Origin of the sequence: Bacillus sp. FSL R9-9492, from assembly GCF_038007365.1 — a bacterium.
Lineage (GTDB): Bacteria > Bacillota > Bacilli > Bacillales > Bacillaceae_G > Bacillus_A > Bacillus_A mycoides.
In genome coordinates this window covers 147,672-205,342 of the sequence record NZ_JBBOXC010000001.1, presented here as the reverse complement: position 1 = coordinate 205,342, position 57,671 = coordinate 147,672, and the positions used below count along the sequence as shown (strand labels likewise).

Annotated in this window: 50 protein-coding genes, 9 tRNA genes, 3 rRNA genes, 2 pseudogenes and 3 riboswitches (2 of these 67 cut by a window edge); of the genes and pseudogenes, 24 read left to right on the top strand and 40 right to left on the bottom strand. The window is 37.2% G+C overall.

The window, feature by feature from the left end:
- Nucleotides 1-515, bottom strand: the 5' portion of a protein-coding gene (locus tag MKY70_RS01170; RefSeq protein WP_002009913.1) for a LacI family DNA-binding transcriptional regulator. The gene continues 463 nt to the left of window position 1, outside the view; the window shows 515 of its 978 coding nt (coding positions 1-515); its start codon is at nucleotides 513-515; the stop codon falls past the left edge of the window.
- Between the two features lie 305 nt (nucleotides 516-820).
- Between MKY70_RS01170 and MKY70_RS01165 the strand changes: the two genes are divergently transcribed.
- Nucleotides 821-913, top strand: a complete 93-nt coding sequence (locus tag MKY70_RS01165; RefSeq protein ID WP_012260201.1) for a DUF3948 family protein — start codon at nucleotides 821-823, stop codon at nucleotides 911-913.
- 71 nt (nucleotides 914-984) lie between these two features.
- On the opposite strand, the gene MKY70_RS01160 is transcribed toward MKY70_RS01165, so the two are convergent.
- On the bottom strand, nucleotides 985-1,590 hold the full coding sequence (locus MKY70_RS01160; protein WP_341022654.1) for a lysophospholipid acyltransferase family protein: 606 nt from the start codon (nucleotides 1,588-1,590) through the stop codon (nucleotides 985-987).
- Between the two features lie 336 nt (nucleotides 1,591-1,926).
- Between MKY70_RS01160 and MKY70_RS01155 the strand changes: the two genes are divergently transcribed.
- Nucleotides 1,927-2,022: a DUF3948 family protein gene (locus MKY70_RS01155; RefSeq protein WP_002124767.1), complete on the top strand. Its 96-nt coding sequence runs from the start codon at nucleotides 1,927-1,929 to the stop codon at nucleotides 2,020-2,022.
- A gap of 69 nt (nucleotides 2,023-2,091) precedes the next feature.
- Here the strand turns inward: MKY70_RS01155 and MKY70_RS01150 are convergent, their stop codons facing one another.
- Nucleotides 2,092-2,232, bottom strand: coding sequence for a YrzO family protein (locus MKY70_RS01150; protein ID WP_002063481.1), 141 nt, complete (start codon nucleotides 2,230-2,232; stop codon nucleotides 2,092-2,094).
- Between the two features lie 21 nt (nucleotides 2,233-2,253).
- Nucleotides 2,254-3,222 carry a DMT family transporter gene (locus MKY70_RS01145; RefSeq protein WP_088034742.1) on the bottom strand — a complete coding sequence of 323 codons (969 nt, stop codon included), beginning with the start codon at nucleotides 3,220-3,222 and terminating at the stop codon, nucleotides 2,254-2,256.
- A 127-nt stretch (nucleotides 3,223-3,349) separates the two neighbouring features.
- Here MKY70_RS01145 and MKY70_RS01140 point away from each other — a divergent pair, with 127 nt between their 5' ends.
- On the top strand, nucleotides 3,350-4,216 hold the full coding sequence (locus tag MKY70_RS01140; RefSeq protein ID WP_002063480.1) for a LysR family transcriptional regulator: 867 nt from the start codon (nucleotides 3,350-3,352) through the stop codon (nucleotides 4,214-4,216).
- Between the two features lie 427 nt (nucleotides 4,217-4,643).
- Nucleotides 4,644-4,724 (top strand): annotated as a pseudogene (locus tag MKY70_RS01135) (DUF3948 family protein); the annotation flags it as partial.
- Between the two features lie 65 nt (nucleotides 4,725-4,789).
- On the opposite strand, the gene MKY70_RS01130 reads toward MKY70_RS01135, so the two are convergent.
- Nucleotides 4,790-5,737 carry a substrate-binding domain-containing protein gene (locus tag MKY70_RS01130; protein WP_002009921.1) on the bottom strand — a complete coding sequence of 316 codons (948 nt, stop codon included), beginning with the start codon at nucleotides 5,735-5,737 and terminating at the stop codon, nucleotides 4,790-4,792.
- A 131-nt stretch (nucleotides 5,738-5,868) separates the two neighbouring features.
- Here MKY70_RS01130 and modA point away from each other — a divergent pair, with 131 nt between their 5' ends.
- From modA to MKY70_RS01085, 8 genes are all read left to right on the top strand, one after another.
- A complete protein-coding gene (gene modA / locus MKY70_RS01125; RefSeq protein WP_341022648.1) occupies nucleotides 5,869-6,666 on the top strand; it encodes a molybdate ABC transporter substrate-binding protein in 798 nt (265 codons plus the stop codon).
- A gap of 5 nt (nucleotides 6,667-6,671) precedes the next feature.
- Nucleotides 6,672-7,346, top strand: a complete 675-nt coding sequence (gene modB, locus MKY70_RS01120) for a molybdate ABC transporter permease subunit (protein WP_341022646.1) — start codon at nucleotides 6,672-6,674, stop codon at nucleotides 7,344-7,346.
- 297 nt (nucleotides 7,347-7,643) lie between these two features.
- Nucleotides 7,644-8,495, top strand: coding sequence for a GRP family sugar transporter (locus MKY70_RS01115; RefSeq protein WP_002140141.1), 852 nt, complete (start codon nucleotides 7,644-7,646; stop codon nucleotides 8,493-8,495).
- A gap of 250 nt (nucleotides 8,496-8,745) precedes the next feature.
- On the top strand, nucleotides 8,746-9,549 hold the full coding sequence (gene proC / locus MKY70_RS01110) for a pyrroline-5-carboxylate reductase (protein WP_088034740.1): 804 nt from the start codon (nucleotides 8,746-8,748) through the stop codon (nucleotides 9,547-9,549).
- A 1-nt stretch (nucleotide 9,550) separates the two neighbouring features.
- Nucleotides 9,551-10,384: an aldo/keto reductase gene (locus MKY70_RS01105; RefSeq protein WP_002063472.1), complete on the top strand. Its 834-nt coding sequence runs from the start codon at nucleotides 9,551-9,553 to the stop codon at nucleotides 10,382-10,384.
- A gap of 154 nt (nucleotides 10,385-10,538) precedes the next feature.
- A riboswitch (SAM riboswitch) is annotated at nucleotides 10,539-10,643 on the top strand.
- Between the two features lie 135 nt (nucleotides 10,644-10,778).
- Entirely contained in the window at nucleotides 10,779-12,419 is a 1,641-nt protein-coding gene (locus MKY70_RS01100; RefSeq protein ID WP_002009939.1) for a peptide ABC transporter substrate-binding protein, read from the top strand.
- A gap of 505 nt (nucleotides 12,420-12,924) precedes the next feature.
- Nucleotides 12,925-14,565, top strand: coding sequence for a peptide ABC transporter substrate-binding protein (locus MKY70_RS01095; RefSeq protein ID WP_088034738.1), 1,641 nt, complete (start codon nucleotides 12,925-12,927; stop codon nucleotides 14,563-14,565).
- Between the two features lie 474 nt (nucleotides 14,566-15,039).
- On the top strand, nucleotides 15,040-15,507 hold the full coding sequence (locus MKY70_RS01085) for a YusW family protein (protein WP_341022640.1): 468 nt from the start codon (nucleotides 15,040-15,042) through the stop codon (nucleotides 15,505-15,507).
- A 29-nt stretch (nucleotides 15,508-15,536) separates the two neighbouring features.
- On the opposite strand, the gene MKY70_RS01080 is transcribed toward MKY70_RS01085, so the two are convergent.
- From MKY70_RS01080 to MKY70_RS01060, 5 genes are read right to left on the bottom strand one after another with little or no spacing between them, the layout of a single operon-like run.
- Nucleotides 15,537-17,147, bottom strand: a complete 1,611-nt coding sequence (locus tag MKY70_RS01080) for a peptide ABC transporter substrate-binding protein (protein WP_341022637.1) — start codon at nucleotides 17,145-17,147, stop codon at nucleotides 15,537-15,539.
- Nucleotides 17,148-17,160: 13 nt separating this feature from the next.
- Nucleotides 17,161-17,934 (bottom strand): ABC transporter ATP-binding protein, encoded by a 774-nt coding sequence (locus MKY70_RS01075; protein ID WP_341022634.1) that lies wholly within the window; start codon nucleotides 17,932-17,934, stop codon nucleotides 17,161-17,163.
- Nucleotides 17,931-18,941 (bottom strand): ABC transporter ATP-binding protein, encoded by a 1,011-nt coding sequence (locus tag MKY70_RS01070; protein WP_341022631.1) that lies wholly within the window; start codon nucleotides 18,939-18,941, stop codon nucleotides 17,931-17,933. Before MKY70_RS01070 ends, MKY70_RS01075 begins: the two co-directional genes overlap by 4 nt.
- Nucleotides 18,898-19,902, bottom strand: a complete 1,005-nt coding sequence (locus MKY70_RS01065) for an ABC transporter permease (RefSeq protein ID WP_341022628.1) — start codon at nucleotides 19,900-19,902, stop codon at nucleotides 18,898-18,900. The genes MKY70_RS01070 and MKY70_RS01065 overlap by 44 nt, the downstream gene beginning before the upstream one ends.
- Before the next feature lie 17 nt (nucleotides 19,903-19,919).
- On the bottom strand, nucleotides 19,920-20,837 hold the full coding sequence (locus MKY70_RS01060) for an ABC transporter permease (protein WP_000289679.1): 918 nt from the start codon (nucleotides 20,835-20,837) through the stop codon (nucleotides 19,920-19,922).
- Between the two features lie 136 nt (nucleotides 20,838-20,973).
- Nucleotides 20,974-21,079: riboswitch (SAM riboswitch) on the bottom strand.
- Between the two features lie 395 nt (nucleotides 21,080-21,474).
- Between MKY70_RS01060 and MKY70_RS01055 the strand changes: the two genes are divergently transcribed.
- A complete protein-coding gene (locus MKY70_RS01055) occupies nucleotides 21,475-21,627 on the top strand; it encodes a DUF3951 domain-containing protein (RefSeq protein WP_002009827.1) in 153 nt (50 codons plus the stop codon).
- Between the two features lie 16 nt (nucleotides 21,628-21,643).
- On the opposite strand, the gene MKY70_RS01050 is transcribed toward MKY70_RS01055, so the two are convergent.
- Complete coding sequence (locus tag MKY70_RS01050) at nucleotides 21,644-22,147, bottom strand: hypothetical protein (RefSeq protein WP_002139912.1); 504 nt, start codon at nucleotides 22,145-22,147, stop codon at nucleotides 21,644-21,646.
- Between the two features lie 274 nt (nucleotides 22,148-22,421).
- Here MKY70_RS01050 and MKY70_RS01045 point away from each other — a divergent pair, with 274 nt between their 5' ends.
- Entirely contained in the window at nucleotides 22,422-22,868 is a 447-nt protein-coding gene (locus MKY70_RS01045; RefSeq protein WP_002167144.1) for a hypothetical protein, read from the top strand.
- 32 nt (nucleotides 22,869-22,900) lie between these two features.
- Here MKY70_RS01045 and MKY70_RS01040 read toward each other — a convergent pair whose 3' ends face one another.
- The 5 genes from MKY70_RS01040 to MKY70_RS01020 form a co-directional block, all read right to left on the bottom strand.
- Nucleotides 22,901-24,160 (bottom strand): multidrug effflux MFS transporter, encoded by a 1,260-nt coding sequence (locus tag MKY70_RS01040; protein WP_088034720.1) that lies wholly within the window; start codon nucleotides 24,158-24,160, stop codon nucleotides 22,901-22,903.
- 117 nt (nucleotides 24,161-24,277) lie between these two features.
- Nucleotides 24,278-25,996: a DUF3981 domain-containing protein gene (locus MKY70_RS01035; RefSeq protein ID WP_088034718.1), complete on the bottom strand. Its 1,719-nt coding sequence runs from the start codon at nucleotides 25,994-25,996 to the stop codon at nucleotides 24,278-24,280.
- Nucleotides 25,997-26,086: 90 nt separating this feature from the next.
- Nucleotides 26,087-26,620, bottom strand: a complete 534-nt coding sequence (locus MKY70_RS01030; protein ID WP_002091456.1) for an MFS transporter — start codon at nucleotides 26,618-26,620, stop codon at nucleotides 26,087-26,089.
- Nucleotides 26,617-28,053 carry an FAD-binding oxidoreductase gene (locus tag MKY70_RS01025; RefSeq protein WP_002140126.1) on the bottom strand — a complete coding sequence of 479 codons (1,437 nt, stop codon included), beginning with the start codon at nucleotides 28,051-28,053 and terminating at the stop codon, nucleotides 26,617-26,619. The genes MKY70_RS01030 and MKY70_RS01025 overlap by 4 nt, the downstream gene beginning before the upstream one ends.
- Nucleotides 28,054-28,171: 118 nt before the next feature.
- The gene (locus MKY70_RS01020) at nucleotides 28,172-28,936 is read right to left on the bottom strand and encodes a hypothetical protein (RefSeq protein ID WP_088034716.1); all 765 of its coding nucleotides are present in this window, start codon (nucleotides 28,934-28,936) and stop codon (nucleotides 28,172-28,174) included.
- A gap of 145 nt (nucleotides 28,937-29,081) precedes the next feature.
- Between MKY70_RS01020 and MKY70_RS01015 the strand changes: the two genes are divergently transcribed.
- From MKY70_RS01015 to MKY70_RS01000, 4 genes are all read left to right on the top strand, one after another.
- The gene (locus tag MKY70_RS01015; RefSeq protein ID WP_088034714.1) at nucleotides 29,082-29,990 is read left to right on the top strand and encodes an NAD(P)-dependent alcohol dehydrogenase; all 909 of its coding nucleotides are present in this window, start codon (nucleotides 29,082-29,084) and stop codon (nucleotides 29,988-29,990) included.
- Nucleotides 29,991-30,070: 80 nt separating this feature from the next.
- Nucleotides 30,071-30,184: riboswitch (SAM riboswitch) on the top strand.
- An 85-nt stretch (nucleotides 30,185-30,269) separates the two neighbouring features.
- The gene (locus MKY70_RS01010) at nucleotides 30,270-31,082 is read left to right on the top strand and encodes a MetQ/NlpA family ABC transporter substrate-binding protein (RefSeq protein ID WP_341022621.1); all 813 of its coding nucleotides are present in this window, start codon (nucleotides 30,270-30,272) and stop codon (nucleotides 31,080-31,082) included.
- A gap of 12 nt (nucleotides 31,083-31,094) precedes the next feature.
- Entirely contained in the window at nucleotides 31,095-32,135 is a 1,041-nt protein-coding gene (locus MKY70_RS01005) for a methionine ABC transporter ATP-binding protein (RefSeq protein ID WP_341074439.1), read from the top strand.
- The gene (locus MKY70_RS01000; RefSeq protein ID WP_002124718.1) at nucleotides 32,110-32,778 is read left to right on the top strand and encodes a methionine ABC transporter permease; all 669 of its coding nucleotides are present in this window, start codon (nucleotides 32,110-32,112) and stop codon (nucleotides 32,776-32,778) included. Before MKY70_RS01005 ends, MKY70_RS01000 begins: the two co-directional genes overlap by 26 nt.
- 37 nt (nucleotides 32,779-32,815) lie before the next feature.
- On the opposite strand, the gene MKY70_RS00995 is transcribed toward MKY70_RS01000, so the two are convergent.
- Nucleotides 32,816-33,592, bottom strand: a complete 777-nt coding sequence (locus MKY70_RS00995; RefSeq protein ID WP_131934683.1) for an SDR family oxidoreductase — start codon at nucleotides 33,590-33,592, stop codon at nucleotides 32,816-32,818.
- Nucleotides 33,593-34,030: 438 nt separating this feature from the next.
- Between MKY70_RS00995 and MKY70_RS00990 the strand changes: the two genes are divergently transcribed.
- The 4 genes from MKY70_RS00990 to MKY70_RS00975 all read left to right on the top strand — a co-directional run bounded on the left by MKY70_RS00990 (nucleotide 34,031) and on the right by MKY70_RS00975 (nucleotide 37,617).
- Complete coding sequence (locus MKY70_RS00990; RefSeq protein ID WP_341022608.1) at nucleotides 34,031-35,317, top strand: DUF5068 domain-containing protein; 1,287 nt, start codon at nucleotides 34,031-34,033, stop codon at nucleotides 35,315-35,317.
- A gap of 140 nt (nucleotides 35,318-35,457) precedes the next feature.
- On the top strand, nucleotides 35,458-35,949 hold the full coding sequence (locus tag MKY70_RS00985) for an RNA polymerase sigma factor (protein WP_341022606.1): 492 nt from the start codon (nucleotides 35,458-35,460) through the stop codon (nucleotides 35,947-35,949).
- The gene (locus MKY70_RS00980) at nucleotides 35,949-36,863 is read left to right on the top strand and encodes a sigma factor regulator N-terminal domain-containing protein (protein ID WP_002029372.1); all 915 of its coding nucleotides are present in this window, start codon (nucleotides 35,949-35,951) and stop codon (nucleotides 36,861-36,863) included. Before MKY70_RS00985 ends, MKY70_RS00980 begins: the two co-directional genes overlap by 1 nt.
- Nucleotides 36,864-37,110: 247 nt before the next feature.
- The gene (locus MKY70_RS00975; RefSeq protein WP_002029373.1) at nucleotides 37,111-37,617 is read left to right on the top strand and encodes a DoxX family membrane protein; all 507 of its coding nucleotides are present in this window, start codon (nucleotides 37,111-37,113) and stop codon (nucleotides 37,615-37,617) included.
- 181 nt (nucleotides 37,618-37,798) lie between these two features.
- Here MKY70_RS00975 and MKY70_RS00970 read toward each other — a convergent pair whose 3' ends face one another.
- The 21 genes and pseudogenes from MKY70_RS00970 to MKY70_RS00875 form a co-directional block, all read right to left on the bottom strand.
- The gene (locus MKY70_RS00970; RefSeq protein ID WP_341022603.1) at nucleotides 37,799-39,766 is read right to left on the bottom strand and encodes a S9 family peptidase; all 1,968 of its coding nucleotides are present in this window, start codon (nucleotides 39,764-39,766) and stop codon (nucleotides 37,799-37,801) included.
- Nucleotides 39,767-40,052: 286 nt separating this feature from the next.
- Nucleotides 40,053-41,855, bottom strand: coding sequence for a glutamine--fructose-6-phosphate transaminase (isomerizing) (gene glmS, locus MKY70_RS00965; RefSeq protein WP_002029375.1), 1,803 nt, complete (start codon nucleotides 41,853-41,855; stop codon nucleotides 40,053-40,055).
- A gap of 12 nt (nucleotides 41,856-41,867) precedes the next feature.
- Nucleotides 41,868-42,052, bottom strand: a pseudogene (locus MKY70_RS30725) (hypothetical protein).
- 286 nt (nucleotides 42,053-42,338) lie between these two features.
- Nucleotides 42,339-43,685, bottom strand: a complete 1,347-nt coding sequence (gene glmM, locus MKY70_RS00960) for a phosphoglucosamine mutase (protein ID WP_085308606.1) — start codon at nucleotides 43,683-43,685, stop codon at nucleotides 42,339-42,341.
- A complete protein-coding gene (locus MKY70_RS00955; protein ID WP_341022600.1) occupies nucleotides 43,678-45,165 on the bottom strand; it encodes a CdaR family protein in 1,488 nt (495 codons plus the stop codon). Before MKY70_RS00955 ends, glmM begins: the two co-directional genes overlap by 8 nt.
- Nucleotides 45,158-45,979: a diadenylate cyclase CdaA gene (cdaA, locus tag MKY70_RS00950; protein WP_002191712.1), complete on the bottom strand. Its 822-nt coding sequence runs from the start codon at nucleotides 45,977-45,979 to the stop codon at nucleotides 45,158-45,160. Before cdaA ends, MKY70_RS00955 begins: the two co-directional genes overlap by 8 nt.
- 248 nt (nucleotides 45,980-46,227) lie before the next feature.
- The gene (gene rocF / locus MKY70_RS00945; RefSeq protein ID WP_002009861.1) at nucleotides 46,228-47,121 is read right to left on the bottom strand and encodes an arginase; all 894 of its coding nucleotides are present in this window, start codon (nucleotides 47,119-47,121) and stop codon (nucleotides 46,228-46,230) included.
- 270 nt (nucleotides 47,122-47,391) lie between these two features.
- A complete protein-coding gene (locus MKY70_RS00940) occupies nucleotides 47,392-48,537 on the bottom strand; it encodes a glycerate kinase (RefSeq protein WP_341022599.1) in 1,146 nt (381 codons plus the stop codon).
- A gap of 125 nt (nucleotides 48,538-48,662) precedes the next feature.
- A tRNA-Ala gene (locus MKY70_RS00935) sits at nucleotides 48,663-48,735 on the bottom strand.
- Between the two features lie 10 nt (nucleotides 48,736-48,745).
- Nucleotides 48,746-48,817, bottom strand: a tRNA-Gly gene (locus tag MKY70_RS00930).
- 5 nt (nucleotides 48,818-48,822) lie between these two features.
- A tRNA-Lys gene (locus tag MKY70_RS00925) sits at nucleotides 48,823-48,898 on the bottom strand.
- Nucleotides 48,899-48,903: 5 nt separating this feature from the next.
- Nucleotides 48,904-48,978 (bottom strand) — tRNA-Gln (locus MKY70_RS00920).
- 65 nt (nucleotides 48,979-49,043) lie between these two features.
- Nucleotides 49,044-49,127: transfer RNA gene (locus MKY70_RS00915), tRNA-Tyr, on the bottom strand.
- A 16-nt stretch (nucleotides 49,128-49,143) separates the two neighbouring features.
- A tRNA-Val gene (locus MKY70_RS00910) sits at nucleotides 49,144-49,219 on the bottom strand.
- 5 nt (nucleotides 49,220-49,224) lie between these two features.
- Nucleotides 49,225-49,299 (bottom strand) — tRNA-Glu (locus tag MKY70_RS00905).
- 25 nt (nucleotides 49,300-49,324) lie between these two features.
- Nucleotides 49,325-49,397 (bottom strand) — tRNA-Thr (locus MKY70_RS00900).
- 4 nt (nucleotides 49,398-49,401) lie between these two features.
- Nucleotides 49,402-49,476, bottom strand: a tRNA-Asn gene (locus tag MKY70_RS00895).
- Between the two features lie 9 nt (nucleotides 49,477-49,485).
- A 5S ribosomal RNA gene (gene rrf / locus MKY70_RS00890) occupies nucleotides 49,486-49,601 on the bottom strand.
- 101 nt (nucleotides 49,602-49,702) lie between these two features.
- Nucleotides 49,703-52,624 (bottom strand): 23S ribosomal RNA (locus tag MKY70_RS00885).
- 146 nt (nucleotides 52,625-52,770) lie between these two features.
- Nucleotides 52,771-54,322: ribosomal RNA gene (locus tag MKY70_RS00880) — 16S ribosomal RNA — on the bottom strand.
- The 16S, 23S and 5S rRNA genes sit together here with 9 tRNA genes alongside, the layout of an rRNA operon.
- A 224-nt stretch (nucleotides 54,323-54,546) precedes the next feature.
- Nucleotides 54,547-54,765: a hypothetical protein gene (locus tag MKY70_RS00875; RefSeq protein WP_002139933.1), complete on the bottom strand. Its 219-nt coding sequence runs from the start codon at nucleotides 54,763-54,765 to the stop codon at nucleotides 54,547-54,549.
- A 193-nt stretch (nucleotides 54,766-54,958) separates the two neighbouring features.
- Here MKY70_RS00875 and pdaB point away from each other — a divergent pair, with 193 nt between their 5' ends.
- Complete coding sequence (pdaB, locus tag MKY70_RS00870) at nucleotides 54,959-55,723, top strand: polysaccharide deacetylase family sporulation protein PdaB (protein ID WP_341022596.1); 765 nt, start codon at nucleotides 54,959-54,961, stop codon at nucleotides 55,721-55,723.
- Between the two features lie 124 nt (nucleotides 55,724-55,847).
- On the opposite strand, the gene kbaA is transcribed toward pdaB, so the two are convergent.
- Complete coding sequence (gene kbaA / locus MKY70_RS00865; RefSeq protein ID WP_002124701.1) at nucleotides 55,848-56,459, bottom strand: KinB signaling pathway activation protein KbaA; 612 nt, start codon at nucleotides 56,457-56,459, stop codon at nucleotides 55,848-55,850.
- A 139-nt stretch (nucleotides 56,460-56,598) separates the two neighbouring features.
- Here kbaA and gerD point away from each other — a divergent pair, with 139 nt between their 5' ends.
- Nucleotides 56,599-57,216 (top strand): spore germination lipoprotein GerD, encoded by a 618-nt coding sequence (gene gerD, locus MKY70_RS00860; protein ID WP_002091554.1) that lies wholly within the window; start codon nucleotides 56,599-56,601, stop codon nucleotides 57,214-57,216.
- A 50-nt stretch (nucleotides 57,217-57,266) separates the two neighbouring features.
- Here the strand turns inward: gerD and MKY70_RS00855 are convergent, their stop codons facing one another.
- Nucleotides 57,267-57,671, bottom strand: partial view of an Mrp/NBP35 family ATP-binding protein gene (locus tag MKY70_RS00855; RefSeq protein ID WP_060750893.1) — the 3' end only. 663 nt of this gene lie beyond the right edge of the window; 405 of the gene's 1,068 nt are visible here — the last part of the coding sequence; its start codon lies off the right edge, out of view; its stop codon occupies nucleotides 57,267-57,269.

The window sequence follows — 57,671 nt, the reverse complement described above, 5'->3', positions numbered from 1 at the left end:
TTTTCAATAAGGTAACTCATCCCTAATTGAAAGGCATTAAAATGATCTGTATATACACTCGATATGCTTTCAATATCATTATCCTCACAAGCAATAACCGCCCCATACGCTGCATAAGGCTCTATAGTTTCCCACTCATTGGCACGAGAACAAATGATAAGACCGTCTAGTTGCTTTGTTTTCAACATATGTAAACTTTTCATTTCTTCTTTTTTATTGTAGTTCGTTTGACAAAGAAGCACTCGATAGTTGTGAGCTAACGCAACTTCCATCATTCCACCCACCATCGCATCAAAAGACGGATGATTAATATAAGGTAAAATCACGCCAACAATATTCGTCTTCCCTTTTGATAAATGAACAGCATTTGCATTTTGCGAGTAATTCAATTTCTCAACTATTTCTAAAACAACTTTCCTTTTTTCTTCACTTACATATGGATGATCATTTAATACCCTCGAAACAGTCGTAACTGAAACCCCAGCCATCTTTGCAATATCTTTAATATTAGCCATACACTCACCTCTACTTTTAACTTAATGAATCACATGAACATATGTCAAATCTTCTCATCATGACACTTTCATTCGTTTTTCTTACAAAAGTGTAATTTTCCTGTAAGCTAATTCGATAGTGACTCTCCGCAACATTTCATATAATTAAGTCAGAAACAGGGCAACAACCATTTGAAAAGGAGCGGATCTATATGATGAACAAAATGAAAACGAACAATTTCTTAAATACAATGAGCTTCGTATTTTCCGCTCTTATCGATGCAAAAGCTGTTGCTTCTACATTAAACAAGTAAGGAGAATGCATTATGAACAACATCACTTTTAATAAATTAGATTTTTTAGGACTAGCTAGCGGCACGGTTCTTCTTACTGCTTTCATTTACGCTGCTACACTATAACTTCGTGTCCCCTTTCCCCTTTATATAAATAATAATAGAAAAGACGACCGTCTATGCACGATCGTCTTTTCTTATTTTTGATTTGGCTGCAAAACTTCCTTTAGTTCTTCAAACTTTGCATTTAATTCATCTGTCATCATTTTCATAGCCGTTTTTCGATCTATTTGTTCTTCAGCATCGATTTGAATTGGGTCTCCAAAAACTAATCGCGCTTTTTTTCCTTTTATCAATTCTTTTATACTTGATGGACCAACATAAGCTGCCGGTATTAACGGAACGTTAGAACGCATTGCAATCGTAACAGCCCCAGCTTTTAGTGAAACGTCTTCTGATGACCTCGTCCCACTCGGGAAAATCCCTACTACTTTTCCTTCTTTTAATAAACGTGATGGAATTTTTAATGTGCTTGGCCCTGGATTCGCACGGTCTACAGGGAATGCATTTACATTTTTAAAAAACCAATTTTTAAATTTCCCTTCAAACAATTCTTTTTTTGCCATGTAATGAATTTGGGTTGGGTACATTCCTGCCGCTAACATTAAAACATCCATAAAACTTGTATGTGTACACGCAACAACGTAAGGGCCATCTTCCGGTAAGTTCTCTCTCCCTTGTACTTCTACCTTCCCAGCCATTTTAAATATATATTTCAACGAAAATGTAATTGGTTTATACATTTGTTTCGTTCCTTTCTGAATATCCGAAGTATAATTATTTTCTTACAACGATTATAACACTAAGTTTTAGGAGTTGGTAATAAAAATAAGTATTTATTGTTAAATTTCAATTCTTACAAAAGTGTAATTTTCTTGTAAGCTAATTCGATAGTGGCTCCCTCCACTATCTTATACAATTAAGTCAGAAAGTAACAACAACCATTTGAAAAGGAGCGGATCTATATGATGAACAAAATGAAAACGAACAATTTCTTAAATACAATGTGCATGGTATTCTCCGCTCTTATCGATGCAAAAGCTGTTGCTTCTACATTAAACAAGTAAGGAGAATTTATAATGAATAACATGACTTTTAATAAATTAGATTTTTTAGGACTAGCTAGCGGCTCGATTCTTCTTACTGCTTTCATTTACGCTGCTACGCTTATATAACTTTGTGTCCCCTTTCCCCTTTATATAAATAATAATTAAAAAGACGACCGTCTATGCCCGGTCGTCTTTTTAATTTTTTCTTTCCTTCAAGTCTTTTAAAAGCTGTATCAGTTCAGCTTGTTGTTTTATATTTTTACGACCGTTTCGATTAATTGCTGCAAGCTCGCAGGCAACTCCAGCAGCAAAGAAAAACAATAAACTTTCTAACATATAAAATCCTCCAGTTGCCTATTAAACAGCTTGACGCAATTGCTTTTCTTGCAAAATTTGTTTATTTATATTTTCTTCTTTTCTCTGACAAACATTATTACGAATAAGCGCTGCAATAACAAATAATGTTCCTAATACATCAAATGTCGTTATTTTATATCCTTGCATCATCATAATAACTAAAGTAGTAATTGGCACAAAGTTAATAAATAAAATACCATTAATGGATGATAAGATTTTCACACCGTAGTTCCAAGCAAGTAGCGCTACAATACCTGGTAATGTCATCATAAATAACAAATCATACTTCACAATAGAAATCGTTTCCATACTTGGAACAGATACATATCCAAGCACTGTAATGACCACAGTTATAATCCCTGTGACAGTTGTACCCAATACACATGTCAAAGTAGAATAGCGTAATGTTGACCAATCGCTACACGTTTGACCACCCATCGTATAAATCACCCATCCTACAACACCAACAAATATAAATGCTAGCGAAAACATGTTATCTTTCAATGTTAAAAAGAAACTCATATCACCTTTCGTAATAACAAATATAGCCCCTACAAACGCGATAATCATGCTCGTTATCATATATTTCTTCGGCTTTATATTTTTATATCCCCATAAAATAAAAATTGAAATCATTGGCATAAGCGCCTCCATAATAGAAGCTACCATTACACCTGATTTTCCCATTAACATTTGTCCTAGAAAAATTAATACATTATATACGGTAAAAGCCATTGTTCCAAAAAAGACGAGTAACTTCCCTCTTCCTTCTAAGCGAAATGCCTTCTTTCCTTCTTTCATTAGCAATAATACAATCAATACAATTGCTACCGCCCCATAACGAATAAACGAAAAATAAAATGGATCTATGTATTCTAGAGCATGATCAGCAACCGGAAACATCGCTCCCCATGACATACTTGCAATTAAACATGCCAAAGCACCTATTATCATTTGACCTTTTCTCACCACAATCCCCCGCTTCTTTCTATTTGCACAAAGAGAATTGTAAAAGAAAAAATATATCACGTAAAATGATTCAAAATGATGTTAACCATCATTTATAATGATAGTTAACATCAAGGAGGAGCATAAAATGGAATTACGAGACTTACAAATCTTCCAGAGCGTTGCCGACCGCGGTAGTGTAAGCGGCGCAGCAAAGGAATTAAATTATGTACAATCAAATGTAACCGCACGTATTAAACAATTAGAAAACGAGCTGAAAACACCTCTCTTTTACCGTCATAAGCGAGGCATGACTTTAACAGCTGAAGGAAGAAAAATGCTCGTTTACGTTCATAAAATTTTGCAAGATGTTGAAGAGCTAAAACAAGTGTTTTTAGATAGCGAAACACCATCTGGCATATTAAAAATTGGTACAGTCGAAACAGTCAGTACATTACCTACCATCTTGTCTTCTTACTATAAAAGCTATCCAAATGTCGATTTATCATTACAAGCCGGTCTAACGGAAGAACTTATTAGAGAAGTACTTGATCATCAATTAGATGGCGCCTTTATATCAGGTCCTATTAAACATCCACTAATTGAACAATACGATGTTAGTACTGAGAAATTAATGCTTGTTACACAAAATAAAGCTTTTCATATAGAAGAATTTACTACGACGCCCCTACTCGTTTTTAATCAAGGATGTGGATACCGTTCCAAGCTTGAACGATGGCTTAAAGATGAAGGTTTGCTACCAAAAAGAATTATGGAATTTAACATATTAGAAACTATATTAAATAGCGTAGCGCTCGGTCTTGGGATTACACTCGTCCCCCAGTCTGCGGTGCAGCACCTTTCTACAGCAGGTAAAGTCCACTGCCATCCAATTCCGGAGAAATACGGCAGTATTTCAACTGTTTTCATACGCCGTAAAGATAGTTACATGACCAATTCGATGCGCAGCTTTTTAAAAACAATTAAAGAGCACCATCATATCAATATGCTTTAAAAGACATTCTTACATGAATGTCTTTTTTTCTTACAAAAGTGTAATCCTCCCGTAAGCTAATTCGATAGTTGCAGGCGGCCATATTTCATATAATTAAGACAGAAAGCAGGGCAACAACAATTCGAAAAGGAGCGGATACGCATGATGAACAAAATGAAATCAAACAAATTTTTCAATACAATGGGCATGGTGCTATCCGCACTTGTCGATGCTAAAGCAGTTGCAACTACATTAAACAAATAAGGAGAGATTATGATGAACAACATTACCTTCAAAAAATCAGACTTTATCCCGCATTAACGGGCAGTAAGACTCCCACTTCAAAATTCAGCGAAATCAAAGAAGTTAGGTTTGGGATCAACTGCCCGTAAAAGCCCGATTGGTGAGGGCTAATAATCAGCGAGGGATACCCCGCCCTCACTGATTAAAGTTTCACTTTATCGGACTTGCAAGTGGAGCTACTCTTCTTACTGCATTCATTTATGCACTTGCTCAAAGTCTTATTTAACACTTTGTTTCCCCCAATCCCTTTATATATAGAAAAGGCTGCTCGTCTTATAGACAAGCAGCCTTTTAGTTTGTTTCATATATAATTTGGCCTGTTTTGCTTATATCATATCCACCAATTGCTTTTAATTCATTGTGAAACTCTTCAGATTGCAAAACCTCTTTTATAACCTCAATAAGTTCCTCATTTTCTTTATTCTTCAGAAGTACTAAATCATACTGTTCTTTCATTATTGGAATAAAGTCTACGTTCACAATTTGGGAAAACTTTTCTGATCCTACCCCAACATCAGCTTTTCCATTCGCGACTTGCGAGGCAACGCCAAGGTGATTCGATTCTTCCCATTCATACCCGTTAATATCTTCTTTACTTAATTTTTGAATTCGCAATTGCTCATCCACTAGCACCCTAATACCAGAACCTTTTTCTCGATTTACAAATCGTATAGATGACTGAGCTAAATCAGCCCATGTTTTTATATTTTGTGGGTTCCCTTTTTGCACATAAAACCCAACATTTCTTGCTAATAAATTCATCATAATATATGGTTGTCCAACCAAAATACGTTTTACGTAAGGAACATTATATGTACCCGTTTCACCATCAAATAAGTGTAAACTAACGACGCTTCCTTCTCCTTGGTACATCTTCACTAAACTCGTTAAACTACCTTGATACGCTCTCAATATATTAGAATTTGGCAATCGATTTTCTATATGCTTTGCCAACATATCTAACGTTAGTTCTTGACCACTAATGATGCGTGTATTCGAACTACTAATTTCGTCTTTCTTTACAGGAGTAAATTGTACCTTCCCTGTTTTCATTTGCTTTATATATTGTTCTAAATCAGCTGCATCAATGCGCATTTGTCTACCAACCCTATAAGAAGGAAGTTCTCCTTTTTTAATTAGGTCGTATACAGTTAATTTTGATACTTTTAATTGCTTTGCTACTTCTTCCGTTGTGTAGGAATGATGATCCATAGACGATTCCTCACTTTCTTCCTTCATTGTAACAAAGAAAAGAATATTTCTCCTAGTTTTTAAAAACAACTATATCGTTCAAATTATATTCAATTATAACTAGTTATAATTAGTTATAATTAGTTATAATTAATTTAGTAAACGAAGGGAGATTTTTTATGAACAAATTTACTTTACGATCCATTGGGGTACTTATACTTTCTTTTCTTCTTATATTCAGTGTAGCTTGTTCAAGTGAAGAAAAGTCAGCTGCTAAAGAGGGAGAATCAGTGGAGCTGACTATATCAGCTGCTGCAAGTTTACAAGATGCATTAAAAGAAATTGAAAAGCAATATAAAGAGAAAGAACCAACTATTCAACTTTCTTTTAACTTCGGTGCTTCTGGTGCACTTCAACAACAAATTGAGCAAGGTGCACCTGCTGATTTATTCTTCTCTGCAGCAGAGGATAAATTCCAAACTCTTGTTAAAAAAGGATTTATTAATGAAAAAGAAGGGAAAAACCTTCTTGGAAATGAACTAGTTCTAGTCGTTCCAAAAGATAGTGCTCTTACAAAACTTCAAGATTTAAAGGATGAGAAAATCAAGAAAATCGCACTTGGTACACCCGAATCTGTACCTGCAGGAAAATATGCAAAAGCTTCTCTCACATATGAAAATCTTTGGAATGACGTTCAAAATAAAATCGTATTTACAAAAGATGTTCGCCAAGTGTTAACATATGTAGAAACAGGTAATGTTGATGCTGGTATTGTATATAAAACAGACGCTCTCGTTTCAGACAAGGTAAAAATTGTAGAAGCGGTAGCAGCTAATTCTCATGAGCCAATCCACTATCCTTTAGGTGTTATAAAGGAATCTAAGCATAAGAAAGAGGCGACTTCATTCTATGAGTATTTACAATCAAAAGATTCACAATCTATCTTTAAGAAATATGGATTTACAATCCTGCCATAATCGCTATGAGCTTTGATGCAATTTTGTCACCTGTCTTTCTATCCTTGCGAGTAGCTGCGTGCGCCACAATAATCGTTACGATCTTAGGAACGATTATTGGACGAGCATTAGTGCGCTCCTCGTGGCGATATAAAGTACTACTAGAAACTATTTTCTTATTACCAATGGTGCTTCCACCAACTGTTATCGGCTTTTTTCTAATTATCATTTTTGGAAATAACAGTCCCATTGGAAAGTGGATTGAATCATTATTTCAGCAGTCCATTATGTTTACATCTACTGCTGCTATCATTGCTTCTACAGTCGTTGCATTTCCGCTCATGTACCAATCAGCAAAAACAGGATTTTCTATCGCAAATGTACAAATTGAAGATGGCGCGCGCGATCTTGGTGCAAGTGAATATCAAGTTTTTCTACATGTTACACTCCCGCTTGCATTCCCCGCACTACTTAGCGGTATGATTTTAAGCTTTGTTCGCGCACTCGGTGAATTTGGTGCAACTTTAATGTTTGCAGGAAATATACCTGGCAAAACTCAGACGATTCCAACGGCGATTTATATGGCTATTGATGCGAGTAATATGCAACTAGCTTGGACGCTTGTAATCATAACGATTAGTATGTCCCTTCTATTCTTACTATGCATTCAACTCATTAATAGAAGAATTACTACTTCTTAAAGCAACTTTCGACAAAAGTTGCTTTTTATTTCCCAGAAAATAAAATGATTTGATTAATAACTGAATTTTTTCTCTTATTTAAATATACATTTTATTTGAATTCACTTTCTAAAATAGGTAATTTCCTGTTATTATATGAAAGTGTTTCAAAAAATGAAGAAATGAAAACGCATTTATATCGTAAATTCTTCATCCTGTTTTAGCGATCGGTAATCTTCTACTCTATTAGTGGGGCATTACCGATCGTTAGAACGATATGTAATTATATTGGTATAGAAAACCGAAGGGAGTCTTGTAATGGACATTTTATTAGCGCTTCTTCCTGCAATCGCATGGGGAAACATCTTATTAGTAAGCGTAAAAATGGGCGGTGGTGCATATAGCCAAACGGTAGGTATGACAATCGGTGCTCTATTCTTCGCAACAACTATGTATGTATTTACTCAACCAACTTTAACAATGACAGTCTTGATTGTTGGCTTTATTTCAGGTTTATTCTGGGCTTTAGGACAAGTAAACCAATTAAAAACAGTTGAAAAACTAGGTGTTTCAACTACTGTAACTATTTCTACTGGTATGCAACTTGTTGCAACTTCTATCTTTGGAGTTATCGCTTTTCGTGAGTGGACTACTACTACAACGATTGTTCTGGGAACGATTGCAATCCTATTAATCGTAATTGGTGTAGTATTCACATCACTAGATGATAAAGAAAATGCACAGCCACCAGGACAATTGAAAAAGGGACTTCTTACTTTAATTGTTTCTACTTTCGGCTATCTTGTATATGTAATTATTATTCGTTGGTATAATATCGATGGTTGGTCTGCTATTTTACCACAGGCAGTTGGTATGTTCGTTGGTGCGGTTGTACTGACGTCTAAACATAAACCATTTAACAAATATGCAATTCGTAATGCTGTATCTGGTTTACTATGGGGAACAGGAAACTTATTCTTACTTCTTTCATTACCACGTGTCGGAGTAGCGACAAGCTTCCCATTATCTCAAACTGGAATCGTTATCTCAACATTCGGTGCGATTGTCTTCTTAGGTGAAAAGAAAACAAAACGTCAATTGATCTTTATTGCACTAGGTAGTGTTTTAATTATCGGCGGCGCTGTATTACTTGGTATGACAAAAGCATAAACTTATAATCTATTAACAACCCCCTGAAGCATATGTGCTTCAGGGGGTTTCTGATTACAATTATTTTCTAAATATAATTATTTATACGATCTTGTTTTTTATAATTCCTCTTCCATTCTAGCAAGCCATCGATACACAAAACGTCCCCCCTTACCTATTCCACTTACGATAAGCCGTTTCTTTTTACAAAATTCTCTTAAAAATGGTATCGTTTTTTATAACATATTCTCATCAGAAAGGAATAAAGGATATGCCTAATAAACATCGAATTTTATTTATTGGTGCCGGTCGTATGGCAGAAGCTATATTTGCTGGACTACTTACAACAAGTAAAGAATACATCGAAGAAATTATTGTTTCCAACCGAAGTAACATAGAAAAACTAACGCAATTACAAACTCAATATGATCTATCGATTACAACAGATTGGAAACAGCATATTAAATCTGTAGATACAATCGTTTTAGCAATGCCGCCTGTCGCACATGAACAGCTATTAGCGGATCTATCCCCTCTTCTAACTAATCAATTTGTCGTGACAGTTGCTGCCGGAATCGGACCATCTTATCTAGAAGAAAGACTTCCCCAAGGGACACCTGTTGCTTGGATTATGCCAAATACAGCTGCTGGGATTGGCAAGTCTATCTCCTTATATACGACGGGACATTCTGTAGATGAAACACATCAAGAAACGTTACAACTTCTTTTAAAAGGTATCGGTACCTCACAGTTTTGTACCGAAGAGGAAGTTCACCAACTTACCGCAGTTACTGGTAGTGCACCCGCTTTTCTCTATCACTTTGCTGAAGGTTTAATTGAAGCAACGAAAAGCTATGGTATTGATGAGGAAACAGCAAAACACCTTGTCATTCAAATGATTGCTGGCTCTGCCGCTATGCTCCAGCAAAATCAGAATCCAGCTATGCTCCGTGAACAAGTAACAACACCAGGAGGTTCAACGGCTGAAGGCTTAAAAGTTCTATATGAAAATAATTTTTCAGAAGTCATTCAACAAGCAGTTGAAGCGACCAATAAAAAAGCTAGGGGGAATTAATATGACTTTAACAAGTTTAAACGACTATACAACATTACATAACGGCGTGAAAATGCCTTGGTTTGGCTTGGGTGTTTTTAAAGTTGAAGATGGTACAGAAGTAATTGATTCTGTAAAAGCAGCTATAAAAAATGGATACCGTAGTATCGATACTGCTGCGATATATAAAAACGAAGAAGGCGTTGGACAGGCAATTCAAGAATCTGGTATTCCTCGTGAAGAGTTATTCATCACTTCAAAAGTGTGGAATAGTGATCAAGGTTACGAGTCAACACTACAAGCATTTGAAACTACATTAGAAAAATTAGGTCTAGAATATTTAGATCTATATTTAGTACATTGGCCTGTAAAAGGAAAATACACTGAATCATGGAAAGCTTTAGAGCAGCTTTATAAAGATGGTCGTGTTCGTGCTATCGGTGTGAGTAATTTCCATATTCACCATTTGCAAGACGTATTTGAAATTGCAGAAATTAAACCAATGGTTAACCAAGTGGAATACCACCCACGTTTAGCACAAGAAGAATTACATGCCTTCTGTAAAGAACATAACATCCAGCTTGAAGCTTGGTCACCATTAATGCAGGGGCAGCTACTTAATCACCCAACATTACAAGAAATCGCTACGAAATATAATAAATCGACTGCACAAGTTATTTTACGTTGGGATCTACAAAATGAAGTTGTAACAATCCCTAAGTCTATTAAAGAACACCGCATTATTGAAAATGCAAACATCTTTGACTTTGAATTAAGCTCGGATGATATGAAAGCAATTCAAGCTTTAAATGAAAATCATCGCGTTGGTCCAGATCCAGATAACTTTAACTTCTAGTAGGGAAACCACTGCCATATGCAGTGGTTTTTTTATTTTTAATAAAACTGAAAATTTAAACTATATTCCATTTGATTGACACTTCATTATCTAAGGTGTAAGATTTTGAATTATCAAAGAAACACAAAAATTAATAAAATTTATTTGTTTACTCATTATATCAAGAGAGGTGGAGGGACTGGCCCTTTGAAACCTCGGCAGCAGGTTCATTTTGAATACTGTGCCACTTCCTGCAAGCTTTGTGCTTGAAAGATAGAATGAGGGACTTCGTTTATATACGGGTGCATAACTTGTACGTAAAAATCCCTCTTTCTCAATACGAAAAGAGGGATTTTTTGTTTTTCATTTCCCTCATCATCATCCAATCTTATTAACTATTTAGGAGGAAAATCAAATGAAAAAGAAGTTTGTACCCGGTATTGCATCAGTTGTAGGAGTAAGTATTTTATTATCTGGTTGCGGTAGTTATAAAAACGAAGCGAGCGGAGCAAATGCAAAAGATGAGGCACCTAGTAAGCAAGTTTTAAACTTATCTTCACCTACTGAGATTCGAACAATGGATACGGCTCGTGCTACAGATACTGATTCTGGTCAAGTAATGAGAAACGTATTTGAAGGTTTATACAATCTTGGTGAAGGTAATAAACCTGTTCCTGGCGTTGCGAAATCTCATGAAGTAAGTGCTGATAAAACGAAATACACATTCCATTTACGAGATTCAAAATGGTCGAACGGCACACCTGTAACAGCGAAAGATTTTGTCTTCGCTTGGCAAAGAGCTGTTGATCCAGCAACAGCTTCTGAATATGCTTTTTTATTCCTGGATATTAAAAACGCTAAAAAAATTAATAGCAAAGAACTCCCATCCGATCAACTTGGTATAAAAGCAGTTGATGACCATACGTTTGAAGTAGAATTAGAGCGCCCTGTTCCGTATTTTATTAGCTTAACGGCGTTCCCAACATTTCTACCAATCAACGAGGAATTCTTTAAAGCACAAGGTGATAAGTACGCTTTAGAAGATAACAAAATCTTGTACAACGGAGCTTTTACACTAAGCGATTGGAAGCATGAACAAAGCTTTAAATTTAAGAAAAACCCTACCTATTGGGATAAAGATAATGTCAAACTCGAAGAAATCAATTTCAACGTTGTGAAAGAGAAATCAACAGAAGTAAATTTATTCGAATCCAAACAATTAGACCGTATAAAACTAACATCTGACTTTGTTGATAAATATAAAAAGGATGCTAACTTTAAAGAACGTCCGAACGTAGGGGTACAGTTTTTACGTATGAATCAGCAAAACAAAGTACTTCAAAACGTTTCTGCACGCCAAGCAATCGATCAAACAATTGATCGAAAATCTTTTGTAAATACGTTATTAAATGATGGCTCTACACCAACCTTTAGTCTCGTGCCGAAAAACTTCGCAAAAGGGCCTGATGGAAAAGACTTCCGTACTGCAAACGGCGATTTAACAAAAGTTGATACAACATCTGCACAAGAATTATGGAAGAAAGCAAAAAAAGAACTTGGTTCTGAAAAGATAACATTAGAATTATTAACAAGTGATGGTGACCTTGAGAAGAAAACTGGTGAGTTCCTAAAAGGACAACTAGAAAAGAATTTAGATGGCTTAACGGTAAATATAAAACCGCAACCACGTAAACAACAAGTTTCACTCTTATTAAAAGGTGACTACGAGATTGGAATTGACGGTTGGAGCCCTGACTTTGCTGATCCAATTACATTCCTTGAACTATTTACGACGAATAACCCTTACAATTTAGATCATTACTCTAATAAAGAGTTTGATGACACAATTGAAAAAGTTAAAACTACTTTGGCTGGTGATGAAAAAGCTCGCTGGGAAGCGTTACTAGCATCAGAAAAAATCTTATTTAAGGACTCTGTTATCGCTCCTCTTTACCAAAAAGGAGAATCTTATTTAGAGCGTTCTTATGTGAAAGGCATTGTGCAAGTAGACTTTGCAGGTCAATTAAACTTCAAATGGGCAAAAATTGAAAAATAAAGTGAAACTTTAATCAGCCCTCACCAATCGGGCTTTTACGGGCAGTTGATCCCCCCTAACTTCTTTGCTTTCACTGAATTTTGAGGTGAGAATCTTACTGCCCGTTAATGCGGGATAAAATGCAACTTAGATCATTGTGTTCCCACCCACACCCATTGTTTTTTTAGCAAAATATATTAAAAGCAGATTCCCTAATATGAGGAAATCTGCTTTTTCAATATATTATTCCAAGAAATTAACACTCCACTTTTTATTATTGACATATAGTTCTTTCCAGTGTTAATATTCTAAATAATCAAAGAAACAAAATATTTCACCATCAAAATGTAATGTCTACTAGGTTGAAACATATAACGATAGATTATAGTTCAACATGTATATACATATAGAATACCTGATTACCTATATGCACATATTTATAATAGGTTTTCTCTCCTTCTATAGCTACACTTCAAGACATGGACATTATGACGTTACGAACAACACATTTAGGGAGGAAAGAACAATGAAGAAAAAAGTTGTACCTGTTGTTGCATCTGTTTTAGGGGCAAGTCTACTACTAACTGCTTGCGGGGGAAATAAAGATAATGCAGGCGGAGCGAAAGCGAACGATAAAGCACCTGATAAACAAGCGATTAACTTATCATTTGCTTCAGAAATTCCAACAATGGATGTTGCAAAAGCAACGGACGGGGAATCCATGAACGTAATGCGAAATGTTTTTGAAGGTTTATATGCAATAGGAGAAGATAATAAACCGATCCCTGGTGTTGCTGAATCGGTTGACATTAGTCCGGATAAAACAAAGTATACTTTCCATCTTCGTGATTCAAAATGGTCAAACGGTACTCCTGTTACAGCAAAAGACTTTGTCTTTGCTTGGCAACGTGCCGTAAACCCTGAAACAGCAGCTGAATATGCATTCTTATTCTTCGATATACAGAATGCAAAACAAATAAACCAAAAAGAAGTAGCAATCGATCAATTAGGCGTTAAAGCTCTTGACGATAAAACTTTAGAAGTACAACTGGACCGCCCTGTTCCCTACTTCTTAAGCTTAACGACATTTGCAACATTCTTACCAATCAATGAAGAGTATTTAAAATCTCAAGGCGATAAATACGGTTTAGAAACAAATCATTTAATTTACAATGGTGCTTTCACATTAGATAACTGGAAACATGAACAAAGCTTCCAATTGAAGAAGAACCCTAACTATTGGGATGCTAAAACTGTAAAACTAGAAGAAATCAACTTCAATGTCGTTAAAGATAAATCTACAGAAGTTAACTTATATGATTCAGGACAAATTGATCGTGTTGCTTTAACTGCGGAGTTTGTTGATAAGTATAAGAACGATTCCAACTTCAAGGAACGCGCTGAAGTCGGTATCCAATTCTTACGACTAAATCAGAAAAATGCAGTATTAAAAAATCAACATGCACGCCTCGCTATTAACGAAGCAATGAATAAAAAAGCGTACGTAGAAACAATTTTAAATAACGGTGCAATCCCAGCAGAAGGAATGGTTCCTGCGAAATTCGCAAAAAGTCCAGACGGTAATGACTTCCGTAAAGAGAATGGAAATCTAGTCAAAGATGATGTGAAATCTGCAAAAGAAAACTGGAAAAAAGCGAAACAAGAACTTGGTACTGACAAAGTAACAATTGAACTATTAACAAGTGATAATGCTTTAGCTAAGAAAACTGGTGAATATTTAAAAGGTGAATTAGAAAAGAATCTAGATGGATTAACAGTGAACTTAAAGCCTCAACCACGTAAGCAACAGTTAAAACTACTATTAAGTGGTGATTACGAAATCGGAATCGATGGCTGGGGTCCTGACTTCGCGGACCCTATTACATTCTTAGATCTATTCACAACAGATAGTGCTTATAACTTCGATAAATACTCTAACAAAGAGTACGACGAGCTTATTCGTAAAGTAAAAACTGATTTAGCTGGTGATGAAAAAGGTCGCTGGGAAGCAATGAAGCAAGCTGAAAAAATCTTATTAAACGACGGTGCTGTCGCTCCTTTATACCAACAAGGTCGTTCTTACCTACAACGCGGATTTATTAAAGGACTTGTAACAACAGACTTCGGCGGTGAGTTTAACTACAAGTGGACAGAAGTTGCAAAATAATAAACGCTAGTAAAAAAGGTATCCCACGAAGGATACCTTTTTTACTTTATGCTTCTTTAACTACAGAACTTCTCCTCTTTACTATCCCTTTTATACCTATAGTGATTCCCGCTACCAATTGTGTAACTAGTATAATAAGTAATAATGAAATAATATTTTCCGCTAAATTAACTCCACCAACTATTATTGTGTAATAGCCATTCGCTGCATATGTTGTGGGAAATAATCCACCGATTGTTTACTATGTTTTAGAAAGCATCACTACATTTCCAAATACAGCGATGCTTATTTGTGTTAATGATTAGAAAGCGCAAAGATATTTTTTTAAAATCTCCATATACATACAAATTACTTTCAATTTAATTAATAAGCATGTGTGTCCCCCTTAAGGAAATAATTTATTAGGTTTATACATAATTACATAAAATTAGGAAAAACTTGTATAGAAAGAAGTTACATAAGGAGGAATTTATAATGAGAATTTTACTATCAATTTTATTAGCTCTTATGCTAGTACCTGCATTAACAGGATGTAAAGCTCCTGCAAAAGAAGATACAACTTCTAATAAGAAAACGACTGAAGAAGCAAAAAATGAGGCTCCTGCAGATTTAAAACTAAACTTTAATGAATTCGATTTAAAGGCAGACTATCAAGATACGAAGAAAGACTACGAAGCTGATTATAAAAATGTAGCAGCAGATAAGAAAATGGAAGCAAAAATTGAAGACCATAAAACAGATGTAAAGTTCACAGGTGACGAGGCTATTACGAAATTAAGCCCTCTTCTACAAGAGCTAAAATTTAATAAAGATACTCCTGACCAAGAAGTAATTGATCAAGTAGTAAACGTGTTCAAACTTGATAAAGACTACCAAAAGTTCGATTTAGAAGTTGTCTTCTCTGATGGAACGAAAAAAGAATATAAAAGAGAAATAAAATAAAGAAGTAGGCGGTTGCCTACTTCTTTATTTTATTTTTTAATTTTTACATATCTTAATTCTGGACTAGAACCGATAATGAATTGGACGCCAGATACTGATGATTTTTGTAAATACGAAGAGCTTGGGAAAATAATTGGGATTAATGGTGTATCATCAAACATAATATCTTCTGCTTTATGCAATAAGTCAAAACGTTTATCTTCATTTTGTTCAACTTCTGCTTCTTTTACTAAAGCGTCAAATTCTTTATTATGCCATTTTGCATAGTTGTTTGGACCATCACCTGCATATAAATCTAGTTTAGTAATTGGGTCTAATAGAGAACCGCCCCATCCCATATAAGCTAATTGGAAATCACTTTGCTTATATGTGTCGATGTAACTCTTCCACTCTTTATTTTCTAATTTAATATCTACACCAAGATTTTTCTTAAACATTTCTTGCATTGCTTCTGCTACTTTTTTATGTTGTGTATCTGTAGTGAATTTTAATGTTACTTCAGGTAATGTAGACCAACCTTGCTCTTTCATACCCTCTTCTAATAATTTTTTCGCTTCTGCTGGATCGAATTTTACGTAATCACCTTTTTCTTTACGGAAATCACGACCACTTTGTGTTTTTGCTCCTTCCGGAACGAATGCATATGCTTCTTGTGCATTATTTTTATACAGTTTTTCAACGATAAACTTACGATCAACCGCTAATGAAAATGCTTTACGTACTTTCGCATTTGTAAATGGCTCTTTTTCTACGTTAAACGAATAAATATAAGATGAGAATCCTGCAACACGCTTATATTCTTTGTTTCCTTTTTCTTTTTCAATCATCTCTTGTGGTAAGCTACTTAGCAAATCTAATTCTTTTGACTTGTACAATTGGTACGCTGTTTTAGAATCTGGAATAATACGAAACTCAATTTCTTTTAATGTTACCTTTTTATCATAGTATTCTTTATTTTTTTGTACTGTAATAGCTTGGTTATGCTTCCATTCTTTTAACGTGAATGGTCCGTTCGTAATTAACTCTTTTGGATCTGTTTTTAATTTATTATTATCATCAATTGATTTTTTAGATAATGGAATAAATAATGAACTTGCTAATTTTTGTTTAATAGAAGCAACTGGGTGCTCAAGTGTTACCTTTAATGTTTGAGGATCAACGACTTGAATACCAACTTGTCCTTCTTCACCTTTTCCAGTATTATATGCCTCTGCTCCTTTAATAAAATACATTTCTGTCGCATTCATAGAACCTGTTTTCGGGTTTAATAATCGCTTCCATGCGAACTCAAAATCATTTGCTGTAATTGAAGAGCCATCTGACCATTTAATATCTTTCTTTAAATGAATTGTATATTCAGTTCCATCCGCATTTACTTCTTCTTTCTCTGCCAATTCATTTTGATATTTCCCATCACTATCTTGCGTATATAAACTTGAAAACAACTGTCCAATTATGTAACCTGACGTGCTATCTGTCGCAATGGCAGAATCAAGCGTATACGGATCACTGCTAATATTCGTTACTAATCGATCCCCGTCTCCCTTACCAGCACTCGCCTTTTGCGTCTCTTTCTTACCGCAAGCAACAGAAGTGATCGCTAAAACAGTCATAATGACAAACAGTAAAAACTTCTTCATCCTACATTCTCCTTTAACCTGAAATTTTTGGTGTTGATGCTAATAATGTTTTTGTATAAGAATGTTGTGGATTACGGAATACTTCGTCCGTATATCCAAATTCAACAAGTTCTCCTTTGTATAAGACAGCCACTTTTTCACATAAATAGTGAACCATCGGTAAATCATGTGCGATAAATAAATATGTATAGCCTTGTTCCTTTTGAATTTTTTGCAGTAAATGTACAATTTGGATTTGCAGTGAAACATCTAATGCTGAAATTGGTTCATCAAGGATTAATACTTCTGGCTCACATAATAGCGCTCTTGCAATGGCAATACGTTGACGTTGTCCTCCGCTAAATTCGTGTGGGTATCGATCAATATATCGCCTATCTAATCCAACACGTTCTAGCGCATCACCTGCCACCTTATCTTTCAATCCTTTATCTCCTAAACCGAATGAGATATATCCTTCTGTTACGCTATCTCGTACTTTCCAGCGCGGATTTAATGCAGCCGTTGAATCTTGAAAAATGAACTGTACTTTCTGTAAAAAATCTCGCTTATGAGCTGACTTCAGCTTGTGAACAACTTGGCCGTTATAATCAATTTCACCAGACGTTGGGCCCTCGATCCCAGCTATGAGCTTACCAAGTGTTGTCTTTCCTGAACCACTTTCTCCAATAATGCCAAGAGTTGTTCCTTTTGGGATAGAAAGTGATATATCTTTTAACGCTGTGATTTCTTTCTTTTTACTTCCATACGTTTTCGTTACTTGCTTTACAGTAATTAAATCTGTCGTCATGAGGCATTCACCTTCTCTTTTGATTTCGCTTGGTCATGCTCTAGAACATGTTGCCAACAATGTGAACTGTGTTCCTCAGAATATGATGTTCTATCAGGGAAACGATGAATACATTCTTTTATTGCTACTGGGCATCTATTTACAAATGGGCATCCAAAGCTATTTAACGTTTCAATTGATGGCGTTGTTCCCTGAATGGACCTAAGTACCTTTTCAGAATCATCCATATTCGGAATAGCTTGCAGTAAACTTTTCGTATATGGGTGCTTAGGTGAACCTATTACTTCTTGTATCGTTCCTTTTTCAACAACACGTCCCCCGTACATAACTACTACTCGGTCAGCTACTTCACGTACAAGTGCCAAATCATGTGTAATTAATAAAATACTCGTATTTTGTTTTTCTTTTCTCTCTTTTAATAACCCCATAATTTGCTTTTGAATCGTTACATCTAATGCCGTTGTAGGTTCATCTGCAATAACGAGCTTCGGGTGACATGCAAACGCAATAGCCAAACAAATACGTTGCCTCATACCACCGCTTAACTGATACGGGTATTGTTCAAAGCGTTTCTCTGCTTCATGTATGCCTAAATCATTTAGTAAGTTAATCGCAATTTCTTTTGCCTCTTTTTTCGATTTCTTTTCATGCTGCACAATTACTTCTGTAATTTGTCTTCCAACCTTCATCGTCGGATTTAAAGATGAAAGAGGGTCTTGAAAGATAAACGAAATGTCTTTCCCTCGAATTTGATTCCATTCTGATTCTTGTAAATTCGTTAATCCTTGAGATTGGAAAGAAATACTTCCATCATCGATGTGAATAGATTCTTGATTTAGTCCGACAATGGATTGTGCTGTAACACTTTTCCCTGAACCACTTTCTCCGACAAGTGCAACGATTTCACCTTCGTTAATAGAAAAGGAAACATGCTTCACAATTGCTTGCTTACTATTCTCTTTTTCAACGGCCAATGTTACGTTTTCTAAAGATAAGAGCTGTCCCATGTTTTTTCTCCTTTCGATTCCGTTTTACGATTTTTGGATCAATTGCATCTTGCAAACCGTCACCAATTGCATTAAATGCGAACATGATGAGCGCAATCATCAGCGATGGGAAGAAAAGTTGCCACCATTCCCCGCTTAATAATGTCCCGAGCGCATCATTTGTCATCGTCCCCCAGCTCGCTGCTGGTGATTGTACCCCTAGTCCGATAAAGCTTAAAAATGATTCTGAGAAAATAGCTGCTGGAATTGTAAATGATAAATTTACGATAATAATACCTGTTAAATTCGGAATGATATGTCCGTATATAATCTTCATATGCGATGTACCTAATCGTTCTGCCGCAATAACAAATTCTCTTTGCTTTAAAGATAAGACTTGCGCCCTAACGAGACGTGCCATACCAATCCACCCTGTTAATGCAAGAGCAATAATGATTGTAAAAAGTCCTGGTTTCATAATGATTAGTAGTAAAATAACAATTAATAAATATGGAATACCGTATAGTACTTCAATCCCTCGTACAATCCACTCATCAATTAACGTTCCAAGGCGATTACGCCCTCTCACATATCCACTAAAGCCCCCAATCAGTACACCAAGTCCTATATCAAGAACGGCCGCTACTAATCCAACTATTAATGAAATTTTCCCTCCAGCCCAAGTACGTGCCCAAATATCCCGACCTAAATCATCTGTTCCAAACCAATGCTCACTACTAGGAGGTAAATTTGTCGCCTCTTTTACTTGTTCACTCGCAGTAAAAGGAGTTAAACTTTCACCGATAAGAGAGAAAATAATAATGAGTAATAATGTCACCGTTCCTAGAACTGCGATTGGATTTGATACAAACTTACGAAACACTTCTTTTTTTCGGCTAATCGTTTGCTGCTCTTTATTTATTGTTAATTCTTTTTTCTCTTCATTCGTTAATAGCTGTTTATTGATTTCATAAGCTCCCATTTAAATATCCTCCCTCCTTATGTAATAGAACGAATACGCGGATCAACAATACGGTGAATAATATCTGTAATGAAAATACAAGAAATTAATAATGAACTATAGAAAATTGTTGTTCCCATAATGACTGGATAATCCCGGTTAAAAATACTATCTACAAAATATTTTCCGAGACCAGGAATTGCAAAAATCTTTTCAATAATGAACGTCCCTGTTAAAAGCCCAGCCATTAACGGCCCAACAAACGTTAGTACTGGAACAATCGCATTTCGAAGGGCATGCCTTATAATAATCTTCTTAATTGGTATACCTTTCGCTCTTGCTAATTTAATATAATCACTCTGCAAAACTTCAATCATATTAGAGCGAACAAATCTTGTAATAACCGCGATTGGCCCTAATGCTAATGCAAAGGATGGCAATACCGTATGTTCGAATGTGCCCCAAGATGCAACCGGTAAGAGTTCAAATTGAATAGCAAATACTTGTATAAACAATGGTGCTAAAATAAAACTTGGAATAGAAATACCGAGAATCGCAAGTAAGCTCACACTATAATCAATTACTTTCCCATGATATAGAGCTGCAAATGTACCTGCTGCAATTCCGACTAATAATGAAATAACAAGTGCTTGTAAACCAATAATCGCTGATGGACCAAATCCTGTCGTTATAATTTCTGATACGCCTTGCCCCGTCGATTGAACGGATTCACCAAAATCAAAATGAACTACACCGTCTAAATAAGCAACATATTGATTCCATAATGGTTCATCAAGGTGATACTTCGCTCTCATATTCTGCACAACTTCCGCCGGAAAGATCTTTGCATCCGATGAAAATGGATCCCCCGGAATAATGTGCATAATCAAAAATGTTACTGTTGTAATAATCCATAGTGTAAACACCATAACTGATAGTTTCTTAACAACATACACTTCAATAACCCCCTAAACTCATATATTTACTTTGTTTTATTAACGTATCTTTCCCATTACTCCCTTTCCTCTTCTTAAAACACAAAAAGCCTTGATCTTAAAAAATAAGATCAAGGCTTAATAAACGAAGGCCCATCACTTATCTTTCAAGACTTGCTTGCTGGAATTAGCACGGTGTTCCTGTTACAGAACCCGCTGCTGAGGTGTCATAGGGCCAGTCCCTCTACCTCTCTGGATAAGTAAATTGCTATATTATTATTTGGTTCAAATTGTATATTTTGAATTATAATTCTGAAAAAATGAAAAGTCAATCAAATTGGATATATTTAGAAAAATCAGTTTTCTATTATATTAGTTATTGAAATTACAATCTTTCGCTTATAATAAAAAGAAATTGTATTAAAGGAGTTATAAAATTGATCCCTTACTTCTTGCTACTATAGGATTACCATTAACAATCGTAATACTTGTACTTGTCATCATCGGCTTCTATAAAGTGAAACTTTAATCAGTGGGGGTTTTGTTCATCCCCCACTGATTATTAGTTGAACCAATCGGGCTTTTACGGGCAGTTGATCCCCTACCTAACTTCTTTGCTTTCACTGAACTTTGAGGTGGGGGGTCTTACTGCCCGTTAATGCGGGATAAACTCTTCATTAAAAAGAAAAGCATCACTTCTTTTTACACTCCATTCGATAATATTACTGGACAAACAATTTCAGAATTTCACGAAGAACAGAAGATATTAGTATCCGAGGATGAAGACGGAGATGGTAAAAAGAAAAAATAACCTTGCACACGCAAGGTTATTTTTTCGCTTCTGTTTGAAAACGTTTATAGTATGTCGATGCTGTTGCAAAATTAATTTCTATATCACGAATTAATGATGAATCTTCTTCTTTAGCTAACTTCTGTAATTTTTTCATCGCTTGTTCCGATTCATTCAAGAAACCAACATATACCTCATGTTCTTGCTCTTTCGACTTTGGAACACGAATTTCTTTACGTATATTATCAATATCTTCTAACATGCTCGTTGTTACCTTTTGCACATCTTCTTTATATGTAGCATTCGTTATTTCCTTACCGCCCTTTTCTTTTGCCACTTCAAATAACTGTAACGCCTTATTAATTTCTTTATTTATTTTCGCATCATATTTTTCATGTACTGCGCTGTATTCTTTCATTTCTTCTGTTTGCTCAGTGGATTGCTCTACCTTTTCTTTCGGTTCTTTCGTATCTTTATTTCCATTACATCCTGCTAGAAGGATCATACTTCCCATTACAGCAATACCCAAAACCTTCTTCATCTCGAATTCTCCTTTTATCTACAGCTACTACTAATTATAGTTTCTTTTATCTCCACTTGTTATTATACCGAGAACGCCCCACTTTTTACACTTAAGACGATATCTTAATATACATACCAACATTTTTGTCACAGTATCGTCACTTTATGCAAATAACTTTTGCATCACTTTACTACATCACCTTACAAAACTGTAAGCACACATAGAGAACAAACCATGCTAGACTTACATATGCATAAAGTAAGCGTAGTTCAGTTTGTAAGGAGAATCATCAATGTACAATACAATACCCTTTATGGGCGAAGATATTCGCGTCCTTATTCGCGAAAAGTCACTTCATATTGAAAATACAGAGAGCCTTCGCCGCGTATTAAAGAAGAAGCATGCTCCATTTAAGCTGGCCCAATATTTAAAGAAACAACATATAAATCAATTTCATACTGTGCTAAATATATCCGATAAATCTTTAACAATCGAGATTATCGGTCATGTCTACATTGGAAATTTTGCAGATGTCTTAAAAGAAATTCCACGCATACCGAAAATTGCTCCTATTATCGTTGAGAGGGCATATAGAATTACAGATCATACTGATATTATTGATTGCGGGGAGAAAGAGGTCGACAGTAACCGCTGGGTATGGGATAAACTCGCTTTCTTATATGATGCGATCATGAATAATATGTATGAGTTATTTCAAAGAAATGAAAAAAAGAGCTGATTCAAAGAAATGTTTGAATCAGCTCTTTTGTATTAAGCTTCTAACTTTTTATTTTGTTGCAGTTCAAACTGCTTCTCACTTCTTCTGGCCATAAATAGATAACATAACACAGCACCAATTTCACAAAGCGCTATAACAACCCCCATCGGTAATGCGGTATTGCTTCCGCCAATACCTACTAATGGTGCAACAAGTGCTCCTGAAATGAACTGTAATAAACCTAATAAAGCCGATGCCGTTCCTGCAGCCTGTTTCTGATTTCTCATCGCTAACGAGAACCCAGTTGTTGATACAACCCCGACACTTGATACAACAAGGAATAACGAGCATAAAACACCGATTAGCCCTATTCCTAATACGATTGTAAGTAGTAATGATAGACCGCCAACAGCCGCAATAATAATACCGGAAACGAATAAAGTTTTCTCATTCACTTTCCCTGCTAAACGGCCCGTAACCTGACTAGCAATAATAATACCGATACCGTTAATCGCAAAGAATAAGCTAAATTGCTGTGGTGATGCTCCGTATATATTCTGCAACACAAACGGTGAACCAGAAATATAAGCAAACATTGCAGCTGTTACTAATCCTTGCGACAATGCATACCCCATAAATAAACGATCTTTCAGAAGCTTTCCGTATGTTGCAAGCGTTCCTGATAATCCACCTGTCTCTCTTTCTTCAGGAGGTAATGTTTCACGTAATACGAAAGTAGCTGATATTAGCATGAATACACTAATTGCTCCAAGAACGATAAAAACGCCGCGCCATGATGTGAACTGTAATAATTGCCCTCCAATAATCGGTGCCAAAATAGGCGCTGCTCCGTTTACTAACATAAGTAATGAGAAAAACTTCGTCATTTCAGAACCTGAATACATATCACGTACCATTGCACGTGATATAACGATACCAGCAGATCCTGAAGCACCTTGTAAGAAACGTAAAAGCACTAAACTCCAAATAGATGGTGCAACAGCACAAAGTAAAGAAGAAGCAACATAAATAATAAGAGCGATAATAAGAGGTTTGCGTCTTCCGTAAATGTCACTAATTGAACCAATAAATAACTGCCCTACTGAAAGCCCAAGCAGACAAGCAGTTAATGTAAGCTGCGCGAGGGATGCACCCGTTTGTAAATCATCCGTTAACTTTGGTAAAGAAGGCAAATACATATCAATAGATAATGGCCCAATTGCCGTAAGTGTCCCTAATACAAGAATCATCCATAACCTGTTTGTCTTTACAGGTTTATATACTTCGTGATTAACTCCATTCACTTTTTCCATTCACCCTTTCATATAAATACTTAATCGTAACAATTATAGTTACAACATAAATATACGTCAAGTATACCGTATTTTCCTGTTTAATAATGTAAAAAAAGCGATAGAATCTCTATCGCTTTACTTTTTCAAATTACTATTTGTAAATTTAGATACAGATGCCATCATTTCTCCTGTGTCTAAATATGTGATTTGAATTGGATCTCCTACTTCTGTAAACATTGCATATGGGAATTTCTTCGCCGGTACCATGAATACTTTTTGCTCGTTTTCTAATAGTACGTACACAATCGTATTTTCACCTGATTTTTCTTTATACACACGTTGTACAGTACCTTCTTTTTGCGCTTCTTTCCCATTTGAAGTCGGTCTAAATGAATCACCACTTCCGCTCAGCGCATTTTTATAATTCTCAAGTGCTTCTTTTTGCGTTGAACCTGTTGCAAATATTTTCGCATTAGAAGCATATATGACAGTATGAGCACGTACTAATCCGCCATCATCAATAACCGGTACAATCCAAGAAGGTTTACCATATACGTTATAAATAACCGGCATTGTTCCATGCCATTTCTCTCTCTTAAAGGAATTATCCACTACTTCTGTAGCAGCCGAACCATCCATAATTCCCTTTACTTCTTTTCCGTTATAGTAATACAACTTACCTGTACGCGCATCAATAAGCGAATAGCCTAGTGCAGAATCTACTCCTTCTTTCGGAGAGGTGAAATCAGTAAAATAATATAACGTTCCATCCTTACCGAAGATTGGTGTAACTCCTTCTTTCGTTCCCCACTCAGTCGGAATCTTCATATCCGTTTGTGAGAATTTTGTATTCCAAAATCCGTGAATATATTTACCGAAATACGTATTTAATGTAGATGCAGTCTCGTGATTTAATACGCCATCAACGAATTTAGGTGCCTTTCCTTTGTCGTATCTTTTCACTTCACCTGTTTGTGCGTCTACTACTACAACACCTTCTACTTCAAATCCAGATCTTCCTGAAATAAATTCACCATACGTCATTGTATAATACGGTTTCCCTTTATCATCAACTTCAAATTTTGGTTTCCCTTTAAAAACTAAATCTGGCTCTGCTTTTCGAACGACACGTTCTAATTTATTACCGAAAAACATGCTCGGCACATATTTCATTTTATAACCAAGATGCAGTTTCGCTTCCGCATCAGGATTCGTACCTGACATCGTTACGTACCCTGGAATTGTCTCAGCTTTACGTGCTTTAAAAAAGCCTGAAACTTCAATCGGTGCTACATATAAAGCCTCACCATTTACCATTTGTGGAGTTAATTCCCCTAGCTCAAAATAAGCTACTTTCGGAATATCCCCAAATACTTTTTTCATCTTATTCTCCGCTGTCTTTGGCGGCACTGTAAACGGCTGATCATTTTCAGTAAATGGCTCTGAAATATCTTTCTCGATCTTCACAACAGAATCATATTTTTTTTGCGTGATTACTATATCGTGCAAATAACCAAAATAGCCGTAACTTGCGAGTAAAACAAACATTAGAAGTCCCTTTAACGTACCTTCTAATTTCCCTACCTGCTCTTGTGAGAATAAAACAAGCCCAATTAAAATCGCTACTGCAACAGAATAATGAGTAAGAATAGAATCTGCTCGATCATCAATTAGCCAGAAATATTCATAGATTGCAATACCTATCCAAAATAAAACAGGAATAACTAAAATAGATGATTTCTTACCCTTTACAACTTTCTCATTTCCTCCTTTATCCACCGCGCGAATTTTATTACCGCTTCTAGTCCATGGAATCAAAAACAAAGTGAGAATAGCTAAAACTATAAATTTCATCAAAGGCAATGTCCCCTTTTCTTTTGTCTTCTCCATAAGTATAACAAATAAAGGGTAATCAGGTAAAAATGGGAATGGAAATACTTTAAATTACTTATCACCGCGGCTTAATACAAATCCACTAACTACATATAAAACTGAAGCAATGTAAAAAATAGTCCCTATCGTAAAGAAATCCACTAGGTAACCAGTTGCAATTATAGCTACTCCGCCCCCAATTGATGTCCATACATGGTATTTTCCAATTTCGTAACCAGCTTCCTTATGCGCTACCTTTCGTGCTAACGATGTTTTCTCCGTATTACGCTGCACAGCACCTAAAATACCCATTAAAATTTGGAGAATGTATACATGCCAAACTTCTGTTGCAATAGGGAAAAAAAGCATTAATATAGCCATGGACCATGCGTATATAATTAATAACTTTCTATCACCTACCCTATCAGAGATTCTTCCAACTAACGGATATACTAGAGCTGAAGTTAAGGCAAATAAGCCGTACGCCCAGCCAAATTGCGAGAAACTATTTCCTACATTTCGAAGCAATAGTATATAAAAAGGAAATACCATACTACCTGCCATCATAATAATGCTTTGTGAGGCTACAAATCTTCTATATGTCATTTGCTATACTCCTTATAAAATAAATTCACAAACCTTTCCTCTGGGTCTACTTCCTTCTTCTTCTGAAGGAATTCTTCTATGCGAGGATACGCTTTCTTTAGTTGCTCCTTTTCCGGATAAGAATAATAAGGTAAATAATAACTTCCATTATGCTTTAACGTAACATCAATCATCTTTTGAATGACCACTTTTGTTTTCTTTATTTCATCTTCAGAACGCCCTTGATTAATTAGAAGCACAAGCGCAAACATATCATCTTTCGCATAAGATAGCACCGCATTCTCATTCTTTTCTACATAGCGGATTGTAATGTTAAGAAGGTTTAATTCCTCTTCATTTAAAACGCTTCGCAAATCATCTATATACGCTGCAAAACCATCTATCGGTACAAAGTACTCTTGTAAAACTTCGGTCAAGTTTGGATTATCGTATTCCATAAAAGCACTATCAGATCTCATTACGTTATTTCGAGTTTCGTACTTACCATCTGTACGTTCAAAATAACTTCTTTGTATATCCCAAAATGCGCCCTTTCCCCAGTCACTATAACGTGATAACCCAAGTAAAAATTTCGGTGCAGCTATAATATTTTCTTCTTTTAATTTGCTGTACTCTCCCAGCTTCTGTTGATCTTCTGCCAGTACATAATCTGTTACATACATTTCTTTTAAAAATGAATTTGGGGCAACAGAAATACGTGCTAAATGCATACGTATATTCTCATCCCTTCGCACTTTATTCTTAAAGTATGAAGAGTATTCTTTATAATCTAGTACTTTCGTATGCGTTTCATACAATTCATCGTTTGTTAACTGTAGCGTCACATCTAAAATCACACCAAATAATCCATATCCCCCAATTACATATGGAAACAAGTCAGCATTTTCTTCTCTATTTACATTACGCACCGTACCATCTGCCATTAACAATCTGAACGACTCTACTGTATCAATCAATGCTTCATGACGAATATCACGCCCATGTACATTTACACTTAATGAACCACCCACAGTAAAAATATTTTGAGATTGCATCACTTGAACTGCAAGACCATATGGATTGATTTTCTTTTGAATGTCATTCCATGTGACACCGCTTTGTACCCTAATCCTCTTCTTCTCCGGATCGAATTCTAATATTTCATTATACCCTTTCATATCAAGCATCGTACCGTTCGGATAATACGTCTGCCCACCTTGGCTATGTTGCATACCTGCAATAGAAATCTTCTCTCCAGAAACATTTGCATCTTGCACTAACTGTTTTAATGAACGTTCATCCTCAGCATTTTCAACACGTTTAATTTTCGTTGGAAGCAACTTCCCTACATCACTCATAATAGGATGATCCAGTTGCCCTTTGTATGTATATACAGATGTCGCGAGCAACACTGTATACGCTACAATAACAACTGCTATCTTTCTTTTTTTCAAATGGCACTCTCCTCTTCTAACGTTCTTCCTCTTCATATTGTACCTACTTTCCTACGAAGAAGGTATTAACAAAAAAGAGAGAGACCCTTTATTTTAGGTCCCTCCCTCATCAAGACTGTTACTTTGCTGCTGGCAGCTGTATTGGCTCAAACTTTTCGTACGATGTATATTTTGCATTCGTAATAATGTGTGCCTTATCCTTACCATTACTACTCATAATCATATCTATCTTCGCTGATTCATATTTAAAATCTTTTGTAATGATATATTCTGCATCCACTTCTTCTATCTTTGCGTTTTGTGCTTGTAGCATTTTCTTCTGCGTTTCATCCATGCTAGTTAACATACTTTCTGTTTCTTGCCCTTTTAATGTAAATTTCAGTTTATATTTATCTCCGCTTTTCTCCATCTTCATTTTATCTAAAACTACTGCTGGTACTTCTAACTTATCTATAATATCTTGAGTCGCTTTCATTCCACCAGCGTTTAATTGCTCCTCTGGTACGGTTATAACTTCTCCTGTATTAGGGTTTTTCACCTCACCAGCAACTTTACCATCCACTGTATACACTACAACATCTGTACCAGAAATATTCATTTCAGAACGAGAATTCTTTGTCTTTGGCTCTAATTGCATCTTAGCCTTTAATATATCCATCTCTGTTCCCTCAGCTTTTACCCCTACACCATATGTCATCGTTACATGCTCTTCATTTTTAAAAGCTTCGTTCGTTTTCTTGAAAACATCCTTCGCTGCTAATTCCTTTTCTTTTTGAACTGATTCTTTTTTCGGTTCATCCGTCTTTGCTGTTTTCTCATTACTACACCCTACCCCTAAACTGATTGCAAGCACTAAACTTGAAACAAAAATAATTTTTTTCATAATGTCGCCCCCTTTCCCAAAATAATATCACCTCTTTTCCTATGAAATCTATATAATTTTTAATCTATATTCGCTATATAGCGACATGTTTAATGAAGATTTTAAATATGATGTAAATAACAACAACTCATCTCAGGAGGTCATTATGAAGGCGATCATTTGCACACAGTATGGACCACCTAACGTTCTTCAGCTTCAAAATATAGAGAAACCTACGCCTAAAAAGAACGAAGTATTAGTTAAAATTCACGCAACAAGTGTATCGACTGGAGATTGTAGAATACGCGGTTTTAATAGTCCCCTCTTATTTTGGATTCCTATGCGGATCATATTAGGTTTCAGAAAACCGAGAAACCCTATACTCGGCGTAGAGTTATCCGGTGAAATCGAAGAAGTAGGAGCAGATGTAACTCAATTTAAAAAAGGTGATCCAATTTTTGCATTAACAGAACTAAACCTCGGTGGTTATGCCGAGTACACATGCGTACATGAAAGTGGATTAATAACATTAAAACCTACCAATGTGACGTATGAAGAAGCGGCAGTTATTCCTTTTGGTGGAACTTCAGCATTACATTTCCTGAGAAAGGGCCGTATAAAAAAAGGGCAACAAGTGCTCATATATGGTGCCTCCGGATCAGTAGGAACAGCTGCTGTACAACTTGCTAAATATTTCGGCGCGACCGTTACGGCTGTTTGTAGTAATTCAAATTTTGAACTCGTGCAATCTTTAGGAGCTGATAAAGTAATTGATTATACGAAAGAAGATTTTACTAAGCAAGGCAAATGCTACGATATTATATTTGATGCAGTTGGGAAGTATAAAAAATCCCTTTGTACAAATACATTAACACCCAATGGAAAATATGTATCTGTTAATGGAATGATGGCCAAGGTAAGTAAAGAGGATATGATTCTATTAAAAAAACTAGTCGAAACGGAAAAACTAAAGCCCGTTATTGATAGAACTTACCGATTAGAAGAAATTGCTGAAGCTCATATGTATGTGGAAAAGGGACATAAAAAAGGGAACGTTTCGATTACCTTAAAATAAAATATATTCAGAAAATAATATTGACAATTCTTTTTGTAAGATTTACTATTAGTACCATATTTAAAAACTACATACACATACTCTTATCAAGAGTGGCGGAGGGACTGGCCCGATGATGCCCGGCAACCGAGCTTAGAACGTATAAGCTAAGGTGCTAATTCCTGCAGAACGATTTTCGTTTTGGAAGATAAGAGAGGAACCTATTTCGTCTATTCGGCACCTCTCTTATTTTTGAGAGGTGCTTTTTATTTTGGAACGTATATTAAGGGGGAATTATAGATGAAAAAGGTATTATTAAGTATTGTAAGCGGAGCTGTATTATTGTTAGGTGCGTGTGGTGCTAATTCTGATAAAGAGGTAAAAGCATTAGATGAGAAAAAGATTACTGTCGGTGTAACAGGCGGACCGCATGAACAAATTTTTGAAAAGGTAAAAGAAGTGGCAGCAAAAGATGGTCTCGACATTGATGTAAAGGTATTTAATGATTATGTAGCACCAAACGTATCTTTAGATGAAAAAAGCCTCGATGTAAATAGCTATCAAACTAAATCTTATTTAGACGTATTTAAAGCTGAACGCAACATGAAATTAACTGAAGTATTTTCCACAGTAACATTCCCTATGGGTGTATATTCTAAAAGCTTAAAAGATGTAAAAGAATTAAAAGAGGGCGATGCAATCGCTGTCCCAAATGATCCAACAAATGAGCTTCGTGCTTTAAAGCTATTTGAAAAAGCAGGAGTTTTAAAAGTGGATCCAAAGGCTACTGAAAAAGCGACTGCGAAAGATGTAATTGAAAACCCAAAGAAATTAAAGATTGTTGAATTAGAGGCATCTCAATTACCGACACAACTAAGTGAAGTGAAAGCAGCTGCAATTAATACAAACTTTGCATTAGGCGCAAAATTAAGCCCTGCGAAAGATTCTATTTTCCGTGAAGGAAAAGATTCACCATATGTAAACTGGGTCGTTGTTCGTACTGAAAATAAAGATGATGCTGTTGTAAATAAATTAAAGAAAGCTTATCAATCTAAAGAAGTAAAAGAATTTATCGAGAAAAAATTTGATGGTTCAGTTTTACCATCTTGGTAGGAGCTGACGATAATGATTGAATTAAAAAATGTATCCAAAGTATTTACAACAAAAAAAGGGAATGTAGAAGCTCTTAAACCTACTTCCCTTCAAGTAAAAAAGGGCGAAGTATTTGGAATCATCGGATATAGTGGCGCTGGTAAAAGTACATTAATCCGTTGTGTAAATTTATTAGAAAAACCAACGACAGGAGATATCATTGTAAATGAACAAGAGTTAACAACCTTATCGACAAAAGAACTCGCAAAGGCGAGAAAAAAGATCGGCATGATTTTTCAAGGATTCAATTTACTTAAAACCGTTACCGTTTATGAAAATATCGCACTACCCTTACGTCTATCTGGTCTTCCCAAAAATGAAATTGAAAAAAGGGTAGAAAAGTATTTACGCATTGTTGATCTCTTTAATAAAAAAGATGCCTATCCAAGTGAATTATCTGGTGGTCAAAAGCAACGTGTAGCGATCGCTCGCGCACTATCTCATGAGCCTGAAGTTTTATTAAGTGATGAAGCAACGAGCGCATTAGATCCGGAAACGACTGATTCTATTCTTGATTTATTATTAAAGATCAACGAAGAAATCGGAATTACGATTTTGCTAATTACACACGAAATGAATGTCATCCAGCGTATTTGTGACCAAGTTGCTGTAATGGAACATGGGGCGGTAGTCGAAAGTGGAACCGTAAAAGATATTTTCACAAACCCACAACATGTAACAACGAAGAAATTTGTAAATAGCGCGTTTGCAGCTAAAATTCCAGAAGATGTACAGAAAGAACTACAAAGCACCGGGGAAATCGTAACACTTTCATTTATAGGAACCGCTTCAGGAGAACCAGCGTTAGCTATCGCTACAAAACGTTTTCAAGTGTATCCAAATATTTTATCCGGTAATATTACACAGTTAAAACATGAAGCATATGGGAAACTAATCATTCATATGCAGGGTGAGAAAAATGAAGTAGCACGCGCTTTATCATTTTTACAAGAGCAAGGGATCATCGTAGAAGGAGGTAGAACAGACTATGGGAAACAAATCCTTTTTGGATGAGTGGGGTAACGTAATATGGGAAGCAACAATTCAAACATTTCAAATGACATCTATTTCACTACTTATCTCTATTCTTATTGCATTACCACTCGGCGTCACACTTGTTTTAACGAGACCTGGTGGACAGCGAGAAAATAAGATTATCTATCCTATTCTTAATACAGTTATTAATATCATTCGTTCTCTTCCATTTATCATTCTATTATTCTTCATTTTACCTTTTACAAAGTTTCTAATGGGAACGTCCATTGGCGTGCAAGGTGTTATCGTACCACTTGTTGTCTTCACAGCCCCTTACATTGCCCGTTTAATGGAAACTGCTTTATTAGAAGTGGATCGCGGTGTCATTGAAGCATATCAAGCAATGGGAGTCTCTACTTTAAAAATCATTTGGCACGTTATGGTTAAAGAAGCTCGCCCGTCTCTCGTACTTGGATTAACAATCGCAACGATCGGCTTAATCGGTGCAACAGCAATGGCTGGACTTGTAGGTGCTGGCGGCCTTGGTGATTTAGCATATCGATTCGGACATTTACGCTACGAACCTGAAGTAATGTATGCAACAGTCTTTATTTTGATTATCCTCGTTCAAGGGCTACAATCTTTAGGGAATGGTGTTGCACGAAGATTGAAGAAAGATTAAAAAAGAAGGTATCTCACCCTGGTGAGATACCTTCTTTTTATCTTTTAAATCCACCTTCAGAATGAATAACTTGTCCCGTAATCCATTCTGCTTCTTCACTTACTAAAAATGTAATGAGTCTTGCTGCATCCTTTGGCTCACCAATTCTACCAAAAGGAAACATCGGCTTTAATCCTTGCTTTATCTCTTCAGTCATCCATCCTGTACTAGTTGGACCTGGGTTAATTGCATTCACTGTTATTCCTAAATGAGCTACCTCAGCTGACAACGTACTAGTAAGAGCGTCAATTGCTCCCTTCGTTGTTGCATACGCTAATTCTCCTGCCATAGGTCCTTTAAATTGTCCCGACGTCATATTCACAATTCTACCACCAGATTTCTTATCAAAACCTTGGGCAAATTGACTACTTAACAATGTAGTCGCACGAACATTTACCATGTAGTGCTTATCTAGTTCTTCAGCAGTCAAATTAGAGAAATCATTATTTGTAGAATATGCTGCATTATTAATTAATATATGAGGGTACCCTAATTGTTCAGTAACTTTATTTATAAGCTCTTTCGGTGCATCATTCTGAGTTAAATCTAACTCCATACTCGATACTTTAACACCGCTTTTTAGTAACTCTTCTTTTAATTGTATTTGTTCACTTTGATCAACGCCCCAAGGCATCTCTTTATCGTACGCTGTCCAATACGTAAAAAATATATCGTATCCTGCTTCAGCTAATTCTTTACAAATTGCTGCGCCTATACCATCTAGACGACTTACACCTGTAACAACTGCTATTTTATTTTTTAATTGATTCATCATATACTCCTCCAATTTTAAAGGATGCATATTTTATATAAGAGATATAAATTTCCCCACATACGTATCTATCCTTACAAAAGGGATGTACAAGCCAAATATGCAGTCCTTGCATGATTTATAGATAGCTAAATAACCCCTCACTTATGAGAGAAAAATTTATCTATCTAGTTTCTAATCATTACAAGCTCATCCACATATTGAGTCCTTGTCCCCTTTCCATATATCTCTATTTCTATCATAACAATATAATGTAATATTTCAAATGACAAAAAAATAAAAACCAATATTCCATTCCAAACTTCTATCAAATTTATTATATTATAATATTTAAATAATTGAAATAATTAGAAAAATGCTGGTAAATATTGACTAGCCTTCTTATAATAAAACGTGGGGCTAATGTGAGAATTTAGTTTTAAACAAATAGGGGGAAGAAATATGTCAAAAAAATTACTTTCTTTATTTTCTGTAGTAATCGTAGCAGCTTTTGTAATAACTGGCTGTGGTCAAAGCGATACGACAAATAAAGAACAAAAAGAAAACAAAACAGAAAAAACGGATACAACGAAAGAAAATAAACCTGAAGAAAAAAAATCCGAAGATAAAAAAACTGAAGATAAAAAGCCTGAAAATACAGCTACTAGCTCAAGCGATTACTCTAAGCTGATTTCCTATATGGAAAAAGAAACAGGTGGTAAAACAAAAGTTCTTTTTGAAAATAAGGAACCACAAGTGTATAAAGCTGAAGATGTTTCAGTATCAATGAATGGTTACACATTAGTTGAATTAAATGGATTCCATACAGACTTTAACATTCCATTTAACCGTCAAACAGAGGGCGGAGTTATTCTTGTGAACTATAGCGTAAAAAATAGTTCAGCTAAAGATATCTATTATATGCCAGCATTGGACATATCGTTTACTGGTGCACAGAAAGTATATAGTAACTATAGAGATTTAATTCCAAAAGAAGATCAACTGCCAACTAAGCTTGCTCCAACGAATGATTACTTAGTAAAAGCAGGAGAAACTATTTCTGGTTATATCGCTTATCCATTCGGAAAAGATGATTTAGCGAAAATTTCAAGTCTCTCAACAGTCTCAGTCACAGTCCCAACTGCACAAGCTAATAAAGGAAAATTTGATGCTCCAATTGGAAGTCCTGGAAGCTTTTCATTAAGTTTAAACAAACAAGGTGCTGAAAAGGTTGCAACAGATAACACTTTCTACCAAGATAAAGCTACAGCTAATAACATGGGCGATAAAAAAATGTTAAAAGAGAAATCAAGTATTAATAACAGCCAAGAATTAGGCGCTGTTAATGTTACATTAGATGGATACCAATTCACTCAATTCACACCAAATTCCGTCGAAGCTCCACGCTTTGCAAATTTTAAAAACGGTCTTGTTCTGTTAACAGTAAAATTCAAGCTTGATAACAAAGATGCTCAAGACGTTTCACTATCTCCTATAAGCTCTACATTGAGAGTAAATGATGGTACACAATATACGATTAATGAAGGTATGCTACTAAATTACGACTATAACGCTTCAGTCAAAACAGGAACATCTGGAGAGTTACTGCAAGTATATATTTTAGACCAAGAGCAGTATGAAAAGATTTTGAAAGACAAAAGCTTCGAGATTGAGTTAGGACCTATGAGAAATAAAGAAGCAAAAGATATTTCACAGGGTAAAAAAGCTAAATTTACATTACCTAAATAGATTACTAAACATATAATAGAAAAGGCATATAACATATGATTGTTATATGCCTTTTCTATTTGTATAAAGAACAAAATTTTAATTTAAGTGTATACATTTATCATTACCTATCCGTTGTATAAGTGTAGGGAGGAAAAGTGATGGGAAAAGAAAATATATTGACCTCCTATCTTATCAATTTAGGAGAGGAAGTGTTCAAACTACTATTAGCGAAAGGGGCTATAAAAGAAGATGCAGAAGACATCATCCAAAATACCTTCTATAAAGTATACACATTGCTAGATGATCTAACCGAGGGTAACATACGTCCATGGTTTTTCAGAGTCGCATTAAACGAATACATTGACTTGAAAAGGAAAAAAGAGCAACAAAACATCTATTTAACTGAAGAGATTTATTCAAAATTACAATATACAGACCGAGAATTAGACGCTGTTTTAAATAAAGATGAGATTTTCTATCTATTAAAAGATGTAAAACTAGAATATAAAGAAGCCTTCTTTTTAAAGTACTACTACAACTTTTCATATGAGGAAATCGCCCTAATACTAGATATTCAAGTAAACAGCGTCAAACAAAAGTTACATCGTGCACGTAAAGCAGTTCACTCAAAAATAGGAGGAAAACCCTAATGGATACTTCTTTAAAAGATGCATTAAAAAAAGCTAAAAGAAAACAGTTATTTAAAAATATTATTACCTCTATTATCGTTGTAATCATACTTATCCCTATATTTTATAAAGTTGGCAATTACTTCGCAGCAAAAAGCTCTACGAAGCTTCACGAAAAACTCTTTTTACATAACGCAATTGCAGAACCGAATATACAAATTGATTCTCAAGTAACGAGTAGTTCATCTATGTTTGGCGGCAATATCACATCCAATCGTTCTAAAAACATTAATGGTTACGTAGTGCGATGGAATACACTGACAAGCCCTTACGATTGGTTTCGCTCTAACATCGATTACAATGAGTTAATACCAGGAACTCATTGGGGTAGGTCTAATAAAGAGTCTTATAATTACGATAAACAAACGAAAAATAAAGTTGCTACATTTTATAATCCGGCCATCAAGGAATATTACGATGGAGTCAAAAATGAATTAAGTGCAGTTTCCAAAATGGAAAACTATGTTGCGGAAGTCGCTATCTCTTTCGATCAACCTTATACATTAAAAGAAATTCAAACAAAAATACCGGATAACTTAAATATCGTATGGCTATATATGGTCTCACCTATTAGAGATGAGAGCGGAGGCCCTGCTGGTATGCCAGTTTACGGATTTGAGCCAGGAACCCCTCCCGAAGAATCGTACAAAAGGTTCTTTGATTCCCTTAAACAATATAATGATGGGTATGACAAGGACATTCAAAAATTTTTAAAATCAAACGAAAACAAACCATTCGATCAAGTGAAAATCTTAGGGGTTATGCTAACAGGAAAAACGGAAAACTTTAAGGAATTAGAAAACCAAGACTTTATTCGCGGTGCTTCTGTAGGGGCTACTGCACAAGTTGTTCCTTATATAAAACCAGAGAAATAATAAGGAAAAGACAAGATAAACTAATAGTAGCTAGTTAAAAGAACGTACATGAATCTGTTTACTATGGGAGCAACCTATTTTAGTGGAGAGCTCCCTTCATGTATTATTCATCCTCCAAACAATATATTTCCAAATACTTTATGTACAAATGAAAAATCATAATTTTTGTTCACACTTTATCCATTGTGAATTTATTCACAATGGATATATAATAAACATGTAAATACAATACATTGGAGGGATTTCAATGGTTATCAATTTTTTAAGAACTGATAAACGCGCTACTTTCATATTATTATTTTTACGACTTTACATAGGATATGCATGGCTCGCTGCTGGAATAGGAAAAGTTTTTGGACAGTCTTTTGATGCAAGTGGTTTTCTAAAAGGAGCTATCGCTCAAGCATCAGGTGACCACCCTGCAGTACAAGGTTGGTGGGCAGATTTTCTTCAACATTTTGTTCTTCCAAACGCAGACCTATTTAGCTTTTTAGTTCAATGGGGAGAAATTTTAGTAGGTCTAGGTTTGATTTTAGGTGGATTAACAAAAACAGCTGCATTTTTCGGCATCATAATGAACCTTTCATTTTTATTAAGCGGAACTGTTAGTGTAAACCCAAACCTACTTATTTTAACTATGTTCATTTTAGTTGCAGGACATAATGCTGGACGTATTGGATTAGATGGTTATGTTTTCCCAAAACTTTTCAAAAAAAATAACCGTGAAGCATATAAATTAAGTAAAACTGCATAAGAATAGTTCATCTTTTAAATATAAATAAGGAAAGAGCCTACATTCAGGCTCTTTTCTCATTTACACCAAAATATTTCACAGTTTGCCTTATCCGAAATGTTAAACTCAATCATATATAACCGGATAAATGTGTACGACTTTATTTCAAGCACCTAAAAAGCTTAAAGACTAAAACAAGCCATTATAAAACCCTAAAACCTTTCATACTTTCTCCAAGAATATAGTGTGAAAACCACATCAAATTCTGCTTCATAATAGCCACATTAATTCCTGGCTGATCAGAACTATATGCCATTCCTTTAAAAATAATTAATTCTGTATCAACTTCCATATCCCTTAACCCTTGATATAGCTCATATGCATTGGAAGTTGGAATCCTTGCATCCTTTTCGCCATGTTGGATTAAGGTAGGCGTACAGGCTGATTTAATATACGTCATTGGTGATGTTTTCGTATATATCTCTGGATCATTCCATAGAGTATTTCCTAAATACATTCTAATAAAGTAAGGTATATCTGTATTCACATAATGGGTACTCCAGTTAGTAATTCCACCTCCAACTGAAATAGCTTTAAATCTATTACTAAATGTAGAACAGAAAGCTGATATATATCCCCCGTTGCTCCATCCCATAACCCCTACTCTATCTTTATCTGCAATCCCTTGCTCAACTAGTTTATCCACTCCAGATATAACATCCTCATAGTCAGCAATTCCCTGTTTTCTATAGTTGGCTTTTAAGAACTCATTACCATAGCCAGAACTTCCTCTATAGGTTGGCTCTAAAACTATAAAGCCTTTTTCGATAAACTGCTCAATCGGATATTTCTCATTAAAACAGTCTGAGAATATCGGAAAGGATGCCCAAGCCGGACCACCATGGATTACTACTAATAAGGGATATTTTTTTTTGGCATCAAAATCTACTGGGGTTGATAAAACACCCTCTATTTCAAGACCATCACTACTTTGCCATGAGATTATTTCCCTGTTACTTTTCAGCTTCCCTTTAAAAAAGCTATTTTCATCCGTTATTTTTTTATCGTCTAAATAGATTTCAAAGGTTTCATTTGTTATGGCCTTACTATAGGATATATGACGTCCATCCCTTGTTATAGAAGCATCCATTATAAAGCCATCTACTTTGTCACTTAACATTTCCACAGTGCCATCTTCACATAGCAACCCAATGAGATAATTAGTTTTATCCTGCCATCTAATTAAAATCCCCTTATCTGTCCACTGTAATGGCATAACCGTACTATCAAAGTTTGTTAGAGGCTGAATTACCTCTCCGGTATTCATATCATATATTTCTAATGTACTATCTTGTATATGGTTTCTATAGTACTCCTTCTCTCTTATGCTTGCCGAGTAACATATTTTGCTGCCCTCAGGGGAAAAGCAGACGCTCCCTCCTAACAACTTATCCATATTCATTTTTTGTAGTTCCCCAGCTTCAACATCTAATATGTATAGATCACCATTCGTATAATCGTTTAAACTTGGTGTAGCCATAAATACAACCTTTGTCCCATCATTTGAAATATCAAAGTTATGTATATAAAAATCCTTACCATTCGTTAGTTGATAAACACTGCTAACCTTCCGTTCCCCTTTATCATTTTGTATCCCTTTTTCTATTTCAACGTAGTATAAACAATTATTCCGATGTTCCTTACCTACATGGTGGAAATCTCCATATCGTTCCTTACGCTTCTTTATTTCCTCACATTCTTTTGACTGGGCAACATAATAAAAACCTTTACCAGTAGGCTCCCTTTTAAAATTACTGACTCCTTCTTTCTCATCAGTAATTTGAACCCCGTCATAACCATCTATTGACTTAACAAAGATTTGATTTTTCTTATTATCCCCCTCACCAACTGGGCTAAGGTATGCGATATCCCTAGAATCTGGGGACCATAATGGGTGTATACTGTCTATATCCCCAGTTGTTAATGGGTAACTCTGCTCCTTATCTTTTTCATATATCCATATATGATTCCTATATGTATTGTCTTTCCAGTTAGCTGTCTTCTTAACAAATGCTACGCCTTTGCCGTCATCACTTATATTTGCACCTGATAAGGTTGGTAATGAAATAATCTCTTCTATACTTAGATATGTTTTTTCATTCACTTTCATCAATATGCCCCCTTGTAATGTCCATGAATCTATCGTCTCTTCTTGTCATAATAAAGAAAATTGTTCACGAATACTTAAAATGATAACGGAAAATTCAGATATCTAAAGGTATTTCCATTCCAAATTCGATAAAGTACAACTTTAATCAATAGGGTTCTATCCACTTATCAATTTTAGGTATTCTTTTTCGATATAAAAAATACCCCTTTAGATAAAATATCTAAAGGGGTACAGATTCGTAAGTTTATTTTAAAGCTATAACTATATTTATTAACCTACCAATCTCCTACTCAACAGTAACAGACTTAGCTAAGTTACGTGGCTTATCAACGTCACATTCGCGGTGAAGCGCTGCGTAGTATGAGATAAGTTGGAATGGAATAACTGCTACTAGCGGTGCTAGTGCTTCGTGTACAGCTGGTAATACGAAGCTGTCACCTTCCATTTCTAAGCCTTTCATTGAGATGATACATGGGTTAGCTCCGCGTGCTACTACTTCTTTCACGTTACCACGAATTCCAAGGTTTACGTGCTCTTGTGTAGCAAGTGCGATAACTGGTGTACCGTTTTCGATTAAGGCAATTGTACCGTGTTTTAATTCTCCTCCAGCAAATCCTTCTGCTTGGATGTAAGAGATTTCTTTTAGTTTTAACGCACCTTCTAAACCTACGAAGAAGTCTACGCTACGTCCGATGAAGAAGCAGTTACGCGTTGTTGCTAAAAATTGTTTTGCTAATGCGTCCATTTCTTCTTTTTGATCACAAAGTTCTATCATTGCATTTGCTACAAGTCCTAATTCGTGTGTTAAATCAAAATCAAGAACTTCGCCTTTTGCTTTAGCAATGTCCGCAGCTAAAATTGAAAGTACCGCAAGCTGTGCTGTGTAAGCTTTCGTTGATGCAACTGCGATTTCTGGTCCCGCGTATAACGGAAGTGTATAATCAGCTTCACGAGAAAGCGTAGAACCAGGTACGTTTGTAATCGTTAATGCTTTATGACCCATTTCATTCGTTTGTACAAGTACTGCACGGCTATCAGCTGTTTCACCACTTTGTGAAATGTAAATGAAGAATGGTCTCTCTGTTAATAATGGCATGTTATAAGAAAATTCACTTGCTACATGCACTTCAACTGGCATTTTTGCAAACTTCTCGATAAATTGTTTTCCAACAAGACCTGCATGATAACTTGTTCCACATGCAATGATGTAAATACGATCGCTATCTAAAATTGCGTTACGGATATCTTCATTCAGTTCAATCTCGCCATTTTCATCTTGGTACTTTTGAATTATATTACGGATTACAAGTGGTTGCTCATCGATTTCTTTAAGCATGAAATGAGGGTATGTTCCTTTTTCAATATCACTTGCGTCTAATTCCGCTGTAAACGGTGCACGTTCAATCGTTTCACCTTGTAAGTTTTTAATTGTAATACTTTCTTTCGTTACGATTACGATTTCTTTATCCATTAACTCAATAAATTGATCTGTAACTTGTAACATCGCCATAGCGTCGCTCGCCACAACATTAAAGTTGTCACCAACACCTACTAATAGCGGGCTTTTGTTTTTAGCAACATAAATCATGTTTGGATTTTCAGCATCAAGTAATCCGATTGCATAAGAGCCATGTAAAAGAGATAGCGTATTACGGAACGCTTCTTCTACACTTAGTCCTGTGCTCACTTGTTGTTCCATAAGTTGCACGATAATTTCTGTATCTGTTTCACTTACGAACGTTACATCTTGTAAATATTCCTTTTTCACTAACTCATAGTTTTCAATTACACCGTTATGAACTAGTGTAAAGCGTTTTGATGTACTTTGATGCGGATGCGCGTTTAGTTTGCTTGGAACACCGTGTGTAGCCCAGCGTGTGTGACCGATTCCCACGCTTGCTGCTACGTTCTCTTCTACGACTTCGCGAAGTTTTGCAATACGGCCTTTTTCTTTGTATACAACAACACCGTTCTCTGCTTGTACTGCAATACCTGCTGAATCATATCCGCGATATTCTAGCTTTTCTAAACCTTTTAATAAAATTTCCTTTGCATCTTGCTCTCCAATAAATCCTACGATTCCACACATGTTTAGTCGCCGTTACAAATGCTTACACTGCTTTGCGAACATGTAACGACATAGTCCGATACCATTTATTTATATTAAAAAAACGGATTACATATTGCTAGCCCTGTAAGCTTGTAACGGCTTTCACCTTCCTCTCGATTGGGTTAAAGTCCGTATATACTTATACAGCTAGTATTCATCCGTTCCTTTTCTCTCATCACACTTTCACCTTTGTCCACTAAGTCACCTTAATGTTTTAAGTAAAAGATTGCGGTTGTGATGAACAACCGGGAGTCATCCGCCGAAATCTCGATAAACTCCACCTCGTCAACTACACTACTTGTAGTTCTGGCGCTTTTATAATTTACAATATTTCCTTTGAGAAAAAGAACAAGACCATCGTATAACAAACAATATAAATCGTCAATGAAATTTTTTTCATTGTCTATAAAACATATGAAAAAGGAGCACTTCTTGTGCTCCTTTTAAAACAAATTTGGTAAATTATTCAGCTCCAACTTCCGCTTTCACAACTTCTACAATACGATGTACATACCCATCACAAATTTCTTGTGTCGGTGCTTCTGCCATTACACGAATAAGTGGTTCTGTTCCAGATGGACGAACAAGAATACGACCGTCTCCATTCATTTCTTCCTCTACAACACGAATAATTTCTTTAATTTTCTCGTTTTCTAATGCTAGTTTTTTATCTGTTACACGAACGTTTACTAGTAATTGTGGGAATTTTGTCATCTCGCCTGCAAGCTCAGATAATGGCTTTTTCGTCATTTTCATGATGTTTACAAGTTGAAGTGCACTTAACATTCCATCACCAGTTGTAATGTAATCAAGTAAGATAATATGACCTGATTGTTCTCCGCCCAGGTTATATCCACCACGTTTCATCTCTTCCATTACGTAGCGATCACCAACTGCTGTTTTATCACTTGTAATACCGTTTGCTTCAAGCGCTTTGTAGAAACCTAAGTTACTCATAACTGTTGAAACAACTGTATTATGTTTCAATTGACCAGTTTCTTTCATATACTTCGCGCAAATAAACATAATTTGATCGCCATCAACGATGTTTCCTTTTTCGTCTACTGCGATTAAACGGTCTCCGTCACCATCAAAAGCAAGACCAATGTCAGCACCTTTTTCTTTTACTAATTCAGCTAACACTTCTGGATGCGTAGAACCTACTCCAGCGTTAATATTCATACCGTTCGGTGAAGTTCCCATTGTTGAAATATCAGCTTCTAAATCTGCAAATAAATATGGAGCTAAAGAAGATGTAGCACCATGTGCACAATCTAAAGCAATATGTAAACCAGAGAAATCTTCCTCTACAGTTTGTTTAATGTATTGTAAATATTTTTGTCCACCTTCAAAGTAATCACTCACTTGTCCAAGGTTAGTACCTGTTGGACGTGGTAGCTCATCAACTTCTTTGTCTAATAACGCTTCAATTTCTGCTTCTTGCTCATCTGTTAATTTAAATCCATCTGAACCGAAGAACTTAATTCCATTATCTTGTACTGGGTTATGAGATGCAGAGATCATAACACCTGCTTGCGCCCCTAAAGCTTTTGTTAAATAAGCCACACCTGGTGTAGAAATAACACCAAGGCGCATTACTTCCGCTCCAGTTGATAATAGGCCTGCTACTAAAGCTCCTTCTAGCATATGTCCAGATACACGTGTATCACGGCCAATAATTACTTTTGGACGATCTGTATCTTTTGTTAATACATAGCCGCCAAAACGTCCTATTTTAAAAGCTAATTCAGGTGTTAATTCCTTATTTGCAACCCCACGTACTCCGTCTGTACCAAAATATTTACCCATTATTATTCGCTCCTTTTTCGTGCTCTTTTTGATTATCTACTGTTGGTTCTTGGCTTGGTTCTTGGCCATTTTCTTTTTCTTTTTCTTTGTCTTTTTCTTTATCTTTTTCCTGATCCTTTTCTGGATCTGGTTCAGGATTTTTTGGTTTTTCAGTTTGATGTTCTTGATTGTTTTTTGAATCTGGTTGTTCAATATTACCCTGTACTTCTTTATCCGGCTTTTCTTTCTTCACAATTGTGACTTTAGCACTTTTTTGTTTTGCTTCTATCGAAATATTACCAGGACCACTCACTTGAATAGAAACATCTTTCGTCCCCGGAGATACATTTTGCAGATTAATCGCCGCTGTTATTTGAGCAGCTGTTATTTTATCTACTATACTTGCTTCTCCTGAAATATCAACGCTTATCTTTCCATCTTGTGGCGAAAGTAGCTGCGCAGTAACATCATTCGGAATTCCACTTTTTTGAATCGGGATACCATCAATAGTTTTACTTTTCGTTTGTTTTACCTTTTGTACCCCTACGGAAACCTTCACTTGATTTGGTTTTGCACTTGTTACACCTTTTGGCAATAAAACAGAGGCATCGAATGTTGTAGAATCCGTCAATTGACTAAAATCTACCTCGACCCCCTCTATAGATTGTATATTATCCAAAATGTCTTTTGGACCTGCTATCGTTACTTCTCTCGGCTCAACGCTAATATTTGTAACAGTCAATCCTTCTGGCAAACTCCCCTTTTTCGTATACGTCACAGGAACAGTTTTTTCAGTATTATTGGCCGTAGCTTGCGTCGCCACATTCAATGTTACACTAATTTTAGATGGACTCGTTCTTACATTTAAACGTTTTCCTTCTTTATTGTATAATGTAACTTCGGCTGTTTTTGTAACAGTTTTATTAACACCTTTTAAATCAATATACGCCTTAGCAGATGAAATACTTTCAATTTCTTCTTTCGTCCCAACTACCTCAACAGTATCAGGTTTAATGTTTGATTTTTCGAGAGTAGAACCCGCTGGCATTTGATCCTCATTTGATAATTTTAAGTCTACATGAACGTATTTTCTCGCTTTTTCATGTAGAGTAATTTTAATTGTTGATGGCTGAACTGTTCCTTTCACATCATCTGGAAGCCCGTTCGTTTTCAAAGAAACTTCATAAGTTCCTTTTTCGCTATCTCTCAAATCAACTGGTATATCAAATTGTTTTTTTGCTTTTGCTGTAGCAACTGCTGATTTTGGACCTTCCAACTTCACCTTGACTCCACCTGATGGAATACCACTTACAATATATTTCTCATCATCATACTTAAGGGTAATAGGATAATCAGTTAATGTTTCTTTCGTTTCATTTACGAAAGGTAATATACTCGATGTCGTATTTTTTTCAGTTAAAGTTGCTGACATGAAAAGCATACACGCCAATAGTAATGAGATTCCTTTTAAAAACCAATGATTCTCCATTAACTTATCCATGACGCTTTCTCCTCCAATTCCATAAAGACGAAGAAGTCGTTTTTTCATTCCCACTAAATTCTGCTAACAACATGTCCTTCAGCTGTTCTGTCTTCAAATCACGATGTAACTTCCCGTTTTTCGTTAAAGAAATTTGGCCTGTTTCTTCCGACACAACTACTGTAATACTATCAGTGACTTCACTAACTCCCATTGCAGCGCGATGCCTAGTTCCTAACTCCTTAGAAATAAATGGGCTTTCTGATAACGGAAGGTAACATGCTGCTGCTTTAATTGTACTTCCCTGCATAATTACTGCTCCATCATGAAGAGGGGTATTAGGGATAAAAATATTAATGAGTAATTCCGATGACACATTTGCATTTAGCGGAATACCCGTTTCTACATAATCATCCACCCCAGTCTCTTTTGACAAAGTAATTAGTGCACCAATTCTACGTTTTCCCATATATTCCGTTGCTTTCGCTATCGCTGTTGCAACAATTTCAGGTTCATCGTCCTCGTGAGTTCCCACACGCGAAAATAAGCTACCCCGTCCTAGCTGCTCAAGTGCTCTTCTCAATTCTGGCTGGAAGATAATAATAACGGCTAAAAATCCCCACGTTAATACTTGTTCCGTTAGCCAATATAGCGTATGCAATTCAAGTAAAATACTAATCATCCGGACGACAATAATAACTGTAATACCTTTTAAAAGTTGCACAGCCTTCGTGCCCCGAATTATAAGAATTAGCTTATATATAATAAACCATACAACAGCAATATCTAATGCCGTACTAAGATATTTCAAAATGGTCGTATCTTCAAAAGGCATGCTAACCCTTCCTCCTACTTACGAGCAATTCTATCCATATATTGAAATATTATTTTATGCTCTATCTGTATGTATTTCCAACAACTAGTTAATTATACCATACATGAACCAAACGACAATTACAAACGCCCCCCTTTAGCTTAAATTGGTAAGATGTCAAAATTTCTTATCCTACAGTATAATATAAGTCATTATTATACGCCTATTTTCAAATAAAAAAAGCAACTTCTCAGTTGCTTTTCTTACATTTATTTTAGTTTTTCACCGAATAAAGAACCCATTAAAGCAACCGCTGTTGTTGCTGTTCTATTTCTCTCATCTAAAATCGTATTTACTTCAACAAATTCAGCAGATGTAACAATATCAGCTTCTGCTAACATTTCCATCGCTAGGTGGCTTTCACGATACGATAAACCACCAATTACAGGCGTCCCAACTCCTGGTGCATCATGAGGATCAAGACCATCTAAATCTAATGATAAATGAACACCGTCAGTATGAGATAAGTAAGCAATTGTTTCTTCCATAACAGCCGTCATACCCATACGATCAATTTCATGCATTGAAAATACTTTAATGCCTTCATTACGAATAAAGTCTTTTTCCCCTTCATCTAATGCACGTGCACCTATAATTACAACGTTCTCTTTTTTTACTTTCGGGTATGCCCCGTATAAATCTACAAGTGAAGAATGTCCATAACCTAAACTTGCAGCAAGTGACATACCGTGAATATTTCCAGATGGTGATGTTTCTTCTGTATTTAAATCACCGTGTGCATCATACCAAATAACACCTAAATTTTTATAATGTTTCGCCACACCAGCTAGCGTACCGATAGCAATACTATGATCACCGCCTAATACAAGTGGAAAACGACCTTCTTCTATAATATGATCAACCTTAGTCGCTAGTTCATTACATACAGTTGCAACTTGAGTAAGGTTTCGTAACTTTGTATTTTCATCTACTTCTTTTTCTCTCTCTATACATATATCTCCCATATCTTTTACGTCATATCCAATTTGTTCAATTCTTTCAACTACCCCTGCATAACGGATCGCGCTTGGTCCCATATCAACCCCGCGACGCATCTGTCCTAAATCCATTGGAACTCCAATAACTGAGATTTCTTTTTTCATAGATAGTATCCCCCTTTTATGCCTTCACTAAATATTTTAAATCTTTTATATAGTCTGACTCAACTCGACATTTTTCTGCATGGATATACATTTTATTCACTTATATTTACGTTGGACTCCCGATTTTTAAACTATTCTATGTATAAAGTTAACTTAATGAACCAACTAACTTTTCTATCAGCTAATATTTTTATCCGTGCCTTTCTCCATCAATACCTAGAATTACACAAAATATCCTCAAATAACTGAATTTAAAAAACACTTCTACACTTAGAAGCGTTTTTCTGATGCTAGTTTCCACACTGCTGCAATATTTCTCGCTGTCATTTCTATATTCTCTTCTGCCCTTTTATATGCCTCTTCTAATGTCATTGGACTTGCTGTAATACTAAATACTGCATCAATTCCCTTTTCATAAACAATTGTATAGTTCGGAGATACAGATCCACCAATAGCAATTACAGGAATATGACGGCATTTCGCCCGCTTCGCGACACCAACAGGAGCTTTTCCATAAGCTGTTTGTTCATCTATCCTTCCCTCACCAGTTACAATAAGATCGGCACCCTCTATACACTTATCAAAATTTGTATAATCTAATACAATTTCAATCCCTTTTCTTAGCTGTCCCTTTAGTACTGCAACGACAGCGGCTCCCATTCCTCCAGCTGCCCCTGCACCAGGTATTAGGGACACATCAAAAGATACGCACTGTTTAAGTATATTAGCATAATGTTTTAAATTCCCGTCTAGCTCTTTCATCATCTCTACATTCGCACCCTTTTGTCTCCCAAATACAAAAGACGCTCCCTTTGGTCCAACTAATGGATTGTCGACATCACATGCTGCTTCTAGCTTTATATCCTTCAAACGTGTATCCATACGAGAAAGGTTAAGAGCAGTAATCAAATGTAATGTTCCTCCAGAGGGCTCAATTACTTCACCTTTCCTATTAATAAACTCTACGCCTAAAGCAGACAACATACCTGCCCCACCATCATTTGTAGCACTTCCTCCAAGCCCTAAAATAATGTGTTTAGCTCCTTGATCTAATGCATGTAATATCAGTTCACCTGTCCCTTTTGTCGTTGTAATAAGTGGGTTTCTCTTTTCAATTGGAACGTGTTGTAATCCTGATGCTGCCGCCATTTCAATAAATGCTGTCTCCTTATCCTTAGACATACCATAATAGGCTCGCACACTCTCCCCAAGCGGCCCTGTCACATTAAGTGATATAATTTCCCCCATTGTAGCACCAACAAGAGATTCGACCGTTCCTTCACCTCCATCTCCAATCGGTACTTTAACGTACTCTGCTTTAGGAAAAACTGCTGCAAAGCCCCTTTCAATAGCTTCACATACCTCTATAGCTTTCAGGCTTTCTTTATATGAATCCGATGCAATGACAACTTTCATAATTATCCCCCCTTATTCAATCCCTTTTTTTCATTTTAAACGATATACGGAAAAGTTTCCTTTTTGAGTGGAATTTAAACACAAAAAAAGCTTACATCATTTGATGTAAGCTTTTCCTATTTATATGGAGCCTAGCGGGATCGAACCGCTGACCTCCTGCGTGCAAGGCAGGCGCTCTCCCAGCTGAGCTAAGGCCCCTTAGTAATTAAGCGGAAGACGGGATTCGAACCCGCGACCCCAACCTTGGCAAGGTTGTATTCTACCACTGAACTACTTCCGCGAAAATGGTGAGCCATGAAGGATTCGAACCTTCGACCCTCTGATTAAAAGTCAGATGCTCTACCAACTGAGCTAATGGCTCGTAAATGGCTGGGCTAGCTGGATTCGAACCAGCGCATGACGGAGTCAAAGTCCGTTGCCTTACCGCTTGGCTATAGCCCATTAATATTTACTAGTATGGTTATCTTTTCAAAAAAATAAACCCTCTCAGGTTATTTTAAAGAAAATGGTGGAGGGGGGCAGATTCGAACTGCCGAACCCAAAGGAGCGGATTTACAGTCCGCCGCGTTTAGCCACTTCGCTACCCCTCCGACATTTAAAAATATATGGTGGAGGATGACGGGATCGAACCGCCGACCCCCTGCTTGTAAGGCAGGTGCTCTCCCAGCTGAGCTAATCCTCCAAAAGTGGTGACCCGTACGGGATTCGAACCCGTGTTACCGCCGTGAAAGGGCGGTGTCTTAACCACTTGACCAACGGGCCAAAAAAAAAAACAAAACTTTTCCCAAGCTTCCAACCGGGCTTGAACCGGTGACCTCTTCCTTACCATGGAAGTACTCTACCAGCTGAGCTATGGAAGCATAATGGCTCCGCAGGTAGGAATCGAACCTACGACCGATCGGTTAACAGCCGATAGCTCTACCGCTGAGCTACTGCGGAATAATATAAGCCTGGCAACGTCCTACTCTCACAGGGACAAGGTCCCAACTACCATCGGCGCTAGAGAGCTTAACTTCCGTGTTCGGTATGGGAACGGGTGTGACCTCTCTGCCATCATTACCAGACTGTATTCATTTAAGACAAGAATTATCATAACTTATTCGACATTTAAAGTCAACAAGTTTTTTATATTCTTTCAAAACTAGATAACATTGCTTCATATTATATGGTTAAGTCCTCGATCTATTAGTATTCGTCAGCTCCACATGTCACCATGCTTCCACCTCGAACCTATCAACCTGATCATCTTTCAGGGATCTTACTAGCTTACGCTATGGGAAATCTCATCTTGAGGGGGGCTTCATGCTTAGATGCTTTCAGCACTTATCCCTTCCGCACATAGCTACCCAGCTATGCCCTTGGCAGAACAACTGGTACACCAGCGGTGCGTCCATCCCGGTCCTCTCGTACTAAGGACAGCTCCTCTCAAATTTCCTGCGCCCACGACGGATAGGGACCGAACTGTCTCACGACGTTCTGAACCCAGCTCGCGTACCGCTTTAATGGGCGAACAGCCCAACCCTTGGGACCGACTACAGCCCCAGGATGCGATGAGCCGACATCGAGGTGCCAAACCTCCCCGTCGATGTGGACTCTTGGGGGAGATAAGCCTGTTATCCCCGGGGTAGCTTTTATCCGTTGAGCGATGGCCCTTCCATGCGGAACCACCGGATCACTAAGCCCGACTTTCGTCCCTGCTCGACTTGTAGGTCTCGCAGTCAAGCTCCCTTATGCCTTTGCACTCTACGAATGATTTCCAACCATTCTGAGGGAACCTTTGGGCGCCTCCGTTACACTTTAGGAGGCGACCGCCCCAGTCAAACTGCCCACCTGACACTGTCTCCCGGGTCGATAAGACCCGTAGGTTAGAATTTCAATACAGTCAGGGCGGTATCCCACCAGCGCCTCCACCGAAGCTAGCGCTCCGGTTTCAATGGCTCCCGCCTATCCTGTACAAACTGTACCAAAATTCAATATCAGGCTACAGTAAAGCTCCACGGGGTCTTTCCGTCCTGTCGCGGGTAACCTGCATCTTCACAGGTACTATAATTTCACCGAGTCTCTGGTTGAGACAGTGCCCAAATCGTTACACCTTTCGTGCGGGTCGGAACTTACCCGACAAGGAATTTCGCTACCTTAGGACCGTTATAGTTACGGCCGCCGTTTACTGGGGCTTCAGTTCAGAGCTTCGCTTACGCTAACCCCTCTCCTTAACCTTCCAGCACCGGGCAGGTGTCAGCCCCTATACTTCGCCTTACGGCTTCGCAGAGACCTGTGTTTTTGCTAAACAGTCGCTTGGGCCTATTCACTGCGGCTTTCCGTTAAGAAAGCACCCCTTCTCCCGAAGTTACGGGGTCATTTTGCCGAGTTCCTTAACCAGAGTTCTCTCGCACACCTTAGGATTCTCTCCTCGCCTACCTGTGTCGGTTTGCGGTACAGGCACCTTTTATCTCGCTAGAAGCTTTTCTTGGCAGCGGGGAATCAAAGACTTCGCTCCATAAGGAGCTTCCCCATCACAGCTCAGCCTTCACGATAAGCGGATTTGCCTACTTATCAGCCTAACTGCTTGGACGTGCACAACCAATCGCACGCTTCTTCTATCCTTCTGCGTCCCTCCATTGCTCAAACGATAAAGAGGTGGTACAGGAATATCAACCTGTTGTCCATCGCCTACGCCTGTCGGCCTCGGCTTAGGTCCTGACTAACCCTGAGCGGACGAGCCTTCCTCAGGAAACCTTAGGCATTCGGTGGACGGGATTCTCACCCGTCTTTCGCTACTCATACCGGCATTCTCACTTCTAAGCGCTCCACCAGTCCTTCCGGTCTGACTTCACTGCACTTAGAACGCTCCCCTACCACTGATACCATTGGTATCAATTCGCAGCTTCGGTGGTGTATTTAGCCCCGGTACATTTTCGGCGCAGAGTCACTCGACTAGTGAGCTATTACGCACTCTTTAAATGGTGGCTGCTTCTGAGCCAACATCCTAGTTGTCTAAGCAACTCCACATCCTTTTCCACTTAATACACACTTTGGGACCTTAGCTGGCGATCTGGGCTGTTTCCCTCTTGACTACGGATCTTATCACTCGCAGTCTGACTCCTAAGGATAAGTCATTGGCATTCGGAGTTTGACTGAATTCGGTAATCCGATGAGGACCCCTAGTTCAATCAGTGCTCTACCTCCAAGACTCTTACACTTAAGGCTAGCCCTAAAGCTATTTCGGGGAGAACCAGCTATCTCCAGGTTCGATTGGAATTTCTCCGCTACCCACACCTCATCCCCGCACTTTTCAACGTGCGTGGGTTCGGGCCTCCATTCAGTGTTACCTGAACTTCACCCTGGACATGGGTAGATCACCTGGTTTCGGGTCTACGACCACGTACTAAACGCCCTATTCAGACTCGCTTTCGCTGCGGCTCCGCCTCTTCAGCTTAACCTCGCACGGGATCGTAACTCGCCGGTTCATTCTACAAAAGGCACGCCATCACCCATTAACGGGCTCTGACTATTTGTAGGCACACGGTTTCAGGATCTCTTTCACTCCCCTTCCGGGGTGCTTTTCACCTTTCCCTCACGGTACTGGTTCACTATCGATCACTAGGGAGTATTTAGCCTTGGGAGATGGTCCTCCCAGATTCCGACGGAATTTCACGTGTTCCGCCGTACTCAGGATACATTCAAGAGAGAACGAAGTTTCGACTACGGGGTTATTACCCTCTGTGACGGACCTTTCCAGGTCGCTTCGTCTACCTCGTTCCTTTGTAACTCCGTATAGAATGTCCTACAACCCCAAGAGGCAAGCCTCTTGGTTTGGGCTAGATTCCGTTTCGCTCGCCGCTACTCAGGAAATCGCATTTGCTTTCTCTTCCTCCAGGTACTTAGATGTTTCAGTTCCCTGGGTCTGTCTTCCATACCCTATGTATTCAGGTAAGGATACCATACCATTACGTATAGTGGGTTTCCCCATTCGGAAATCTTCGGATCAAAGCTTACTTACAGCTCCCCGAAGCATATCGGCGTTAGTCCCGTCCTTCATCGACTCCTAGTGTCAAGGCATCCACCGTGCGCCCTTTCTAACTTAACCAAACTAAAATTAAAAAAATATGAGCTACACTGTTATCTAGTTTTCAAAGAACATACATTTAAACTTGAGAGATAGTTCTCTCAAAACTGAACGAAACAAAACAAGTCAACGTTTATTGATGAACTGCGTTCATCAATTCTCCATAGAAAGGAGGTGATCCAGCCGCACCTTCCGATACGGCTACCTTGTTACGACTTCACCCCAATCATCTGTCCCACCTTAGGCGGCTGGCTCCATAAAGGTTACCCCACCGACTTCGGGTGTTACAAACTCTCGTGGTGTGACGGGCGGTGTGTACAAGGCCCGGGAACGTATTCACCGCGGCATGCTGATCCGCGATTACTAGCGATTCCAGCTTCATGTAGGCGAGTTGCAGCCTACAATCCGAACTGAGAACGGTTTTATGAGATTAGCTCCACCTCGCGGTCTTGCAGCTCTTTGTACCGTCCATTGTAGCACGTGTGTAGCCCAGGTCATAAGGGGCATGATGATTTGACGTCATCCCCACCTTCCTCCGGTTTGTCACCGGCAGTCACCTTAGAGTGCCCAACTTAATGATGGCAACTAAGATCAAGGGTTGCGCTCGTTGCGGGACTTAACCCAACATCTCACGACACGAGCTGACGACAACCATGCACCACCTGTCACTCTGCTCCCGAAGGAGAAGCTCTATCTCTAGAGTTTTCAGAGGATGTCAAGACCTGGTAAGGTTCTTCGCGTTGCTTCGAATTAAACCACATGCTCCACCGCTTGTGCGGGCCCCCGTCAATTCCTTTGAGTTTCAGCCTTGCGGCCGTACTCCCCAGGCGGAGTGCTTAATGCGTTAACTTCAGCACTAAAGGGCGGAAACCCTCTAACACTTAGCACTCATCGTTTACGGCGTGGACTACCAGGGTATCTAATCCTGTTTGCTCCCCACGCTTTCGCGCCTCAGTGTCAGTTACAGACCAGAAAGTCGCCTTCGCCACTGGTGTTCCTCCATATCTCTACGCATTTCACCGCTACACATGGAATTCCACTTTCCTCTTCTGCACTCAAGTCTCCCAGTTTCCAATGACCCTCCACGGTTGAGCCGTGGGCTTTCACATCAGACTTAAGAAACCACCTGCGCGCGCTTTACGCCCAATAATTCCGGATAACGCTTGCCACCTACGTATTACCGCGGCTGCTGGCACGTAGTTAGCCGTGGCTTTCTGGTTAGGTACCGTCAAGGTGCCAGCTTATTCAACTAGCACTTGTTCTTCCCTAACAACAGAGTTTTACGACCCGAAAGCCTTCATCACTCACGCGGCGTTGCTCCGTCAGACTTTCGTCCATTGCGGAAGATTCCCTACTGCTGCCTCCCGTAGGAGTCTGGGCCGTGTCTCAGTCCCAGTGTGGCCGATCACCCTCTCAGGTCGGCTACGCATCGTCGCCTTGGTGAGCCGTTACCTCACCAACTAGCTAATGCGACGCGGGTCCATCCATAAGTGACAGCCGAAGCCGCCTTTCAATTTCGAACTATGCAGTTCAAAATATTATCCGGTATTAGCCCCGGTTTCCCGGAGTTATCCCAGTCTTATGGGTAGGTTACCCACGTGTTACTCACCCGTCCGCCGCTAACTTCATAAGAGCAAGCTCTTAATCCATTCGCTCGACTTGCATGTATTAGGCACGCCGCCAGCGTTCATCCTGAGCCAGGATCAAACTCTCCAATAAAGTTAGTTTGTCTAGCATCTAAAAATAAAAATTGACGTTCACGTTGTTTGTTTCGTTCAGTTTTCAAAGAACTACTTGGTCGCTCGTTTGCGACTTCCTTATGTTAACATCTTCATTTTTCGATGTCAACTAAGTTTTTAAATTTCTTTTTTGCCGTTTTCTGCGTTTCTGCATCAGCGACGTTTATTAATTTATCATATACTTATTCTTAACGTCAATACTTTTTAATAAAAAATTCTTTTTCTTACATAACGAATACATTCTTCCCTATTAGCAACTCTCCGAAATAAACAAAAAATGATTTTATACCTTTCTTCCATCGCCTTTTTTACAACGCTATGTATACGCTCATCTTCAAAATCAAATAAAAGTTCCTCTAACTCTCTCTTCAGTATGTATTCCATTTCTTTTTTCTCTTCCTTCGTCAACATAATCCCAAGCAAATTATCACCCCAATAACTCCTTACGTGTACCGATAAACGCCCCACTCATTTTCAATTATCAATAATGTATCATCAAAAAACAAAATTCTATCACTCATTATATCCACCACTTACGATATTAATCCCTTGTTCTCTTTTTTAAATTTAAAGCATATATGTAACTGAAAAGGATTGGACAAAGGGGCGTAATATTATGTTTTTCTTTTTTATTACGAGTAAAAGAACATTTAAACACATTAGCTTAATAGTCGTACTTTCCTTATTTACAGCATGGCTACTCTTTTTAAAAACATATTCACATGAATCTGCTTTTTCAACTGCTACTGGCCCTAAAGTGATTTACAAAGGGGACACTGCAAAAAAACAAGTTGCATTCACGTTTGACATTAGTTGGGGGGACAAAAAAGCTATTCCAATCCTTAATACACTCAAAGAAAGAGAAATTAAGAATACAACCTTCTTTCTCTCTGCTGCATGGGCTGAAAGACACCCTGATATTGTCGAACGCATCATGAAAGATGGACATGAGATTGGTAGTATGGGCTATAATTACACATCCTACACTTCACTAGAAGCAAATGAAATACGACGAGATCTTTTGCGGGCACAAGATGTTTTTACGAAACTTGGCGTAAAACAAGTCAAGCTATTACGTCCACCTAGTGGCGATTTTAACAAAACAACTCTTAAAATAGCGGAATCACTCGGATACACCATCGTTCATTGGAGTAACAATTCAAATGACTGGAAAAATCCCGGCGTAAATAAAATCATTTCCACAGTCTCTAGCAATTTAAAGGGTGGAGATATCGTCTTATTACATGCTTCTGATTCTGCCCTTCAAACAAATAAGGCTTTACCATTACTCTTACAAAAATTAAAGAGCGACGGATATGAACAAACATCTGTATCACAACTTATTTCCAACACAAGTACAAAAAGTGAAGATATTAAGTAGTTCCTTTCTACACGGTCCTTCACACATAAAAAGCTCTGCTATCTTTTGTTAAGATAGCAGAGCTTTTTTATCCTAGCATTTACAGACGATAAGAATCTGGATAATTAAAAACCCACTCTCCTCATTAAGCTGACTTACTCTTTTGTCCAATTAAACGATGCAATACAAGTAACTGATATGAATTACATAATAAAAGTGGTATCACCATTAAATATAACCAATCTGTATCATTAATCCGGAGCGCTGGTACCCATTCAAGAATTGTTACAACAACCATAAAGAACAGAGCGGGAACAAATGCTTTTTTATTCGTTTCTTTACTCTTTATATAAGCGACAATTGCCCCAAACACAAATAACATCCCAGCAACAAGTATGTTATTCCCTAATGAAACTTCCCCATTTGCAACAAGTACTGACCTTAAATAAACGAAATCAAATAATACGAACGCAATAAAGAACAGTTGCACTGTATTCCATAAAGAAGATGACCGAAACATCCCTAATCCAAAACGATGGATCGTTAAATACGCAAAGAACCCCATTTGACTTATAACACTAAAAATAAATCCTACGCCCATCAACCAAAAGGAAATTGCTAAAATCTCTTTTCCGTCGAAATTTTGAAAAAATTTAGCGTACTTGTCCCACTCTAAAACAAAACCAATAAAGACTGTGCTAATCCCACCAAGAAACAACGTCGTAAAAAATAGTCGTACCCACTTGCGGCTATTCACAACACATCCCCCATTATTCTTATATTTCTAATTAAATTGTAACAATGACAATTTCAAAAAGCTAGCCATGTTAATGTATAAATTCCTTAAAGAGATTTATATTAAAAAAAGAGAACTTTGCTGAAAGGAGCTCCAACTTATGAAACGGATGCTGCTCGTTTTGATTTCTTCTTTTCTATTTATAGCACTAGCGGCATGTGCACAAGAAAAAGAAGCAAAATCCGAACTTGATTATGATCAAACAAAAAAAATGATTGTTGATATTTTAAAAACCGATCAAGGAAAAAAAGCGATCCAAGATGTATTAACTGATGAAAAAATGAAACAAGCACTCATACTAGATGAAACAGTAGTAAAGAAAACGATTGAAGATGCACTGGTATCTGAAAAAGGGCAACAATTCTGGGAAAAGCTCTTTAAAGACCCTGAGTTCTCATCGAAATTTGCTAAAAGTATGGGAAAAGAACAAACAAACTTAATGAAAACTTTACTAAAAGATCCTGAATACCAATCAGGTGTTATAGAGATTATGAAAAATCCTGAAGTAGAGAAAATTATGTTACAAACAATGAAGAGTAAAGAATATCGTCAATATTTACAGCAAGTACTAACTGAAACTGCCGAAAGCCCTCTCTTCCAAGCTAAGATGATTGACATCATTAGTAAGGGTGTACAAAAAGCCGAAAAAGGTGGGTCTGATAAGAAAGGCGCAGGTGGTGAAGGCGGTTCTCAAGATGGGAACAAAGAACAACAATAAAAATTATAGCAATGAGTGGACAATGTATATAATGTCCACTCATTACTACTTTACTTTTGCGCGACAGCTGTTTTATCAATAACTGTCTCAGCTATCGTACGATAAATGAGACCCGTTGGATGTGTATCTTCATATACTGACGGCGCAAAGTCCTCTTTATTCCAATCAGGTTGTTGAAGTGGAATTCGGCCAAGTACATCCGTTTGGAGTTCCGTAGCCAATTTATCTCCTCCACCTCTTCCAAACACATACTCTTTTTCACCAGTTGCTTTACTTTCAAAATACGCCATATTTTCAACAACACCAAGAATACTATGTTCTGTACGTAAAGCCATGGCTCCAGCGCGCGCTGCTACAAATGCCGCTGTTGGATGCGGCGTTGTTACAATAATCTCTTTACAAGCCGGCAACATCGAATGTACATCTAAAGCAACATCACCCGTACCTGGTGGTAG

Bases quoted from the DNA above. Each gene is read 5' to 3' on its own strand.
- MKY70_RS01165 (WP_012260201.1), top strand. From the start codon at position 821: ATGAACAACATCACTTTTAATAAATTAGATTTTTTAGGACTAGCTAGC.
- MKY70_RS01160 (WP_341022654.1), bottom strand. From the start codon at position 1,590: ATGTATAAACCAATTACATTTTCGTTGAAATATATATTTAAAATGGCT.
- MKY70_RS01155 (WP_002124767.1), top strand. From the start codon at position 1,927: ATGAATAACATGACTTTTAATAAATTAGATTTTTTAGGACTAGCTAGC.
- MKY70_RS01150 (WP_002063481.1), bottom strand. From the start codon at position 2,232: ATGTTAGAAAGTTTATTGTTTTTCTTTGCTGCTGGAGTTGCCTGCGAG.
- MKY70_RS01140 (WP_002063480.1), top strand. From the start codon at position 3,350: ATGGAATTACGAGACTTACAAATCTTCCAGAGCGTTGCCGACCGCGGT.
- MKY70_RS01130 (WP_002009921.1), bottom strand. From the start codon at position 5,737: ATGAAGGAAGAAAGTGAGGAATCGTCTATGGATCATCATTCCTACACA.
- modA (WP_341022648.1), top strand. From the start codon at position 5,869: ATGAACAAATTTACTTTACGATCCATTGGGGTACTTATACTTTCTTTT.
- modB (WP_341022646.1), top strand. From the start codon at position 6,672: ATGAGCTTTGATGCAATTTTGTCACCTGTCTTTCTATCCTTGCGAGTA.
- MKY70_RS01115 (WP_002140141.1), top strand. From the start codon at position 7,644: ATGGACATTTTATTAGCGCTTCTTCCTGCAATCGCATGGGGAAACATC.
- proC (WP_088034740.1), top strand. From the start codon at position 8,746: ATGCCTAATAAACATCGAATTTTATTTATTGGTGCCGGTCGTATGGCA.
- MKY70_RS01105 (WP_002063472.1), top strand. From the start codon at position 9,551: ATGACTTTAACAAGTTTAAACGACTATACAACATTACATAACGGCGTG.
- MKY70_RS01100 (WP_002009939.1), top strand. From the start codon at position 10,779: ATGAAAAAGAAGTTTGTACCCGGTATTGCATCAGTTGTAGGAGTAAGT.
- MKY70_RS01095 (WP_088034738.1), top strand. From the start codon at position 12,925: ATGAAGAAAAAAGTTGTACCTGTTGTTGCATCTGTTTTAGGGGCAAGT.
- MKY70_RS01085 (WP_341022640.1), top strand. From the start codon at position 15,040: ATGAGAATTTTACTATCAATTTTATTAGCTCTTATGCTAGTACCTGCA.
- MKY70_RS01080 (WP_341022637.1), bottom strand. From the start codon at position 17,147: ATGAAGAAGTTTTTACTGTTTGTCATTATGACTGTTTTAGCGATCACT.
- MKY70_RS01075 (WP_341022634.1), bottom strand. From the start codon at position 17,934: ATGACGACAGATTTAATTACTGTAAAGCAAGTAACGAAAACGTATGGA.
- MKY70_RS01070 (WP_341022631.1), bottom strand. From the start codon at position 18,941: ATGGGACAGCTCTTATCTTTAGAAAACGTAACATTGGCCGTTGAAAAA.
- MKY70_RS01065 (WP_341022628.1), bottom strand. From the start codon at position 19,902: ATGGGAGCTTATGAAATCAATAAACAGCTATTAACGAATGAAGAGAAA.
- MKY70_RS01055 (WP_002009827.1), top strand. From the start codon at position 21,475: ATGCGGGATAAACTCTTCATTAAAAAGAAAAGCATCACTTCTTTTTAC.
- MKY70_RS01050 (WP_002139912.1), bottom strand. From the start codon at position 22,147: ATGAAGAAGGTTTTGGGTATTGCTGTAATGGGAAGTATGATCCTTCTA.
- MKY70_RS01045 (WP_002167144.1), top strand. From the start codon at position 22,422: ATGTACAATACAATACCCTTTATGGGCGAAGATATTCGCGTCCTTATT.
- MKY70_RS01040 (WP_088034720.1), bottom strand. From the start codon at position 24,160: ATGGAAAAAGTGAATGGAGTTAATCACGAAGTATATAAACCTGTAAAG.
- MKY70_RS01035 (WP_088034718.1), bottom strand. From the start codon at position 25,996: ATGAAATTTATAGTTTTAGCTATTCTCACTTTGTTTTTGATTCCATGG.
- MKY70_RS01030 (WP_002091456.1), bottom strand. From the start codon at position 26,620: ATGACATATAGAAGATTTGTAGCCTCACAAAGCATTATTATGATGGCA.
- MKY70_RS01020 (WP_088034716.1), bottom strand. From the start codon at position 28,936: ATGAAAAAAATTATTTTTGTTTCAAGTTTAGTGCTTGCAATCAGTTTA.
- MKY70_RS01015 (WP_088034714.1), top strand. From the start codon at position 29,082: ATGAAGGCGATCATTTGCACACAGTATGGACCACCTAACGTTCTTCAG.
- MKY70_RS01010 (WP_341022621.1), top strand. From the start codon at position 30,270: ATGAAAAAGGTATTATTAAGTATTGTAAGCGGAGCTGTATTATTGTTA.
- MKY70_RS01005 (WP_341074439.1), top strand. From the start codon at position 31,095: ATGATTGAATTAAAAAATGTATCCAAAGTATTTACAACAAAAAAAGGG.
- MKY70_RS01000 (WP_002124718.1), top strand. From the start codon at position 32,110: ATGGGAAACAAATCCTTTTTGGATGAGTGGGGTAACGTAATATGGGAA.
- MKY70_RS00995 (WP_131934683.1), bottom strand. From the start codon at position 33,592: ATGATGAATCAATTAAAAAATAAAATAGCAGTTGTTACAGGTGTAAGT.
- MKY70_RS00990 (WP_341022608.1), top strand. From the start codon at position 34,031: ATGTCAAAAAAATTACTTTCTTTATTTTCTGTAGTAATCGTAGCAGCT.
- MKY70_RS00985 (WP_341022606.1), top strand. From the start codon at position 35,458: ATGGGAAAAGAAAATATATTGACCTCCTATCTTATCAATTTAGGAGAG.
- MKY70_RS00980 (WP_002029372.1), top strand. From the start codon at position 35,949: ATGGATACTTCTTTAAAAGATGCATTAAAAAAAGCTAAAAGAAAACAG.
- MKY70_RS00975 (WP_002029373.1), top strand. From the start codon at position 37,111: ATGGTTATCAATTTTTTAAGAACTGATAAACGCGCTACTTTCATATTA.
- MKY70_RS00970 (WP_341022603.1), bottom strand. From the start codon at position 39,766: ATGAAAGTGAATGAAAAAACATATCTAAGTATAGAAGAGATTATTTCA.
- glmS (WP_002029375.1), bottom strand. From the start codon at position 41,855: ATGTGTGGAATCGTAGGATTTATTGGAGAGCAAGATGCAAAGGAAATT.
- glmM (WP_085308606.1), bottom strand. From the start codon at position 43,685: ATGGGTAAATATTTTGGTACAGACGGAGTACGTGGGGTTGCAAATAAG.
- MKY70_RS00955 (WP_341022600.1), bottom strand. From the start codon at position 45,165: ATGGATAAGTTAATGGAGAATCATTGGTTTTTAAAAGGAATCTCATTA.
- cdaA (WP_002191712.1), bottom strand. From the start codon at position 45,979: ATGCCTTTTGAAGATACGACCATTTTGAAATATCTTAGTACGGCATTA.
- rocF (WP_002009861.1), bottom strand. From the start codon at position 47,121: ATGAAAAAAGAAATCTCAGTTATTGGAGTTCCAATGGATTTAGGACAG.
- MKY70_RS00940 (WP_341022599.1), bottom strand. From the start codon at position 48,537: ATGAAAGTTGTCATTGCATCGGATTCATATAAAGAAAGCCTGAAAGCT.
- pdaB (WP_341022596.1), top strand. From the start codon at position 54,959: ATGTTTTTCTTTTTTATTACGAGTAAAAGAACATTTAAACACATTAGC.
- gerD (WP_002091554.1), top strand. From the start codon at position 56,599: ATGAAACGGATGCTGCTCGTTTTGATTTCTTCTTTTCTATTTATAGCA.